This is a genomic window from Mucilaginibacter sp. NFX135 (assembly GCF_048565145.1).
In the GTDB taxonomy this organism is placed as follows: domain Bacteria; phylum Bacteroidota; class Bacteroidia; order Sphingobacteriales; family Sphingobacteriaceae; genus Mucilaginibacter.
Genome location: NZ_CP183412.1, coordinates 1,613,009 through 1,670,679 on the forward strand (window position 1 = coordinate 1,613,009; position 57,671 = coordinate 1,670,679).

The following is a 57,671-nucleotide window of genomic DNA, read 5'->3' on the forward strand; positions in this document are numbered from 1 at the left end:
CCTATAAAAAAGGAAGTTTTGCCATAAAAGCCCATATCGATGTTTGATTTGGATATATCGGCGCTTAGCAGGTCATAATCTACATCAGATCCCAGTACATTTTTTATGCCTTTGGTGTAATTTATACCGATGGTAGGGTATTTTGATGGCAGGTACTTTCGCCCCGATGGATAGGTTTCATACTGATCGCTAAAATTGTAGCTGGTGCGTAATGCTATTTTGAACGATTGGTTTTCCGGGAACAGCGGAATATCCAGCGCCGGATTCAAAGGATTGTTGGAGGTGAACTCGTGATTTTGCGGACTAAAGAAACTATACGTAGTACTGTTGGCCAGTGATTTGCGATTGGCCCACTCTGCCGTGGCGCTCGCCAGCCATCCGCCCACAACGCGACCGGATAGCGAAGCCGATACAAATTGTTTTTGATACAGCTTCTGATAGTTTTGCCGCTCAAACAAAGTATACAGCGAATTAACAAGGGTAGATACCGGCTGCTGATTGTTCAGGTCGGTGATGTCTGAGCCTCCGCGGATACCAAGTGTGAACCGCTGGCCTACAGGTATGGCTGCTCCCACAGTGCCATTGAGCAGATGATTCGAAAAACCGTAACGGATATGACCATCCAATAGCAGCGAACGGTTATTAAGTGTGTCGATTACTTTGGTATATGATACGCCGTAGTTGATAGCGAGACCTTCTACCGTATTATAAAGCGCCGAACCTAATAGGCCATCATAATGGAAAGTTTCCTTTTTATACCGGTTGCGGACATCCACGCCGGTGAGCAACATCCCCAGGGGTTTTACCTCATTATTGGCCTTATCCAACGAATCGAGGTATTGTTTCGACTCGCGTTTGTGGGCCAGTTTATCCTTATTGATATAGTCGGTCTTTTCTTCGTTGGTGAGGGGGATAGGGCGTTGCTGGTTCCAATAGGTCGAATCTTTGTTGGTGCCTTTGTCTATCCGCAAAACTTCGGCAAAATTGGTTTTGGCAAAGCTGGGCTCCAGGTCGTAATTTTTATATATCGAAATATAATAACCGCCAACTTTAAAGCCCAGTAAACCTCCTGTAAATTCAAATTTAATACTGGCTGGCATCCAGGCGGTATTATTGTTCACAGGGTAAAATTGCTGGTTTACTTTAAGGGTATCAACCAGGTTGATGTTGGCCTTTTTGGTAATGAACAATTGCAGGGCCGATAAGCGCCAGCTATCATCCAGTATATAAATGTAGCCCTCAAAGCAAGGGTCATGCGCGCGTTTGGGCGTTACCTGAATCTTGTTGATGGTTTCGCCGTTCTCAACAGAAATACCCATCCATTTGTAGTTGTAATAGAACAAGGCATTATCAGCAATAGGCGATACCAGCGGACGATTGCTCAAGCCATCCCATGTTTCAAAATTCTCATAAAAATTAACCGCCATATCCGATGCACGGTTAAAGCTGAACGCCCGGTTTTGTCCCGATACTTTGGAGGATACCTGCACTTCATGTACTTTGTTGGGCCGTACAAAACTATATTTTGATTCTGACTCTGACAGATAAACAATGCCTGTACGGTTGGAGTCGAGACCAGCCTCGTTAGTAGCTTTCTGTACATCAAAACCCAGGAACTTTTTGGGTGCGGCCAATAGCTTTTGCAAACCTTTAATGTAAATATCGCAGGTGTAAGCATTAACTTCGGTCAAATAAGTTTTACGTTTTTTGATGGCCTTGCGGATGATGGTATAGGCAGGGTCTTCGCCGCCAGCGTGTATAGAGATAGCTTTAAGCTGATAGGTTTCGGTTTGGAGCGAGATATTGATCACCTGGTTACCACTAAGACCCACCTGCCGGCTTTGCTGACCATAGCCTACTGCTTTGTATTGCAGCTCGTAATTACCGGCGCTTAATTGCAGCTGGTACACCCCTTCGCTATTGGCCGAAGTGCCCTTGGATGTATTTTTAACATAGATGGATGCGAAGGGAACGGGTTTGTTTTGCTCGTCGGTTATTTTGCCGCTGATGGTAAATTGCTGGGCAAATAGAGGTGCGCCCCATGATAAAAACAGGGCAAATAGTAAGGCATGTTTCATTTAGCAGGTAGTTTGTACTAAGATGAAACTTAATTACTAAATGTTACAACACAGTTTTGTTAAATAATGTGAAATAGACTAAAAATAGAAATGCCGGTATTTTAACCGGCAATCTCAAATCTCATATCTAACCAATCATCGCCAGTAACTCCTCGTCACTGATAATGGGGATATTTAATTTTTGCGCTTTCTCCAGCTTTGCGGGGCCCATATTATCACCGGCAACTACGTAACTGAGCTTGGCCGATATACTGCTCAGTATTTTACCGCCATTTTGCTCTATCAGATCCTTCAACTCATCGCGCGAGTATTTCTCGAACACGCCGGATATGATAAAGCTTTGTCCGCTTAATTTTTCACTGGCCAGTTTTACTTCTTTAATGTCGGCAACAAACTGCAGGCCCAGGGCTTTTAATTTTTCAATTTCTTCCCGGTGTTTTTCATCCGCGAAATAATCAATCAGGCTTTGGGCTATGCGCTCGCCAATTTCATCGGCGGTAACCAGTTCTTCCTGGTTGGCGGCCATCAGTCCGTCTATCGATTTAAAATGGATGGCCAGTTTTTTGGCAACGGTTTCGCCAATGTAGCGGATGCCCAGGCCAAACAGCACTTTTTCAAAAGGCATTTGTTTCGACTTCTCGATACCTTCCAGCATGTTGGTGATGGATTTATCGCCAAAGCGGTCCATCTGTTTTAATTCATCTGCATGCTCATGCAGCTTATAAATATCACTGATATGACTGATAAACCCCCGCGAATACAGGGTTTCGATGGTCTCATCACCCAGTCCGTCAATATCCATAGCCTTGCGACCGATAAAGTGCTGCATTTTACCCACAATTTGCGGAGGGCAGCCTTCATCATTGGGGCAGTAAAAAGCAGCTTCGCCTTCCTTGCGTTCCAGCGGGGTATTGCAGGCCGGGCAGGTAGTGCGGTATACTACGGGCACAGCATTCTGCGCCCTTTTTTCTGGATTTACACTGATGATCTTCGGGATGATCTCGCCGCCTTTCTCCACAAAAACGGTATCACCTTCGTGCAGGTCCAAACGGATGATCTCGTTGGCGTTGTGCAGTGTAGCGCGTTTAACCGTGGTGCCGGCCAGCAATACCGGCTTTAAATTGGCTACCGGTGTAACAGCGCCCGTACGGCCAACCTGGTAACTTACGCTCAGCAGTTCGGTTTCCACCCGTTCGGCTTTAAATTTATAGGCTATGGCCCAGCGCGGCGATTTGGCCGTAAAGCCCAACTCCTGCTGCTGCGAATAATTATTTACCTTGATCACTATACCGTCGGTATCATAGCTCAGGCCAAACCGGTCCTTATCCCATTTGGCTATAAATTCAAATACTTCGTCAATATTACTACAAAGGCGGCTATGTTCGTTGGTATGGAAGCCCCAGCTTTTAACAGCCTGCAGGCTTTCCCAGTGAGTTTTAAACACGGGTTTTTCGGTATACAAAAAATACAGGAAACAATCCAGCGGGCGTTTAGCTACCTCGGCCGAATCCTGCATTTTAACGGTGCCCGAGGCAAAGTTGCGGGGATTAGCATATGCAACCTCTCCGTTCTCTAAGCGTTCGTTATTGAGGCGTTCAAAGGCTTTGCGGTGCATAAAAACCTCGCCGCGTATATCAAAGTAGCTGGGATATCCGGCACCTTCGTGCAGACGTTTGGGTATGGTGTTAATGGTGCGTATGTTGGCAGTTACTTCATCGCCCTGCACGCCGTCGCCTCGGGTAACGGCACGTACCAGCTTGCCGTCTTCATAAGTTAAACTCATAGACAGGCCATCAAATTTCAGCTCGCATACGTACTCAAAGTTATCGCCAATAGCTTTGCGTATGCGCTGATCAAAATCAAGCAATTCCTGTTCATTGTAGGTATTGCCTAATGACAGCATGGGCCAGCGGTGCCTGTAAGTCACAAACTCCTTGGTAATATCGCCGCCAACTTTTTGCGTCGGCGAATCCGGATCGGCAAACTCCGGAAATTCTTTTTCCAGCTTATTGAGCTGTTCTAATTTCTTATCAAAATCAAAATCGGCAATGGTAGGCATGGCGAGCACATAGTAGTTGTAATTGTGCTGTTTTAACTCGGTTGTTAAGGCCTTGATCTGGTTTTTGGCTTCCGCTGGTGACATAGATGCGAAGTTAAGAAATTACTTTATTCATAGTTTACAAACTATAAAACTGGATGTAATTCAAATTGTCGGCCGGCGGTCGACTCACCCTGTCATCGCTGCGCTCGACATCCTTCTCTTCGCCTGCGGCGGAAAAGCCTCACCCAACCCTCTCCAAAGGAGAGGGCTTTAAAATATTCTTTTTTGAAGTCTCCCCTTTGGGGGAGATTTAGAGGGGAGTTGCGCCGTAGAGAGGGTCGTCCAGCGTAGCGCAGACGGGGTGAGTCCACCGCGCGACAATATTCTTACAAACTATAAACGCTGTTTTGGCCAAATATAAAAATGAATAAAAAGTTCAATTGTTGCTTAATAATAAATATTTAGTTTCGTTTTGTGTAATATTTATTAAATATTTAATTATTAGTCAACTTAAACCAAAACAAAAATGAAACAAATTAGACTACTGCTGCTCGCAGTTTTGCTGATGCCTTTCTGTGCACAGGCACAGGTATCCAAAAAACATCACCCGCATCATGCTAAAGGTCACCAAAACAATGGCCTGGTAAGGGGCATTGCCTATGCCGACTTTGTAAAATCGGTATCGGACTTTGCTGATAGTACCAAGAAACCTTTGGCCGATACTGCCTGGAGACTCTGGAAACAAGAAAAATGGGCCCAACTGGAACAGTTTTTTACCGCTAACAACCTGAACGGCGGCTGGCCGCCAAACCGTGGTGCAGTCGATCTGAAAATAGTAACCTTGCCCGCTGGTATAGAAATTGACCGTTATGGCGGTTATTTTGATGCCGACAGCGTATTCCAGGACCGTGGTACATTTGTATCCAAAACCGGTGTGCCTTTTCCGCAGCGCGCTTTACCCGATAAAACACTAAATTCGCCTTACCGTGTTTATAAGATCCTGAAACCTATACCCAATGTAAGGCGGGGCACCATTATTCCCTGGTTTGGTAAACCCGGTTTAGGTATCCAGTACGAAACGCCGTACATTATTAATGACCTTAAAAAAGAAGGTTATATAGCAGAGGAGAAAAAAACTAAATAACATCAACCATGATCACAAAACAGGAGAAGATAGGATCACTGATCTTTGACGGAGCTGAGCAGGACGTTATATCCCGCTCCTTTAGACCGGACATTAAAACAGACTTTGAAGGCGCTATTGCATTTGATGAAGCTGTTAAACATGATTTTGAGGATCTGCGGGGCGTTATTGGCGAAGATGATTTTGAATCCATCGTAAAAACCGGAGGGTTTACAACCGATGGCGGCTTTTTGCATCAATATCGCGGCAGCGCTAATCTGAAACTATATTTTTACAAAACAGGTAAAACGATAGTTGTTTTTGCCTACGGCGAATTTCAGCCAACACGATATAAGCTGTATCTGGAAGGCGTGTGGGTGGTTAAATAGATATCTCGTGACTCAAGAAAAACAGACGGTCATCCTGAGCTTGTCGAAGGATCGTGCGTAGAGGCCTGCCCACCATGCTTCGAAATCAGCATGACAGCCTCCGCTGCTGCGGGCTTCCAGTCCGTGGTATGCACGCTTCAGCTTTCAGCTGAACTAAAGCCGGAGGCTTTAAACATGTTGCCCACGAGATACGCTACGCTAATCTCGCGGGAGCAAGAGAATCGACTCACCCTGTCATCGCTTCGCTCGACATCCCTCTCTCCGGCTTCGCCGCATAGAGGGAGATTGAAGGGCTTAGTACTTGTTTGTCATACTGAGTTACCCTCTTTGCCGCAAAGCGGCAGAGAGGGTCGTCCAGCGAAGCGCAGACGGGGTGAGTCTTAGCCCGCGTTTTAATTCACCATGCATTGGTCGCCTAGACCCACTATGTTTCGACTAGATCAGCATGACATCCATTTATAAAGAAAAGCTTATTACTTATCCGTAGTTACCGATTCATTCACCACACTCATCGGGAAACTAACACCCCCGGGCACTTTTGGATTATCTTTAATATCCACCGTACCGCTGATCACCTGTTTGCTTTTGGATTCGCTGATCCAGCCGGTAACTTTATCAGCCTTAATGTCGGCGGTCATGGTGCCGGTCATGTTATATTTCATGGGCATATTGCTCACCTGCTTAAAGTCGGCAGCGGCGTCGGTGGCCAGTGTACCTTCGCCATGGATCACATAGCTGGTGGGGCTGATATCGGTTAACTGGTAAACGGTACTTGTTTTTGCCGACATGGCGCTTTCCAGACTGGTGTTGATTGTCCACTTGTCGTTTTTGGACACCGGTGTTTCCGGGAAAACCGCCGTAGCCAGTTCAATGCTCCCTTTGATGGCTTTGGCGCCGAACGACTGCAGAAACTGGTTTTTGATCTGATCTTTCTGTGGCCCTTGTACCTGCGGGAAGCTATCCAGTACCGACGAGATCATGTTCTCTACATTCTCCACCGATTTTACCCTGCCGCTTTTGGTAAATGTAGCTGTAAAGGGTTTGTTCACCAGGCCGGCCAGGATACCCGACATAAAATCGTTCGGGTCCTTCTTTTGCGAATCATAGCTTACCGGGCCGTTGGGGAGCTGCATTTTTAAGCCCAGGATCTTATAATTAACCTCCATATAGTACAGGGAATCATTGCCATTTAATACCTTAAACGAGGTGCTGCCTGTAATGGTGATCTCAATATTATTCTCCTGCCCGTTAATGGTTTGCTTGATGGCCGATGTGGTATGGGTAACCATATTATAGGTATTACCCTTAACCAGGTGCAGGGCAAGTTTTAATTTTTGCGCTTGTGACGACAGGCTAATGCCGACGATGAAAAGCAGATTAAAAAGAAATTTCATAGCGTATTTATTACAGGTTAAAGTTATTACAAAAATCTGCATCAAAAAATGCAGCAAAACATAACAATTATTTAAAAGTAATTTCGTTAACTTTATAGTAATCAATGCTCTTTATATTTCATTAGTATATTTTAACAACGGAAAGGGGGTTTTTATGTTACAGCAAATAGCATTTATACCACAGCACCAGTTTCATGTGTTGATCAATTTTAAGGATGATGAACGCATTGTAGCCGTTTTACCAAATGAAGCAGGACGATTCCGCGTGGTTGATCAAGGTAAAGTTATTGCAGAAGTTAATCTGGACAATAGCAAGCACAATGTGGTTTGCTGCCAGGGTAAACTGGAAGATAATGTATTAGCCCAACTGGAGTATCAGATTATACATCATTACGAAAATCATTACGCATAGTAAAGCATAAAAGAATTTGATAGTTCATGGGTGATGGCTTATGGTTCATAGTCCATGAGTTTTTATTATTCATGGGCTATCTCTTTTTTAGTTTAAAGTTGCAAGGTTAGAAGGTTGTAATGTTGAAATGTTTTTAGCAACAATTTTCATCTTGCAGACTTTTCAACTTTACAACCTTCTAACATTACAACCTTCCAACTCCATCCTAATTCTTACTCGCCGCTGGTTTGGCCAGCATGGCCTCTTTGATAAACTTGATAGGCGCGCCGCCGTAACTTAAAAGTTTCTCGTTAAAGTCTTTTAGTTTATATTTATCTCCCATTTTTATCTTGTAGGCATCGCGCAGGTCAATGATCTCCTTGTAGCCGGTATAGTAGCTGGTTAGCTGCACACTACTCACACTTACCCTTTTCCATTTGCCTTCAGCTTCGGCCTGTTGCTGAAATGCTTCTACGGTTAATAGTTTGATGGCCTGATCTCTGGTCATGTCGCCGCTATGCACACTGTAATCCAGTATGGTGTTACAAACCGAGCGCAGGTTCCATTTATACCACATCAGCCTCATTTCCGGTTCGTTGTTGCCATAGCCGTTATCCAGCATCATCTCTTCGGAGTATACCGCCCAACCTTCATTTAAAGGACCATTGCTAAATACCGATTTGATGATGCTGGGTGCTTTATTGGCATAAACGCCCTGTACATAATGCCCCGGCACAGCCTCATGGATGCATAATATCTGGAGGATATACTGGTTATACTCTCGGAGGTAGCTTTCGGCTTTTTCGGGGCTCCAGCCAGCCAGGCTGCCTACATTAAAATAAGAATTGCCATTTTTATCATACGGGCCTGGGCCACTCATGGAAGCGCCTGCTACGCCGGCCATATAGCCCGGCTCTTTACGGATAATAAGCGGTTTAGTAGGATCGAGCGTTACAAGATCTTTGGTTTTTACAAAATCTTTTAACTTAGGGATCAGCTGTACAATGGCCGACTGAAATTCATCCGGCTTCACATGTTTGGCCGATAAGGTATCAATCATAACCCTAATGAGCGTTAGCGTATCGCCCGGCATGGCTTTGCTGCCAAAATATTTAGGCCATAGGTCGCGGCTTATTTTAGCCATTTGGCCGTGTACGTATTTTTTGCGCTGTATAGCCGCGTTAAAGGTTTGCTGCGCATTGCTGGCCGATACATTTTCGTACTTAAATTTATCTTCATACAGATCTTTTCCCAAACGGAAATTGCGCGGGTGATCATTTTTCAAAGCCTTGAGCCAATCGGCATAACCTTTAATAGCCTGTACAGCAAGCGCGGCTCTATCGGTCATTTGTTTCTTTTCGGCCTTGGGAATGTCGGTCTTTTTGAGCGAATCGTCAAAATCCTTTTCGATCACGCTTAGTCCGCCCAGGTTTTGGTCAATGGCCAGCGTGGTAAGCTCGGTAACCGGGTTTTTAATTTGTTTCTGGGCTTCTTTGTAATAGGCGGGTACATTAGCCAGGCGCTGATAAAAGTTGCGCAAACGTTTGGTAAGAGGTGCATAATGCTCATTAAGCATATAAGCAAAGGTACCTATAACATTATAAGTAGCCGGATTCCACTCGTGTGATTTCAGGCGTTCAATTTGCCATTGGGTGTAATCCAGTTGGTTTTGCATTATTTTATAATCAATCCGGTTGCTTTCATTAAGCGTGTTCACCTCAAAACGACTCAAAGAATCTATCTGGAACTTAACAAACTCCAGCATTTTGCTCCGGCTTTGCTCACTGGGAATGTACAATAAGCTATCGTACTTATGATAGCCTACAGAAGTTGCCCAGTCGGGGTTCAGTTTCCATAAATGCTCCAGGAAGGAGTTTTCATAAGTAATAAAAGCCGCGTCGTCCTTACCTAATAGCGCGCCGCTGCCACCGCCGCCCATATCTTTTTTACAGCCGGTAAAGGCAACAAGGAAAACAATAACGGCCAGGGCCAGCCTTACGAATATATTTTTGATGATCACGGGATAAAATGATTTATTAATGCAGGATAAACTTAAAACATTTAAGGCATATAAATCAAACCATAGATTAATTTGTTACTTTTCCTGGAACAAAGATTTTTGGAACAAGGAGCAAAGACTTTTGGACTTTTGGAACAAGGACAGAAAGAGCAAAGAACAAAGACTACAGGAATAAAGAAATCCTTGCTCCTTGTTCCAAAAATCCTTGCTCTAAAAAGAAATTCTTGTTCCCCCAATCACTAATTCACTAATTCAATAATTCAGTAATTATAATGAACGCAACAGATAAAGAACACCAGATATTAATTGATGAACTGCTGCACCTGCTGAACGGGGGCAATGCCCATGCCGACCTGAAACGTGCGCTGAAAGATTTACCTGCCGATTTGAGAGGAGCCAAACCCGATAAACTGCCTTATAGTATTTGGCAACTGGTGGAGCATATCCGTATTGCGCAATGGGATATGCTGGAGTTTAGTAAGGATGGCAGCCATGAGTCGCCCAACTGGCCCGATGATTACTGGCCCAAAGAAACAGCGCCGCAAAGTGATGAAGCCTGGAACCAATCGGTAAAACAGATAGAGCTTGACCGGGAGGAACTGGCCAGTCTAATAAAAAACGGCGATCTGTATAGTAAAATACCACATGGCGATGGGCAAACCATCCTGCGGGAGGCTTTACAGGTTGCCGATCATAACGCTTATCATGTGGCCGAAATTATTGTGATCAGAAGGCTGCTTGGCGCGTGGTGAACCCCCTAACCCCCCTGAAGGGGGAACTGGAATATCGAATTATGAATGTTGAATATCGAATAATGAAGTAGGAAAGGTGAAAATGGATCTTCGATGTTGGGCATTCGAAATTCATTATTGGATATTATTGAGATTTATGCTTCTTCTCAAATTTATAAACAAACAGCCCGGCTCTCTTTTATTGGAGAACCGGGCTGTTTGTTTAAGAGCAAAAACCGGATCAAAAACGGGCGGTTTTGTAATTAGTTATTTAATACTTTTTAAAGTTTTTAAAACACATCAAAACCGTGCAGAAATTTGTTAAAAAGTGTTAAAATTGATGTTTTGGATCAATTTTCAAGCGTTTTTTTGCCTGTTTTTGTTTCGAAATTGTTAAAATTTAAGCTTTAAAAAGTTTTGGTGCCGGCTACTTTAACATTTTACTTCTGCTTATTTAAAAAGCTGATGAGGGCTGTTACAAATTCGGGTTTCAGGGGCAGTTCTGGCTCGTTGTAAGTAGCTGTGTTTTTTTCCTTATCGGCCGGGGCATCTTTCAGTACGTGGTTCATTCCCGGGATAATGTCCAGTACAGCGTCTGATTTGGCTTTTTTTAGTTTTTCGGCATCGGCCACGGTTACCTGTAAATCGGTTGTGCCCTGAACAATGAGGATAGGTATTTTTATCTTTTTGATCTCACGGATAGGGTTATACCTAAACCACGACATCAAGTATTTCTGTATGCTTGGCCGGGCATAAGGATAAAGGGATGGGTCGATATTGTCAGTCGTTTTGCCTCTTTTCAAACTATCCAGCATGCGATTAAAACCATCGGATATCAGGGCGCCTTTTGATTTCATCTGCTCGGTCATGATCTTATCGGCCGAATCGCCTGCTCCGGCTACAGAAATAAACGCTTTGACAGGCTGGCCGTTAGCTGCCATCATGCCTACTAATGATCCTTCGCTATGACCCAGGATAATGATCTTTGAAAAACGCTGATCGTCGTTGAGCATATTGATCAAGCCTACAGCATCATCAATATAGTCCTCAAAGCGTAGCTCATTCTCTTTGGTTGAGCTTACACTTTGGCCAACCAGGCGCTTGTCATAACGCAGGGAGGCAAAACCGTTCTTACCCAGTTCATTTGCAATCATTTTATAGGCGTTACAAGTTAAACCCAGCTTTGGACTATTGCCATCGCGGTCTGTTGGGCCCGAGCCGGCTATAATCAACACAACCGGTATTTTATCGGCAGCGTTTTTTGGCATAGCCAATGTGCCTGAAATAGAGCCCGAAAAAGTTTTTAGCGTTACCGGGGATTCTGTTACAGATGGGTCGGTAGGTAAAGTTGGGGTTGATGTTACCTTAGCGGTTTCAGTTGCAGGGGCCTGATAGGGCTTTAAAAGCAAACCGGTAAACTGGGTTTGTGAATTTACGGAAAGGTTCAACAAAAAGGTGCCTTTCTGAAAAGTAGCTTTATAATAGGCCAGTGGCGCTTCATACTTAACAAAATCGGCATCGGTAAGGTTGCCAAGCTGTGATTTTAACTGCAGGGTAGTAGCCTTGAACTGCTCTGCAGGCAAAGCTGTCTTCATTTCGGAGCTAAACATACTAAATATGCTATCAGGCTGACCGGCGTTGTACAACCGTTTAAACTTGCTTAAGGCAATGGCATAATTAGCGGGTGCCGGCTGGGCCGCCGCTATAGTACCGATCGTAAAAAAACAAATGATCAGGGTAAAAAAGCTTACTTTCTTCATGTTTATGGTAATCAAAACAGTATGGTGGTCTGGTGGGTCGAAATTAAATAAAAATTGATTGTTTTTAACTTATTAGGTACAGATGTTCACCTAAAAAAGATATTGCTTGCAGGTTTGTTACTAAATTATAAAAATTAAGATATCAGCAACATTTATTATTTAAGTATCGTAAAATCGCCAATAAGTAATTTATATGATTTAATATATTTTACTATATTGCAGTACAATATCAGGTCTCGGTTATAGGAAATTTCTACACTACTTATTAATGAAGGTTTTATTTGGAGGCTTGTTCTCGATATTTTTGATCGGGATATGTTTTTTTTCTTTCGCGCAAACAAAACCTTCGGCAATACAGGGCAAAGTTCTGATGGAAAACAAGGACGCCGCCGAGGCTGCTACCGTTGTTTTATTGAAAGCTGCCGATTCATCAGTGGTACGGTCCGCCCTGGCGGATGCAGCAGGTAAGTTTGGATTCGCTAATATCTCCCCGGATACCTATCTGCTTTTAGCCACCAGCATAGGTTGTAGTAAAGTTTATTCCAGCTCATACAAAGTATTAGAAGGGCAAAATATTGTAGCCGAAAATATAGTTCTGAAGCGGATAAGCAATCAGCTGCAAGAGGTTAAAGTGGTTGCTAAAAAACCTTATATCGAAGTAAAACCTGGTAAGATAGTTCTGAACGTTCAGAATAGCCTCACCGCCGAAGGAAACTCGGCCTATGATATCCTCCGGCAGTCGCCTGGCGTACATGTAAACAGTACGAATGAAACCCTGATGATCAGCGGCAGACAAGCCGCTTTGATAACTATTGATGGCAAACCGACCAACTTAACCGGCGATGACCTGGTAAACCTGCTGCGCAGCATGCAAAGCAGTACTATTGACCAAATAGAGATGATTACCAGCACATCTGCAAAATATGATGCATCAGGAGGTGGTGTTATCAATATCATTTCCAAAAAAGGAACCAATATTGGCACCAACGGCACTATTAACCTGGGTGGCGGATACGGCAAATATTACAAAAGCCGGGCAGGCATCACCTTTAACAACCGCAGTGCCAAGCTTAATGTTTTTGGCAATTATACCTTTGATGATAATAAAACCAGCAGGTACCTTAACACTAACCGGAATATTATTTATAAAGATGTTTTAAGTAATTATAACGTTGATTATAATAATATCCAAAAAACTCAAAATCATAATTTTAGATTTGGGGCTGATTATGCGATATCACCCAAACAAACCATAGGCGTGCTGGTGGGCGGGATTGTACGGAAAGATCATTTTTTGAAGAATAATGATTTAAAAATATCTAACCAAAAGCAGCTCGACTCGGTGATCATTGCGCAATCGGCACTTGACAGGGGGAATAGTTTTATAAATTACAATATCAATTATAATAATACGCTGGATAAGAGTGGAAAAAAACTGTCGGCTGATGTTAATTATTCAACTTATCATCGTCATTCAAACGAGTATATAACCAATAATTTTTATACCCCGGCTGGTATAAAATATCGTGATTCGCTGCAACTGGAAAATCTTTCTCCTTCTGATATCCATATATGGACAGCAAAGATGGATTATGTGAACCCGATTTCAAAAACCTCCAGATTGGAGGCTGGTGTAAAATATAATCATGTTCAAAGTGATAATAATTTAATATTTGGCCCGCTGATAAATAATGCCTATCAAGCCGATCCAAATTATACCAACCGTTTTATCTATACCGAAATTGTAAGCGCGGCGTATTTAAATTATGTGGGTAAAATAGGAAAGTTTGATATAACCGCCGGCTTAAGGGCCGAAAAAACAAACACCACAGGTACTTCGATACCAATGGATCAAACCAATAGAGTGACCAATAAAAATGACTATTTTAACCTGTTTCCGCAAATGCAGGTTAGTTATGACCTGGATAAGAAAAATGCGCTGAACCTGAGCTATAACCGGGGCATCGAACGGCCTGATTATCAGTCTATCAATCCGTTTTTATCCTATACCGACCTGTACGATTATAATTCAGGTAATCCTAAACTAAAGCCGGATTATACTAATTCCATACAATTAGCACATACCTATAACGATAAATTTATAACCACTTTGTATTATAATATAACCAATGATGCGTACGACTTCCCGATATATGAGCAAAACGATTCGTCAAAAGTTAATATAACCACAAAGCGGAATTTTGGCCGGATATTCGTTTACGGTCTAACATTTTATGCCCCTGTTCAATTTAATAACTGGTGGAGTGGTAGTTTTAACTTAGAAGCCATGTATCAGCGTTATAAAGCCTATGCCATATATGGTAATTTCAACCGGGGAATGCAAGATATTATTTTTAATACTTCACAGGAATTTAAGATGAGCAGTACTATCACGGCAGAACTGTCGGGCATGTATGAAACGCCGACACTTTATGGCATAAATGAGCTTAAGCAACAATATAGGGTAAATGCGGGCATAGGGAAACAGGTATTAAACAAACGTGGTAATTTGAAGCTAAGCGTTATTGATATTTTTAACAGCGACAAATTTCGATATAAGGTACAGTATCAAAATGTTGATTTTACCGCTATCGATAAAAGAGAAACCCGCAGGGTGATGATTAACTTTACTTATCGTTTCGGTAAAACCTCTGTTAAATCGGCCAGTAAGCATAATACCGGCAGCGATGATGAACAACGCCGTACGGGTAATGGCAACTAACCGCTATCTGACACGTAATTCTGGATATTTACCTTTAATTTTAGTGACGAAGTAATTGCCCAGGGAGTCAGCATTGATGAATTTTTGATAGGCGGTCATCGGAAATCCGAAATACTGCCATACACCACCGCTGTCCCTAAACTCTACTTCTAAAATTTTAGCTGAGGGATCATAGCCAAGGCTATTTAATGCTGTTGATTCAACTACATGCCGTTGCATATATATAATAATATATGCAGGCGGAAAAAGTTTTAATTAATTGTTGTTTGTACAATATTAACCGGCATGGCCGCTAAGCATGCTGGCCAAAATAATGAGCAGAACCAATAAGGTAATACCTGTATACAGGTGGTCTTTTTCGAGCACAAAACCTATGGCCGAAAATATTACCCTGATAATAGGAGTAGCAATAAGTAAAATAATACCGGCCTGTATAATAGCCCGGCCCCTAAAGGTAATGATGCCGTTAAGTATACCCCGGGTGTTATGTACAAAATCGGGCACCCCTTTAAATGTACGGTAATCCGCAGGAATTTGGCCATGCCTGTAAAGATATATGATACCCCCGATGAAAATAATACTCATAGATAGGAGCACACCTACGCGTAATATCCAGCCGATGACGGCCTGCATGTCGGTATCTCTAAACTTGCTCATTTGTTCATTTGTGTCATTAGTTCATCGGTATCACTTGTTCATTGGTTCATTAGTATCATTGGTAATTCATGGTATTTTACTTATCAGGTTATTAAAGACCAATGAACCAATAAACTAAACTATATTTTCCCCATTAGCCCGTTATATATCATCTGCACGGCCAAAAAGGTTACCACTACTGCAAACACCCAGCGTAACCAGCCCGATGAGTTGGTATGCACCAATATTTTTGACCCGCTTAAAGCACCCAGCAATACGCCAATAGCTACAGGCATTGACAGACCCGGATCAATGTACCCGCGCTGTAAATAAACAACGGCACTTGCGGCGGCTGTAACGCCTATCATAAAATTACTGGTAGTTGTTGATACTTTAAAGGGTATGCGCATGATAGTATCCATAGCCAATACTTTTAATGCACCGGAGCCTATGCCCAGTAAACCAGATATTATCCCGGCAAAACCCATCATAAAAAAACCGCCGCCTACATTTTTTACGGTATAGTTTACGGGGCCATTAGCTGTAGGAAAGCTACTGTTGAGCTTCAGCTTTTCTGCCAGCAGGTTCTTTTCCTGATTTATCAATTCGGCTTTTTTGCGTAAGGACATAATGGCCGATGTGATCAGAATAATACCGAACAGGATAGCGATGAAATTTGTGGGGATATAAACGGCAATCAATGCGCCAACCATAGCCCCGGCTGTTGTAGCAATTTCCAGGAACATGCCCAGCCTGATGTTGGTGATACCCTCTTTAACATAAGCCGCGGCCGAACCGGACGAAGTGGCGATTACCGATACCAGTGAAGCGCCAATAGCGTAATGTATATCAACATGAAGCACCAGGGTAAGCAGCGGAATAATAACAAAGCCGCCACCCAAGCCGGTTAATGAACCTAATAAACCCGCGAAATACGCGCCGATAAAAAGGATAAGCGTTAATACAATTACCGACATCATTTGCAGCCAACTTGAATTGCGAAAGTAGCAAAAAAATGTTCATTGGTGGGTTAGTTCATGGGTTCATTAGTGTTATTGTTCATTGGTATCAAGTTTGATGAGGCTTCTTGGTCTATAAAAAACCAATGGACTAATGAGCCAATGAACTAATGAACCAGGTGGACGAATAAATCAATTATTGCTACTTTCGTAGCATGGGTTACAAAAGTTTACAGGCCTGTATTGCCGATCTGGAGAAAAATGGTCACCTGGTACGTATTAAGGAGGAAGTTGATCCGTATTTGCAAATGGCAGCTATCCATTTGCGGGTATTCGAAAATCAGGGGCCGGCTATACTGTTTGAAAAAGTAAAAGGCAGTAAGTTCCCGGCAGTATCCAATTTATTCGGCACGCTTGAACGCTCTAAGTTTATATTCCGGGATACGCTGGAGAAGATCAAAACCCTGGTCGAGCTCAAGAACGACCCATTAAAAGCCATCAAACACCCTTTTCAATATACTAATGTAGCGCTCACGGCTTTGTCGGCCCTGCCTATGAAAAAACGGGGCGGAGCACCTGTTAATTTTGGCCGCTGTAAAATAGGTGACATCCCCCAGATCGTAAACTGGCCTATGGATGGCGGCCCTTTTGTAACCATGCCGCAGGTATATACCGAAGATCCCGATAAACCAGGCATCATGAATGCCAACCTGGGTATGTACCGCATACAACTGGCCGGTAACGATTATATCCTGAATGAGGAGATCGGGTTACATTATCAGATCCATCGGGGTATAGGTGTGCATCAAACCAAAGCTAACGCAAAAGGACAACCGCTAAAAGTAAGTATATTTATAGGTGGCCCGCCATCTCATCCTGTAGCTGCGGTGATGCCTCTGCCCGAAGGATTATCAGAAATGACTTTTGCGGGTGCCTTGGGCAACCGCCGGTTTCGCTATTTTTATGATGATGAAGGTTTCTGTATCTCATCAGATGCCGATTTCGTGATCACCGGAACGGTAATGCCCCATGACAACAAACCTGAAGGTCCTTTTGGCGACCATCTGGGTTATTACAGCCTGGTACATCCATTCCCATTGCTCAAGGTTCACAATGTATATCATCGTAAGGATGCGATATGGTCATTCACAGTTGTAGGGCGCCCTCCGCAGGAGGATACCAGTTTTGGGGCATTGATCCATGAGATCAGCGGGGCTGCTATCCCAAAAGAAATACCCGGTCTGCACGCGGTGAATGCCGTTGATGCTGCTGGTGTGCACCCACTATTATTTGCTATCGGCAGTGAGCGTTATACGCCCTATATTAAGGAGCGCAAGCCACAGGAAATATTAACCATTGCCAATCATATCCTGGGTAAAAGTCAGTTAAGCCTGGCCAAATACCTGCTGATTGCTGCAAAGGAGGATGATCCCACATTGGATGTCAATAATATCAATGCGTTTTTAAACCATATACTGCAGCGTATAGATCTAAGCCGCGACCTGCATTTTTATACCCGTACTACTATAGATACCCTGGATTATAGTGGCAGCGGATTAAACTCGGGCAGTAAAGTAGCCATCACCGTAGCCGGGGATATCAAACGCGAACTGTGGACAGAGCTGCCATCCTGGTTTGATTTGCCAAGGCCCGTTAACAATTACAAAATGGCCATACCTGGCGTGTTGATGGTAGAAGTCCCCAAACATGTAAACCATAAAGATATCGATAACATAGTAAGCATCATCGAATACAGGTTAAAAGAGGAGGAAGAAGAGCTTAGTGGCCTCCCGCTGATCGTTCTTTGTGATGATGCCGCTTTTGCAGCCGAAAATATAAACAATTTTGTGTGGGTAACCTTTACCCGCAGCAATCCCTCGCATGATATCTATGGCATAGGCAGTTTCACCGAGCACAAACATTGGGGTTGCACAGGTCCGCTCATTATTGATGCCCGCATCAAACCACATCATGCCCCTGTACTGGAAAAAGATCCTGAAATAGAAAAGCTGATTGATAAAATGGGCGAAAAAGGCGGAGCGCTTTATGAAATCATTTAAAGGGATAAAGGATTTTTGGAGCAAGGAGCAATGACTAAAGAAAAAAAACAGCAGTTGATAATCATGAAATCCCTTAATCCTAAAGTCATGGTTCAGAAAAAAATCAGCGGAATCAACGCAATCACAAAAATCAACGGTTAACTTTGCCCCTTATGAAAAACACCCTGCTTTGTTTAATAATCGCGCTGGCGGCTTTTGGTTGTAAAAAAAGAGATGTACCGCATTACACCATATCAAGAGTAGTTAAAAGCGATACCGCCAGTAAGCTTACCATTAATATTGGCACACGTTTAAGTCAGGCAGATCTGCTCAATATTGCCGCTAAAATTAAAGCAGACAGCTCAACGTTGAATAATTTGCAACTTTGCTACATGTTGCCTGGGCATAATGATAAAAATACCGGCCCCGATAACTTTTACGCTGTCGCCAAGTATCCCAATGCTTCTGCAGCTACTATGCAGGATACCCTGAAAGACCTCGATGGTGCGATAGTGCGCTTAAATATCAAAGGTTTATCTGCGCAGGAAGCCACGCATTTACTGAAGCTTAACCCCAAAGAGATACTGGGAAAAAATATCCTGGGAAAGTTTATCGATGATAATAATCAAACATTGATAGTTCCTTTTACCGAGGTCAACGATCCCAAAAAAGAAGTCTACATTATTGAATTTGATCGTACCGGGAAGGTGGTTTCCGCAACAGTGCCCATGCGTGAAAATAAGGATGGCAAAGAAAAACTCATCGTGACCCACCGGGGCGACTATATCACTTTAAAAGACAGCATACTCACCCAATATTCCATTGACGATCTGGGCCTGCCCTACAACAGTATCAAGTCGGGTATTTAATATTTTCTGCTTAAAGCTGTTTAACTGGGGAATATATATGCGAAAGTCACTTTAAGATTAAGGCACAGTTAAAAGCACGGTTAAATATTGATAATCTTTACTTTTTGTAGATTTTACTGAATATATTTATAGGTATAAAATACATATAGTATATGACCCGAAACTTTACCAAAATTTTAGCACTCATTGTTGCTGGGGTTTTTAGCGTTTGCTGCGCGATTGCGCAACCCCGATTGCCGGAAGGTTATTTCTGGAAAAAACTTCCAAACGGCCTGGAAGTAGTAGTTATTGAAAACAGTAAGGTGCCGCTGGCTACCATTGAAATTGCTGTAAAAAACGGAGCCTATACCGAAGGTCCGGAATTTAGCGGCTTATCGCACCTTTTTGAGCACATGTTTTTTAAGGCCAACAAGGATTATCCAAACCAGGAGGCCTTTTTAAAACGTACGCAGCAACTGGGCGCCATTTGGAATGGAACTACGGATGTAGAGCGGGTTAATTACTTCTTTACGTTTGACAGGGATAGCCTTAAAGCCGGTTTAAAATTTATGAACGCAGCTATCCGCTTCCCGATATACCGCGAGGAGGATATGAAAAAGGAACGTCCCGTTGTTGACGGCGAGTTTCAGCGTGCCGAGAGCGATCCGGGTTTCCAGCTATGGTATGGTATCCAGCAAAAACTTTGGGGCGACCTGATCACCCGTAAAAACCCTATCGGGATCCACGAAGTGATCAATACCGCCACACCAGAGAAGATGATGGTGATCAAAGACAAATATTATTTCCCGAATAACAGTTTGGTAACCATTTGCGGTGATGTAAAGCATGAAGCCGCGTTTGCCCTGGCCGAAAGCATATTTGGCGATTGGGCCAGCAGTGGCTTTAATCCGCATGAAAAATATCCCATACCACCATTTAAGCCCTTAACCAAAAGCGAGTATTTTATCAAAGAAAGTACTATAGCGCAAACACCTTATATGCAGCTTTCATGGCAGGGGCCGTCTTACCTAACCGATTCTGCTTCAACAATTGCTGCCGATGTGTTTTCGACCATCATAGGTTTAAACTCTTCTAAATTTCAACAATCACTGATCGATAAAGGACTGGCCAGCTCTGCTTCCTTGGGATATACTACCAGTCGGTTTGTGGGCCCTATTGATATTTTTGTGGTGCCCAATCCCGGTAAATTAAAAGAGTGCTATGATGAATTGCTTAACCAGGTTAACCAGTGGGTAAAATCAGATTATTTTACCGATGAGCAGTTAAATGATGCCAAAGCTATTTTATTGAGAAACAGCATTCACCGGAAAGAAAAACCATCTACGCTGGCAAGCCAGATGAGTTACCAGTGGTGCAGCACCTCGCTCGATTATTATACCGACCTGGATAATAATTATCAGAAAGTAACCCGTGCCGATATTCAAAAATATGTGAGCACTTATATAGCAGGTAAACCATATGCAGCGGGTATTATTATAGCACCAGAGTTAAGTAAACAACAAAATGTAGCTTCATTTTTTGTAGCTAAGTAAATTAAAATCTTATCATGATGAAGAAATATGTATTCACCCTGCTGATTGCAGCGGCGATAGGAAATATAAAAACAGCACAGGCGCAAAATAAAGCTTACGAAACCACGGTTGATGATGTAAAGGTAATTGTGCAGCCAAGCGGCAATGATATTGTAGAGATCCAAACTATTATAAAAGGTGGCGTGCAAAACTACAAAGCCGATAAAATGGGTATTGAAGCCATGGCCATGTCCGCGCTTACAGAATGCGGAACTATTAAACATGATAAAAACGCTTTTAAAGATCAGTTGGATAAAGTGAGCGCTACTGTTGATGGCAGCAGTAACAAAAACTACTCTATCATGCGGATGAACTGTATTAAAAGCGATTTCGACATCGTTTGGCCTTTGTATGTGGAGGCATTAACACAACCTCGTTTTGATGCTAAGGAGTTTGCCCGCATTAAGCAGGACGCGATCAATAACATTAAACAAGCTGACTCTCAGCCGGATAACGCGATTGATAAATTAGCCAATAAAACGGCATTTGCTAATCGTGATTATGCGAAAGACCCGGCCGGTACGGTAGATATCGTATCTAAGTTAACTCCCGAAGAAACCAAGGCTTATTATCAGTCCATATTGACACGCTCGCGCCTGGTTATTGTGGTTGTGGCCGACCTGGATAAGGCAGTTATTGAATCAAAAGTAAAAGCGATGTTGGCTGGTATAAAACAAGGTCCTCCGTTTGAGTTTAAGAAATCATTTTTCCGTGTGTACAAAAACTCATTCAACGCCGAATCACGCGATCTGGCAACCAACTATGTAGAAGGTATTACCAGCGGCCCGCAGCCCGGTGCTCCTGATTTTGACGCGTTTAATGTGGCTATGCGGATATTTGCCAATCGCCATTTTTTAGATGTGCGTACCAATAATGGTTTATCATACGCGCCACAGGCCTGGTTTAGTGTTGGACAAACATCTACAGCCAGGTTTTCGGTATCAACCACCCAGCCTGATAAATATATAGCCGTGTTTGACAAATTGGTTGATAAGATAAAAACAGAAGGTTTTAAACCCGATGAAGTTGCCAATATGAAAATTACTTATCTTACAAGTTTTTATTATAAAAACGAAACCAATAGCGCACAGGCATTTTCTATGGCCTCTAACGAAGTGTTGTTTAACAACTGGAGAAGATCGTTAACCTTGGTTGATGATGTTAAAAAGCTGACACCAGAAGAGGTGAGTGATGCTTTCCGTAAGTATATCAACAACATTGTTTGGGTTTATCAGGGCGATCCTAAAAAGGTGAACCAGGTATTATATATCAATGGTACACTGAATAAAGGCGATAACCCAGTAAGTCATTAAGAATAAGTTTGGTGAATGGTGAGTAGTGAATGGTGAGTGGCGAATAGTGAGTAATGAAGAATACAAGATGTACAATATACAACTATTCACCACTCACTATTCACCACTCACCATTTTATTTCACGTCCCTTTTTACTTTGTTTAGGGTGCTTTGGCCTGGCAGGTAGATCTGGAAACCAAAATCTAAAGTCAGTTTGTTCTGGTAGCCTAAGCTGCCAAAACCAGCTGTGCCGTTGTATTTCAGTAAGGTTTCTAAACCGATACTTGGCGTAATGAAATAGGCAAAGCCCGGGCCAAAGCTAAAGTCAAGGCCATTGGTTGAACCACCCGGGCCACTTGGATTGAAACCGCCAAGCCCAACAGTAGCTTCACCAAAAAAACGACCGTGTTTTAATACCTCAACATCAGATCCGGTGTAGTAACGGCCTAATGCACCTACTCCGTATCCAACATCCGTACCGGCTCCTTTAGCTGTAGCAAGATTTAATTTAGCATAGGCACCCAGGGCAACATTGTCTTTAATAAACCATGCAGCTTTGGGTGTAATATCCATGGTGAAATTTTTAGAGCCGTTTAAGCCCAGGGAAAAGTTGCCGATATCGCCACCCATCAAAACATTTCCTTGCTGTATTTGCGCGCTTGCTGTGAAGGCGAATCCAATAAATGCCAATACGGCTAATAATGTAAACTTTTTCATAGTGCTGTTTTTTAAGTTTTTTAACTTCAGGTTGATTTTAATAAGAAATTATTAACAATAGCTGTGCCATTGGAAATATTTATACATAAAAACGCACCATGTTTGCTCGAAATATATTGATAATAAAGTGGTTATGTGATAGTTTAACCCTTTAATAGTGGGGCGGATTTACATTAATATGTATATTAATATAAATTGCAATGTCTGCTAATAGATATACAGTATTAAATAATAAATGATGTATAATACTGTAGTTTGCGTTTTGGAAAATAAATAAATAATGCAGTTTAATAAACACGAAAGCCCGCTCATGGGCGGGCTTTCGTGTTATCTTAATAAATTAATAATATCTTATTTCAATAAATTTCTCCAGCTAACCAGGTCGCCGATGATCTTGTCAAGCTGGTCGGCAGGTACGCGTTCCTGCGCCATGCTGTCGCGGTGGCGGATGGTAACCGTGTTATCTTCCAGGGTCTGATGATCTACCGTGATACAGAAAGGTGTACCAATAGCATCCTGGCGGCGGTAGCGTTTGCCAATAGCATCTTTTTCCTCGTACTGTATGTTGAAGTCGATCTTCAGTTTATCCATGATCTCACGGGCTTTCTCCGGCAGACCGTCTTTCTTGGTCAATGGGAAAATGGCGGCTTTAACCGGTGCCAGGCAAGGGTGCAGGTGCAATACGGTACGGCTATCCTGTTTCTCTTCAGTGCTCAGATCCTCTTCCTCGTAAGCGTTGATCATCGTAAGCAGGAACATTCTGTCTAAACCGATGGAGGTTTCAATTACATAAGGCACGTAATTGCCATACGGTTTACCGGTTTCCGGATCAACTTCCGGATCAAAATACTGCATTTTTTTGCCCGAGAATTTCTCATGCTGGCTCAGGTCAAAATCAGTTCGGCTATGGATGCCTTCCACCTCTTTAAAGCCGAAGGGAAATTCGAACTCGATATCATAAGCGGCATCGGCATAATGAGCAAGCTTGGTATGCTCATGGTAACGGTATTTGGCGACATCGGTGCCCAGGGCCAGGTGCCATTTCAGGCGTGTTTCTTTCCACTGGTTAAACCACTCCTTTTGTGTGCCAGGACGTACAAAATATTGCATTTCCATTTGCTCAAACTCACGCATGCGGATAATAAACTGGCGGGCGATCACCTCGTTACGGAAAGCTTTACCAATTTGAGCAATACCAAAGGGGATTTTCATCCTGCCTGATTTTTGTACGTTAAGGTAGTTTACAAATATACCCTGAGCGGTTTCCGGGCGCAGGTAAACCACATCAGCATCATCGGCAACAGCGCCCATCTGGGTACTGAACATCAGGTTAAACTGACGAACATCCGTCCAGTTGCGGGTACCACTTACCGGGCAGGCAATTTCATGCTCTATGATCAGCTCTTTCAAACGTGGCAGGTCCTCATTTTTAAGGGCCTCATCCATATCATGCTGTAACTGTTCAGCTTTGTCGGTTTTGCCATCCTTATCATAACGATCTATCTTATCTTCCAGCAACTGGTCGGCACGATAACGTTTTTTTGAATCTTTATTGTCGATCATCGGGTCGCTGAAACCATCAACGTGCCCGCTGGCTTTCCATATTTTAGGGTGCATAAATATGGCCGAATCAATACCCACAATGTTATCATTCATTTGCACCATGGCTTTCCACCAGTAGGTTTTGATGTTGTTTTTCAATTCGGCGCCGAACTGGCCGTAATCGTAAACAGCGCTCAAGCCATCATAAATCTCGCTTGAAGGGAAAACAAAGCCATATTCTTTGGCGTGCGATATAACATTTTTAAAAAGTTCGTCGGTTGATTTGCTCATAATAGCTGCAAAGATACAATTTAGGGAGAAAGCTGAAAGCGAAAGGTAAAAACCTTAAAATGATACATATCAATTTGCTAAATTACTTGAATTAAAAACCAAAGCATCACTTATTTCATTATACTATTACCAATTAATTGACCATAGCTATGGAACAAATTGTTAGAATATTGGATATTCATAACGTTACCCACAACGTGAAACAGTTTATTGTAGAAAAGCCCGATGGTTTTACATTTACACCCGGGCAGGCAACAGAACTATCCATCAATCAACCGGCCTGGGAGAATCAGAAAAACCCGTTCACATTTACCTGCCTTACCGGTGAGCATTTCCTGGAATTCACCATTAAAATATACAGCGATCATCCCGGCGTTACTAATCATCTGGGCGAACTGGAAGTGGGCGACGAACTGATATTGCGCGAGGCCTGGGGCGCTATTGAATATAAAGGTCCGGGATATTTTATTGCCGGTGGCGCTGGTATTACGCCATTTATAGCCATATTGAGAAACCTTCATCAACAAGGCGCCATAGGCGATAACAAATTGTTCTTCTCAAACAAAACTGATCAGGATATTATCCTGGCCGATGAACTGAAAAGCATGCTGGGCGAAAACGCATTGTTTACCATAACCAATCAAAAAGATAGCGCTCACGATCAGCGCCGCATTAACGAAGATTTTTTGAAAGCAGAGATCAAAGATTTCAGCAAACACTTTTATGTTTGCGGCCCCGACCCAATGGTACAGGAAATAACCGGTATATTAGAAAAGTTAGGGGCCAAAGCCGATACTGTTGTGTTTGAGAAATAGGGGAAGAGATTTCTTTCGAAGCGTCATTGACGCGTTTTTTGTTTAATCCCATATCTCAAATCTCACATCTAAAATCTATTTTTACGGCATGAGTATCCGGGTTGAGTCCTTGTTAAAAGTTTACGGAACGCAAAAAGCGGTTGATAATATCAGTTTTAGTGCCGGGCCGGGTGTGCTGGGCTTTTTGGGGCCTAATGGTGCGGGAAAGTCCACCACTATGAAGATCCTTACCTGCTTTATCCCGCAAACATCAGGCATGGCATCGGTTTGTGGCTTTGATGTCATCGCTCAGCCGCTGGAAGTACGTAAGCGTATCGGTTATCTGCCCGAAAGCAATCCGCTGTATCTGGATATGTACGTAAAGGAGTCATTAGGTTTTATAGCCGGTATTCATAAGGTACACGAGCCCGAAAAACGAATAGCCGCTATTATTGAACAAACAGGCCTGGGCCCCGAGCAGCATAAAAAAATAGGTCAGCTTTCAAAAGGGTACCGCCAAAGGGTGGGACTGGCACAAGCCATACTCCACAATCCTGATGTACTGATACTGGACGAGCCCACCTCCGGACTTGATCCTAACCAACTGATCGGTATCCGGCAGTTGATTCTGGAGCTGGGAAAAACCAAAACCATCATCCTCTCCACCCACATTATGCAGGAGGTAGAAGCCGTATGTAATAAAGTAATTATTATTAATAAAGGTAAAATTGTGGCCAATGATACCTTACAGGCCCTCCGTCAAAAAAATAAGGATAATACACTGGAGCAAATATTTATATCACTTACCGGCGATAATTAATATTTTTTATTTTGAAATAAACTTTTATTTTTGTGCCGCCTAATTACTTTATTAACGAATAAAATTGATACTAACTCCCTGCTGCCCAAGGTGAGTACCTATATTATTCTATTGATTATTACATTATTTTACTAATTAAGCCGATACAAGAGCACCGCCGCCCTGGGTGTGTATTCCATATTATTCTATTGATTAATATGCTAAAATCACGTATTTAATAAAATATTTAAAAGAGTTTGTAACGTTTGCTCAAGAGCTGCGTCTATATTCTCAATAAAAAACTGCGTTATAGGAAAATCCTATTAACGTTGTGTTAACAAACAAACATCAATCTAATAAATTATGAAAAAAGTTCTATTAGCCTTAGCTATTATTGCTGGCACAGCATTCACAACCTTCGCACAAACCAAATCTGGCGACAGCGGCAAATTCAGTATCGGCGTTGACGCCGGTCTTCCACTTGGTAGTACGAAAGATATATCTTCTTTCGCTATAGGTGGGTCTCTTAAATATGAACTTCCTATTGCGACAGGTACACTTTTTACAATTTCAGGAGGTTATACCCGCTTTTTATATAAAAGCGAATTTAAAGATGCCTTAAAAGCATTAGGTGTTAATAAATCCGGTGAAGGTTTTATTCCGGTAAAAGCTGGTATTAAGTATTATATCGAAAATGGCTTTTTTGCTGAAGGCCAATTAGGTGCTGTATTTTCTACAGAAAGCGGCGGTGGTACTGCATTTGCATACTCTCCAGGTGTTGGTTATACCTTTGATGGAGGTTTTGAGGCAGGTGTTCGTTATGAAGGTTGGTCACACAATGGTACAATTAGCCAGGTTGCTTTGCGCTTAGCTTACTGTTTCTAATCCATTAAAATTGATGTAAGGCCCGGGGATATTATCTCCGGGCTTTTCTATTGAAAAGATTTTTAAGCGTATTAAACGTTGAGCAGTTGTGTGCGTCAAACAAACCAACAGCGGTAAAAAAACAAGTCCGCATTAATCTTATTACAAAATTATTTTATGAAAAAAATCCTATTAGCCTTAGCAATTGTTGCCGGCACGGCATGTACAGCCTTCGCGCAAACTCATTCTGTCGGTGGCGGTAAATTCAGTATTGGTTTGGAAGGTGGACTACCTGTTGGCGATGTTCACAACTATGCTGATTATATTATCGGTGGTTCGCTCAAATATGAGTATCCTGTAGCCGATAATTTATTTATTACAGCATCGGCCGGTTATAGCAGCCTGCACGTTAAGAGTTTCGACTACTCCTATAACGATCCGAATTTCAGTTACCAATTTCATAGTGACGGCGGCACTGCCGGTATAATACCTGTAAAAGTAGGCGCCAAATACTATTTTGACGGGCACTTTTTTGGTGAAGCACAGGTGGGTGCGGCCTTTGGTACCAACAGTGGCAGTAGTACCTTATTCGTTTATTCGCCAGGCATTGGTTATACTTTTGCCGGTGGTTTTGAAGCAGGTGTTCGTTATGAGGCCTGGTCAAACAACGGCACAATCGGCCAACTTGGTTTGCGTTTGGCATACCGTTTCTAATCCAAAAAATAACAATTAAAATTTAAGGAGAGCCCGGAAATATTATTTCCGGGCTTTTTTATGCATTGGCGCTAGAGAATATAGGCTTTATTTGGAGTATTATGGCGGGTAAGCGCTGCAACTATTTAACATGGGGCAAACAATATGTTTACATGACTGTATTGATAGAAATCACACAAACTAAAAAATCATGAAAAAAATTCTATTAGCCTTATTCATTATTGGAGTTACAGCCATGCAAAGCTTTGCGCAATCCAGAGGCAGAAGCAACGGAATATTCAGTATCGGTTTTGAAGCCGGTTTACCTACAGGCGATGCCCATCACTTTTTTGGTTCGGTATTAGGCGCCTCGCTTAAATATGAACTTCCGATTGAGCGAAGTACCTGGTTTACCATATCAGGTGGTTATAACTCTTTCCAGCCAAAAGGAGCATACAGCGATTTCGGTGGCCCTGCCATCAATGCCATTCCTTTAAAAGTAGGTATTAAATATTACTTTGACAGGAACTTTTTTGCTGAAGGCCAAATAGGCGCTGCGTTTTATACAGGAGCGGCCGACGGCACCGCCTTTGCTTATTCGCCGGGTATTGGCTATAGCTTTAGAGAAGGTTTTGAGCTTGGCCTCCGTTACGAAGGCTGGGCAAAAGATGGTACGCTTGGTCAGGCGGGTTTGCGTTTGGCTTATCGTTTCCGGTAAGAGCATGATCATACAAAAAGTCCTGAAATAGCTAAGATTTCAGGACTTTTTGTTTTGTTTTAGAAAAACATCTGCACGCTGATTGCGTGTACTAATGATGGTTTATATATAAACCCACTTTAAGAAAATTCCCCATTGGTTTTGTTGAAGTAAATAAGTCAATAAAGGGTACAGGAACAGTATATCAATTGTCGTAAAACACCCTGATAATGTCAGTTTGAGCCCCTCCGCCCGCTTTGTATAAGGGCTAACTTTGTTATGAACAAAATCAAATGATCATGACAACTAAAGAAATTGTGCTACAGGTTATCGATGCTTTCGATAATAATGACGTAGATAAAATATTAAGCCTTTTTGCCGATGACGTAATATGGACAATGAAAGGTTCAAGCATCACGGTTAGCAACGGGAAAGATGAAGTAGGAAAATTTTTAGGCGCGATGGAAGATATCAAGATCGTTTCATCAACCCGCGATCATATCATTGTTGATGTAATAAAGCCGCCGTTGATGGCTTTATACAATGCAAAGGCAAAAGCGGCGAAGAAATAAATATGTACTATGCCGATTTTTACGAGCTGGAAAATGATCAGGTGAAAATAGTGACATCCTATATAGTTGATAAAAAAGAATAAGGAAAAACTGTCTGAATCAGAATTTACAGAATTAAAGGATTAGCAAAATAAAATTCATTAATCCCGGTTCAGAACAAACAATGTTTATCCTGTGAATTCTTTAATTCTGTAAATTCTGATTCAGACATATTACGCAACTGCCCCTTTGCTTTAGCCCAATAATATTGTAATTTCGGCGCTCAACACCCGATCAAGAAAGTGCTTAGTATCCTTAAAAAAGAAATCGTTTCTTACCTCAGCTCATTGGTGGCCTATGTTACCATTGGTGTATTTTTATTGGTGCTGGGTTTGTTTTTATGGGTGTTTCCAGATTCGAGCATTTTAGATTACGGCTATGCCGGGCTCGAAAGCCTGTTCAGTACCGCGCCATACCTGTTCATGTTCCTGATACCGGCCATCACCATGCGATCATTGGCCGAGGAACGCAAGGAAGGTACTTTTGAGCTGCTCTTCACCCGCCCGCTTACCGACTGGCAAATTGTATTGGGAAAATACCTGGCCAGTGTACTGCTGGTGCTTTTCGCTTTGCTGCCTACGCTGGTTTATTATTTTTCGGTAAGTACACTGGGTACGCCACAGGGCAATATTGATACCGGGGCGGTTATTGGCTCTTATATAGGTTTATTTTTATTGGGTGCGGCGTTCGCTGCTATCGGGCTGTTCGCGTCATCTATTACCAAAAACCAGATCATCGCTTTCACTGTGGCGGTTTTCCTGTGTTTCTTTTTTTACAGTGGATTTGATTCGTTGAGTCAGCTATTGTCGTTACAAGATCTTGGTTTGCAAAACCTGGGTATTACCGAGCATTATCAGTCCGTAAGCCGAGGCGTGCTGGATACACGCGATCTGGCTTATTTTATCGTAGTAACAGGTATATTTATCTGGCTTACGCTGTTTGTGATCATCCGTCAGCGTAAAAAGAAACTGCTTTCGGCTACCATGATTGGATACCTCGCCGCCTTATTGGTTGTGGCTGTTCTTGGAAACATTACTTTTACCCGTTTTGATTTTACTACCGAAAAACGTTATACGCTTTCGCCCATCAGCAGGCAGATTATGGATGGGTTGCAGGAGCCGGTAAAGGTTACGGTGTATTTACAGGGTGGCAATTTGCCGGGCGGTTTTAAAAGGTTGCAGGGAGCTACGCGCGATATGCTGAACGATCTGCAGGCCTACAGTCACCTCAAGTTGCAGTTTGAGTTTGTTGACCCCCTGAAAAACCTTTCCAGCGATCAGCAAAATGAGGCTATCCAAAACCTGGAAGCCAAAGGCATCGAACCCACCAATCTGAGTGTAAAGACTGACGACGGCGTATCGCAAAAGCTGATCTTCCCGGGCGCGCTGGTATCGGTCAACGGGAAAGAAATCGCCGTGAAATTATTACTGAGCCGCATAGGGCTTTCGCCAGATGAGGTGCTGAACAACTCCATCCAAAATCTGGAATACGCCTTTTCATCGGCCATTAAAAAAGCAACCAGCGGGGGGAAACCCAAAATAGGCTTTACCGAAGGACATCATGAACTAAGCGATCTGCAACTGAATGATGCCATGAAATCGCTTTCGGACGGGTACCAGGTTGGCCGGGTTAATTTAAATACGATCAGTACCGCCGGTTTGCAAAAAATAAAACTGCTGGTGATACCCAAGCCCGATAAAAAGTTTACCGAACTGGAAAAATTTAAGCTCGACCAATACATTATGCATGGCGGCCGTGTGCTGTGGACGATAGACCAGGTAAGCGCCGAACTGGATAGCCTGCGCGGGCATGGCGGCGAACAACTGGCTTTTGCCAAGCAACTTAATCTTGACGATCAGCTTTTCCGTTACGGTGTGCGGATCAATTACGACCTGATTGCTGATATGAACTGCTCGCAGATACCAGTGAGTACGGGTAGCGTGGGCGGGCAGGCACAGATACAAATGCTGCCCTGGTTGTTTTATCCCATATTTATTCCGCTGTCTAAACATCCAATAGTGAAAAACCTGGATGGCATCAGCAGTGAGTTTGCCAGTACTATTGATCTGCTGGATACCAAAGACGTTAAAAAAACAATCCTGCTTACTTCGTCGCCTTATAACAAAAAGATGAGCGTACCGCACATGCTGTCGTTACAGGCTTTGGAGCAGGAACCGAATCCTAAAGATTTTCAGAGCCCGCAAAAAACGGTAGGGGTGTTGCTTGAAGGTAAATTTGTATCCGACTGGCGCAACCGGCCACTACCCGAAGGGCTTGCCGAAAAGGTGGCCATAAAATCCGAAAGCGAGCCTACTAAGATGATCGTGATCAGCGATGGCGATATTTTGAAAAACCAGGTAGGCAGCGATGGCTCGCCATATCCATTAGGCTATGATCATTATACCCAGCAAACCTATGGCAATAAAAACCTGCTGCTGAATATTGCCGATTATATGACCGATGATTCGGGCCTGATAGCGCTGCGTACCAAAGAGATCCAGATACGCCTGCTTAACCGCGCCCGTATCCGTAATGAAAAAATGTACTGGCAGCTGGTAAATACGGTTGGGCCATTGCTTTTAGTGTTAATATGTGCTATTTTTCAACATTACATCCGTAAACGGAAGTATGCGCATTAAATTTTATATTTTTGGTAACACTTTTAGCCTCACCCTGCCCTCTCCAAAGGAGAGGGTGAAAAAGAGAGAAGTTAATGTCCTCTCCTTTGGAGAGGATTTAGGTGAGGCATAAATTTTATATTTTTGATTGATTAAATACACCCATATGAGATTTATTGTTTCTACATCAACATTACTCAAACAACTGCAGGCTGTAAGCGGGGCTTTAAGCAATAGCACTGTTTTGCCTATACTGGAAAACTTTTTGTTCGAGATAAAGGATGGAAACTTAACCATTTCTGCAACCGATCTGCAAACCAGCATGACCACGTCATTAGCTGTTGAGGCTAAAGAAAATGGCCGCATTGCCATACCATCGCGTATATTATTAGAGACCCTAAAGTCGTTACCGGAGCAACCGGTAGCTTTTTCTGTAGATGATACCACGTTTGCCATAGAAATAAACGCGGGCGACGGAAAGTACAAACTGAGCGGCGAAAATGGCGAGGATTTCCCGAAGATACCAGTGGTAGAGAACGCATCGTCGGTAAATTTACCGGCCTCTGTTTTAGCCGAAGCTATCAACAAAACCATCTTCGCGGTAAGTAATGACGAGTTGCGGCCTGCCATGACCGGTGTATACTGTCAGTTAAGCACTCAGTACCTTACCTTTGTAGCTACCGATGCGCATAAATTGGTGCGTTACCGTCGTAAGGATGCCAAAGCAGCAAGTACTACTTCCTTTATATTGCCGAAAAAAGCATTAACGTTGTTAAAATCGTCGTTACCAACAGATGATGTGAATGTATCGGTAGAGTATAATTCCACCAGTGCGTTCTTTAAGTTTGGCAATATTAACCTGGTATGCCGTTTAATTGACGAGCGCTACCCTGATTATGAGGCGGTTATACCACAGGTAAATCCAAATAAGTTAAGTATCGACAGGCTTACCTTCCTGGGTTCATTGAACCGTGTGGCTATTTATGCCAATAAAACCACTCACCAGGTAAGGCTTAAAATAAGCGGCAGCGAGCTTAATATATCATCAGAAGATATTGACTTTGCCAACGAAGCACATGAGCGTTTAAGCTGTCAGTACGAGGGCGAGGACATAGAAATTGGCTTCAACGCACGTTTTTTAATAGAAATGTTGAAGAATTTAAGTTGCGAAGAAGTATCTTTGGAAATGTCGACACCAAACCGTGCCGGATTATTGTTACCACAAGGTGGTGATGAGAATGAAGATGTGCTGATGCTGGTGATGCCGGTGATGCTTAATAGTTATGCTTAAGTGTAAACTTAAATTATAAATCCAAAACTAAGTCCGGCTTTAAAAACCGGACTTTTTTGTTCGCCATGGATAACAAAAATGGCGGGATGCAGTTATATAATTTCGGATTCCGGATGTGTGATTTCGGATTTAGAGAATTTTGTATACATAGGATATGAGAATCACTAATTCATTAATTCAATAATTCAATAATTATCCCGAATGAATATCAGGGTCAAAGCTTTTACTTTTATTATAGCCTCGGCGACATGCTGGGCGTCCTGTAAAAAAAATAATGACAGGCCTACGTATCTGCCTACTACCAGTGTTAATGTGATCAACGCGTCAAATAATATAATTAATTTTTACCAGAATGGTACTCGGATCAATAATACTTCAAGCTACTTCCCCGGTGGTACGCTGGGTAATTTAACGGTAAAAGCAGGCCTGCAAAACTATCAGATTAAGTTAGCAAGTCCTTCAACACCTAATCCATTATTTACTTTACCGCTTACGCTTGATTCAGGAAAAGTATATTCATTATATGTAAGCGGGCAAACACCGGAGAGTATTTTTTTTACTAACGATACAGAAGTTGCCGATAGCAAAGTTGCCAAGCTCAGGTTTGTAAATGCTTCGCCGGATGCCGGGCCTCTCGTGCTTGCTTTTGTAACCCCTGTTACCCAGGTAAGTACCCCACAGTTTAGTAATATAGCTTATAAAACAACAACTGATTTTTTGAATGTTACGCCAAGTACAACAGGCTCGCTTATTTTAAGTGTTTACCAGGCCGGGTCTGACATAAGCACCGCCAGAAAGGACACGGTGACAGTTAGTACCGGCAGAATTTATACAGTAGTTGGCTATGGTACTATAGGTTCCGGAGGCAACCAGGCAATTAGCACCAGTTTAATAGTTAATCAGTAAATTAAAAATTAATGACTAAACCCAATAAGAGCAGCTTCCTGGTTTCCTTGCTTTTGATCACCGCTGGTACTTTGCTGCTGCCATTCATATCATCATGTGGCAAAGGCGCCAATGCTAATCCTACCGGCTTGAATACGCAGTTACAGATTATTAATTTAAGTCCGGACATACAACCGGTAAATTTATATCTCAATTTTATCAAGGAGAGTACCACAACCTATACCTACCCAACCGGTTCGGGTTATTTTTTTATATCAACACTAACGCCGCCGTTGCAGTTGCGTTCGGCAACACTGGCCCCGGTAAATCTGATTACTATTAATAGTACGCTGAAAGCTAATTCAAAATACACTTTGTTTATTACGGGTTTTAAAAGCGATAGTTCTATAAAAAAATCCATCTTGCTATTGGATACGGCAACTGTTCCTCCATTGGGCCGGGGCATAGTACGGTTTGTACACTGCTCGCCGACATCAGCCCCGCTTGATTTGAAAGCTAATGGCACCAGTGCAAAGCTGTGGACAAACATCGCCTTTGATTCGGTATCAAAATATGTTCAATTGCCGGTGGGTAATTATAACTTTACTATTAACCTAAATGCCTCACAGGATAATGTTCAATTCCAGTTGCCCAACGTTACCATACAGGATGGCCGTGCGTATACTATCTATACACAGGGAATAGTAGGCCGTACAGACTCTGTTGCATTTGGAGCGGCTGTACTTACTAATAATTTACTGCTTAAGACTAATCGTTAAGGGTAAAGTATCAAGTAGTTAGTATCAAGTATCAAGATTTTTTGCAAATGCGAACTATTGTGTTTAAGAAGTCGTGATACCTGATACTAACTACTTGATACCTGATTCTGATTTATATTCCTATTTTAGCCAAAATTTAAAATACCGTGGAAGTAATAAAAAGCATTATCGACTTTATACTGCATATTGATGTGCATCTGAGCCAGATCACCAGTGATTACCGGGGCTGGACCTATCTTATACTGTTCGCGATCATTTTTGCCGAAACCGGTTTTGTGGTTACTCCCTTTTTACCCGGCGACTCGCTGCTGTTTGCAGCAGGTGCGCTTATTGCAGGTGGAAAATCCGGACTTGAAATATACCTTTTAGCCATCATATTAATAATTGCTGCTTTTTTAGGGAATACGGTTAATTATTTGTTAGGTAACTATTTAGGACCGAAGGTTTTTAAGGAAAACAATAAGATACTTAAGTTAGACTATTATTTAAAAACTAAAGCCTTTTTTGATAAGCATGGTGCAAAGGCTGTGATCTTTAGTAGGTTTATGCCAATCATTCGTACCATTGCACCTTTTGTTGCAGGTGTAGGTCGTATGCCTTTCCTAAAATATAGTTTGTATAACATCCTTGGAGGAGCATCCTGGATAATCCTTTTTCTTTTTGCAGGCTTATGGTTGGGTAAGGTGGAATTCTTTGCGAAACATTTTTCATTAGTTGGTGTCGCTATTATCCTAATATCTATAATTCCGCCGATTTATGCGGCTATAAAAAGCAGGAGAAGCAAAAAAGTCTTGGTATAACGCCTGAATAAGTTTCGAGCTGCGCTGTTCGAAGTCTCTGACTTCGAACCACTATGCCGGTAGTTTGTAACTACCGGATCGTTTTCTGTAGTCTGAAGACTACGAGCATAATCATTCGAAGTCAGAGACTTCGAATAGCGGACAAGTATTGTGACTTATTGAGGTGCTTGATAAACACATTTCCCAGCTTTGTACATCGCCTCTTCGTGCTGTAGATTAATACGGTCTTCCGGGCTTAGCGGCTGTGCTATCAGTTTGTTCAGATCGGGCTGCCCGGCATCTACCCAGGCCGAATACCAGAAACTTCCAACAGAAAGTATCGATGCCCGCATTTGTCGCTCTACCATGCCTTTCAGCATTTTCTGATAAGCTTGGCTGTAGGCAACAGAGTAATCATTAAGCTTTCTTTTACCTCGCATCACCAGGCTGTACTTTTTATCCGGTGGGAAATTTTTGTTGATTATCCGTTCAAACCGCAATACCGAATCGACGCTTTTGAAGGATACCTGGCAAATTTTAAATGCCTCGGTAAGCGGGTTATCAATATAACGGGTCCGACCAGCAAATAGATGATATTGTTTGATAAACAACTCCGGCAGGCGGGTTTCCCACAAGCCATGTATGCCAATCTGATCGGTCAATTGCCCATCATAATTTAAGGTAAGGTGAAGCGGCACATGGGCATCGGCAACGTAGTGACCTAAGTTGGCTGATGTGTTGAGTATGGCCGTGGTGTCATGGGCCTTAAATGCCCTTACCAGTTTATAATATTGGTATTGAATGGTCCAGGGAACAGTGCCATATTTGTCCAACGTATCGGCCGAATATTTGGCGGCAGCATCGGCCCATCGTCGGGGCATTGCAGTAAAAGGCTTTTTGCCATAATGGTCGGCATCAAAAAAATGATGAGGGATCTCGGTAGAGTCTACATAGCGGCGTTTGTCGGCACTTACGGCATGTTCTGTAATGTAACCGATGTTGGCCTTATAAAAACCAGCCATGCCTTTAGGTAGCGTAAAAACGGCTAGCCTGTTAATGCGGTAATGCGCAAAGAAACCCCATGACGAACATAGCAGCACTAAACCAGTGCCCGATAAACCTAAAATAATGCGCCGCTTCATGAAGGCATAAATATGGTGTTTAGTTTTGAAGTTTTGAATAGTAAGTTTTGAGTTTTATTAGCTATTACAATCTGCTCCCGTAAACCTTGGTGTCATAATGAATAGTGATCTTCCCATCCTGTTGATAACTGTTAAAAAGCGTTTGCAAACATTAATCATAGGCTCATATCCAGCATCATCTTTGGTTGGCATGGATGGCGAGGAAAGCAGGCGGCGTTTTAATCCCTCAAAATTAAAATACCGGCATGTTTTAAAATACTTTGCGCTCAAAAGGTTCATCGCGGGGCTTAATTAAATTCAGTCAGCACTATGGGTTAAATAAAGCTTTAAAACTTTAATAAAAAAGCACTTGCATATTTAAATTTATCAGCATATATTTGCAGTCCTTAAAATAAATAGAAAAAAGAATAACAAAGCTATACAATGGCAAATCATAAATCGTCTTTAAAAAGAATCAGGGCAAACGCTGCGAAGCGTCTGCGTAACAGGTACCAGGCTAAAACAACCAGGAACGCTATTAAGAAATTAAGAAACACTACTACTAAAGCTGATGCAAGCGCACTGTTAGGTAAAGTGATCTCTATGTTAGACCGTTTAGCTAAAAAGAATGTTATTCACAAAAACAAAGCTTCGAACAATAAATCAAAGCTTACTAAATTTGTTAATGGCTTAAGCTAATCGCTTAACTAAAAATATATAAAAAGGGTTGTACTGAATAGTACGACCCTTTTTTGTTTGGTTTGAAAATCATTATTACACGCGTCATTGCGAGGTACGAAGCAATCTCTATGCTATACAGAGCGAACTTACCTGTTTGACTTGCCTATGTAGAGATTGCTTCGTACCTCGCAATGACGCGTGGAGAAAAAGACGCTCACACCACATCGACGTCGGATATCACACCACAATTTTTTTTGTTTGATAGTTTTCTCCATATTTGAATACCGTGGAAAACTACAACGAAAAGATCAGCATTAAATCATGGGCCGAGGAAGATCGTCCGCGCGAAAAACTGAGCACCCAGGGTCGCCGTGCGCTGACCGATGCCGAGCTGATCGCCATCCTGATCGGATCTGGCAGCCGTACCGAAACTGCCGTTGAACTAAGCAAGCGCATCCTGCACCATTATGAAAACGACCTGAACAAGCTGGGTAAAGCTTCTATCAGCGAACTCTCAAAATTCAAAGGGATAGGAGAGGCCAAAGCTATCTCCATTATTGCCGCGCTGGAGATCGGTCGCCGCCGCAACGATACCGAAACCAAAGCCATTGAATATATCAACAGCAGCCGCGATGCCTATAATATTATGCGCCGCCACCTAATGGATCTGAACCACGAAGAATTCTGGATCCTGCTGGTTGGCCGCTCGCAAAAAGTGCTGGCTAAAGAGTTAGTGAGCAAAGGCGGATTATCGGCCACGGTAGCCGATCCCAAGATCATTTTTTACATGGCCTTACAACAACAGGCCAGTGGTATCATATTAGTTCATAATCATCCATCGGGCAATCTGAAACCCAGTCACCAGGATATCGATCTCACTAAAAAAATAAGTGCTGCCGGTCGCCTGCTGGATATCAATGTGCTTGATCACCTGATTATAACCGACAATGGATATTACAGCTTTGGCGATGAAGGAGTGATTTAGATGTGCGAATGAGCAGATATGCAGATGATTTTTTGAATTTGCTGATTGATCCGTTTATCGATCTTATCTATCACTCACGCATTTATTATTTGCATATCTGCATATCTGCACATTTGTAATCTGCACATCTTTCACCTTTCAGCCTAAATCGTATCTTTGCCGATTATCATTGCTGAATAATGAAAATCTCATATAACTGGCTTAAAGAATTTATTAATACAGATAAAACTCCACAGGAAATCTCTATTATCCTTACCGGTACCGGTTTGGAGGTTGAGAGCCTGGAAAAAGTACAAGCTATCCCCGGCGGACTGGAAGGCCTGGTGATAGGTTATGTAAAGGAATGTATAGATCATGCCAACTCCGACCACCTGCACGTAACTAAAGTTGATGTAGGCGGCCCGGAAGACCTGCAAATTGTTTGCGGCGCTGCTAATGTTGCGGCCGGGCAAAAAGTGGTAGTAGCTGTGGTTGGTACTACCGTATACCCGGTAACCGGTGAGCCATTCGCTATAAAAAAATCAAAAATACGCGGCGAAGTATCCGAAGGGATGATCTGTGCCGAGGACGAAATAGGATTAGGCACCAGTCATGATGGTATCATGGTGCTTGATGCCGATGCCCCGGTTGGTACTTTGGCTAAAGACTATTTTAAGGTGAACGACGATTATATGTACGAGATAGGTTTAACACCTAACCGTGCAGATGCCGCCTCGCACCTGGGTACAGCCCGTGACATTGCCGCTTTTTTAAAGCTCACTATTACCCGGCCGGATGTAAGCGCGTTTAAAATTGACAATACCAGCAGAACGGTTGAGGTTGTGGTAGAGAACGAACAGGCAAGTCCGCGTTACTCTGGCTTAACCATGACCGGCCTTACGGTAAAGGAATCACCGAAATGGCTAAAGGAACGGTTGGCAGTTATCGGCATTCGCTCTATCAATAATGTTGTGGATGTAACCAATTACGTGCTGCATGAACTGGGGCAGCCGCTGCACGCTTTTGATGCCGACGAAATAAAAGGCAACAAAGTGCTGGTGAAAAACTACCCGGAAGGAACTGTTTTTAAAACCCTGGATGAGGTGGAGCGTAAGCTATCAGAAAACGACCTGATGATAGGCAACGCCGAAGACCCTATGTGTATTGCCGGTGTATTTGGCGGTATTAATTCAGGCGTTAAGGCATCTACTACCAGCATTTTTTTGGAGAGCGCTTATTTCAATTCGGTATCGGTACGTAAAACGGCTAAAAGACATGGCCTAAAAACCGATGCCTCGTTTCGGTTTGAGCGTGGTACTGATCCGGATATGACCGTTTTTGCCTTGAAACGCGCCTCCTTGCTGATACAGGAAGTTGCGGGTGGTGAGGTATCGTCAGAGATTTTTGATCATTACCCTGCACCTGTTGCACCGTTTGCTTTTGATGTAAGCTATAAAAACATCCACAGGCTGATAGGTAAGGCTATTCCGCACGCCGAGATCAAGGCCATTATTGAGGCATTGGATATTAAAGTGGTTAATGAAACGGAAGAAACGCTTTCGTTGCAGGTACCGCCATACCGTGTAGATGTTATCCGCGAGGTGGATGTGGTGGAGGAGATACTGCGCATTTACGGATACAACAATATCGAAATCCCAACCCAGATCAGGGCATCGTTAAATAATTCGCAACGGGCCGAGAAGGATACGGTGCAAAACCAACTGTCGGACTTGCTTACTGCCAATGGTTTTAACGAGATACTATCAAACTCCCTAACCAAATCGGCTTATTCAGATAATCTGGATACTGCCGTAAAAATATTGAACCCGCTAAGCAGCGATCTGGATGTAATGCGCCAAACCATGCTGTATTCGGGTCTGGAAGCTATTGCTTATAACCAGAACCGCCGTGCTGCTGATCTGAAGTTTTACGAGTTTGGCAAGGTTTACAGTGTGAAGGATGATAAATATAACGAGGTACAACGTTTCTCGGTATTTTTAACCGGTGCAACTACTGCCGAGCAATGGAACCAAAAACCAAAGCCGGTATCGTTCTACAATCTGAAAGCTATTGTTGATGGCATTTTGGAGCGCTTGAATATAACCGGCTATGCGGTAGAAGATGCTACCTGCAAAAAAATGGCTTACGGGCTGCAATACATGCTGAATAGTAAACAACTGGTTAAGTTTGGTGCTGTTGCCAGTGAAGCTTTGAAAAAGGTTGATGTAGATAAGCAAGTATTTTATGCTGACTTTAATTTCGATCTGATTCTATCTGCCGTGCGCAAAAACAAGATCGTTTACCAGGAGGTTTCTAAATTCCCGGCGGTAAGGCGCGACCTGTCGATGCTGATAGATAAAGCCGTTACTTTTGGTCAGTTAAAACAAATTGCCCTGAGAACCGAACGCAAGCTGTTAAAAGAAGTTAGTGTATTTGACGTTTACGAAGGAGATAAACTGCCAGCCGGTAAAAAATCATACGCATTAAGTTTCATCATTCAGGACATCGAAAAGACCCTTACCGACAAAGCGATTGATGCCATTATGCAAAAATTAATTTATAACTTAGGTAAAGAAGCCGGAGCGGAGATCAGAAAATAAAGAAACCTCTAAATCCTAATTTCTAAACTCTAAAATAAAAAGCATAAACGTGAATCTCACTTTTAGAATTAGAGTTTCGGATTTAGAAATTGGGTTTTAGAAATTAGAGTTTAGAAATTAGGATTTAGAGTTTAACATATACATGGCCTCAGTAGCAGAACAGTTAAATAAGATTGTAGATAAAACCGAACGGTTAATTGAGCTTTGTGCTGCTTTACAGGAGGAAAACGATCTGTTAAAACTGGAAAGCGAGGCTTTAACAGTGGCCCTTGATGCCAGCAAAAACAAGACAAAGGAGCTGGAAGAAAAGCTTCGTGTATTGAAGCTTGCAAAATCATTTTCAGAAACAAATGAAAAAAGTCTTGATATAAAGCAAAAAATTAACGACTTTGTGCAGGAAATAGATAAGTGTATTGTGTTATTGAAAAAATAACACAAAAAGTGAAAAGCTCAATGGGAGAAATCTCAATAAAAATAAATATTGCTGACAGAGTTTACCCTTTAAAGGTAAACATGGAGGAAGAAGAAATAATACGCAGGGCGGCTAAACTGATCAATGACCGGATAAAGGAATATCAGGAAAACTACGCGGTACGGGATAAGCAGGATCTGCTTTCGATGGCGGTGTTGCATTATGCTACATCATCATTAAAAGCCGAAAAGAAGGTCACCGTTGAAGATACCGATATTGCCGAAAAGGTTTACCAGTTGGATCATTTGCTGACTGAATTTTTCTCAAAGTAATTAACGTTCTTACATACATACAGAGCACAATTAAGATTTAACCGCAGTTAAATTTTAGGTTTCACTATTAAAAACTTAACGCTTCAATATTAAGCGGGTCAAAGAGGCATGCGTTACTCGAATAGTATTAACGTAACCATGATCCCCAATATCCGAAATGAAGTTTTTAAATACATGATACTTGAAAATTAGTTGCGGTTTTTTTATTTATATAACCTTACACCCTAAAAGAAGATGGACATATTACTATACGGAATAATCGGACTATTGCTTGGCGTTGGCCTGGGCATAGTTATCGGTCGCTTCCTGCTACGGAAGCTATTTAAAGACCAGGAGGCATCGGCCCAAAATAAAGTGAAAAAGATCCTGAAGGATGCCGAAAACAATGCCGAGATATTGAAGAAGAATAAACTGCTGGAAGCCAAAGAGAAGTTTTTACAAATGAAGGCTGAGCATGAGCAGGAAGTAACTAACAAGAACAACGCCATAAACCAGCGCGAAAACGGTGTGAAACAAAAAGAACAGTCGCTAAACCAGCGCCTGGAAAACATGAACCGCAAGGAAAGTGAGCTTGACAACATCCGTAAAAACCTGGAAAAACAAACAGAAATTGTTGTTAAAAAACAGGAAGAAGTTGAAATACTGAAAAACGCTCACGTACAGCAACTGGAAACCATTGCCGGTTTATCAGCCGATGATGCACGTAACCAATTGGTAGATACCCTGCGCGAAGAAGCCCGTACCAAAGCGATGATCCAGATCAAAGACATTGTTGACGAGGCTAAACTAACCGCAACCAAAGAAGCTAAAAAGATAGTTATTCAAACCATACAGCGTACCGCTACCGAAAGCGCTATTGAAAATACGGTATCGATATTTAACATTGAGAACGATGAGATCAAGGGCCGCATCATTGGTCGCGAAGGCAGGAACATCCGCGCGCTGGAAGCAGCAACCGGTATCGAGATTATTGTTGATGATACGCCGGAAGCCATTATTCTTTCGGGTTTTGACCCGGTAAGGCGTGAAATTGCCCGTTTGGCTATGCACCGCCTGGTAACTGATGGTCGTATACACCCGGCGCGTATTGAAGAGGTGGTTGCTAAAACTAAAAAACAAATTGAAGAAGAAATAGTAGAAATAGGCGAGCGCACCGTAATAGACCTGGGTATCCATGGTTTACACCCGGAACTGATCCGGATGGTGGGGCGGATGCGTTACCGCTCATCATATGGGCAAAACCTGTTACAGCACTCACGTGAGGTGGCTAACTTCTGTGCCACTATGGCTGCCGAACTTGGCCTGAATGTGAAAATGGCTAAACGTGCAGGTTTGTTACATGATATAGGTAAAGTACCTGATGATAACCCGGAGCTGCCACACGCTATTTTGGGTATGCAACTGGCCGAAAAGTATAAAGAGCACCCCGAGGTTTGCAACGCTATAGGCGCTCACCACGATGAAATTGAGATGACTTCAATGTTATCACCTATCATCCAGGCGTGTGATGCGATATCCGGGGCACGTCCGGGTGCACGCCGCGAAGTGGTTGAAAGCTATATCAAACGTTTGAAAGAGCTGGAAGAATTAGCTCTTTCATACCCAGGTGTCGAAAAAACATTCGCTATACAGGCCGGTCGTGAGCTGCGTGTGGTGGTTGAAAGCGAAAAGATAACTGATGCACAGTCTGAAGTACTGGCAGCGGATATCTCAAACCGTATCCAAACCGAAATGACCTACCCAGGCCAGATCAAAGTTACCGTGATCAGGGAAACCCGCTCGGTAGCATTTGCTAAGTAGGGGAAGAGATCAAGGATTTTTGGAGCAAGGAACAAGGATCTTTTAATCGGAGAGACAAGAACAAGGAGTAAGGGAATAAGAATCCTTACTCCTTGTTGCTTTTATCTCGGTCCTTGTTCCCAAAATCTTTGTTCTTTGTTCCAATTGTTCTTGTTCCTAAAATCTTTGTTCCTTGCTCCAAAAATCCTTGCTCCAATCTTGACTCTTGACTCTTTTCCCCGTATATTAGATTAAATTATGGCCTCCAGTAATATATCAAATACTTCACAACATGGTGCCGGCGATGCTAACCCCATCCGCCCGGTTGATATTTATTTTGCCAAATACGCCGAAAGTCATCATAATAAAACCAATGAGGCTATCCATTTTATCTGTATCCCACTTATCGTGTTCAGCTTACTGGGGTTGGTATGGTCAATCCCGTTCCCTTACCTTAAAATCCTGGGCACTTATAATGGCGTATTTAATTGGGCATCCTTTTTAATTGCCTTTAGTATTTACTATTATCTGAAACTATCACCGGTACTGTCCTACATTATGCTGTTGATTTTATTTGGCTTTAGTTATGGCATTATACAACTGGAACATTGGCACCAGGCCGGTGGCCCAGCCTTATGGCTGGTTTCGCTCATTATCTTCTTTATATCCTGGATAGGGCAGTTTATCGGACATAAAATTGAAGGTAAAAAGCCCTCATTTTTAGATGATATTAAATTCCTGCTTATCGGTCCCATTTACCTGCTCCATCTGGTACTTAAAAAGTTATCTGTTAAGTATTGATAAACAACTTTTACTTAATGTTAACAAAAAGGATTAAATATAATCCTGTGTTAACATGCTGTTAATATTGTAGCTGAACCTTTGTGTTTTAAAAACACACAAATGAAAAAGCTTTACTTTATCCTTTTATCAGTGCTGATTATTGGGGTTGCTAATGTTGCCAAGGCGCAAATTACAACCTCGGTAGTAAGCGGAAAAGTTACCGACCAAAAAGGCGTTACCCTGCCTGGCGTAACTGTAACTGTGCTGAGTACCAGTACTGGAACACGTTATGGCGCCCAAACTAACTCCGATGGTCGTTTCACTATCACCAACATTAATCCGGGCGGTCCTTATACCATTTCGGCCTCTTTTGTTGGGTTTAAAAAAGACGAAAGAACAAATATTACCCTGAGCTTGGGTAGTACTACCCTGAACTTCGCCCTTGCCGATGAAACAACTACCTTAAAGGAAGTAAAGGTTACAGGTTCAGCAGGTGGCACCAAAACAGGTGCAGGCACCCGCATCAACCAAAACCAGATCCGTACGCAACCTTCTATTAACCGCAGCTTGCAGGATCTGACAAGGAACACGCCTCAAAGTAATAACAACTCATTCCAGGGTACCAACTACCGTTACAATAACGTAACGCTGGATGGTGCTATCAATAATGACGCGATTGGTTTCAGCCCATCATTAGGTGGTCAGAACAACGCTTCGGGGCAAGTAGGTAGCAGTACCCGTACCAGCCCGGTATCATTAGATGCGATACAGGATATCCAGGTATTGGTTGCTCCTTATGATATTAAAATTGGTAACGTATTGGGTGGTAGTATCAACGCCGTAACCCGCAGCGGTACTAACGATTTTACCGGCTCGGTTTACGGTTTTGGCCGTGGCTCATTTATGGTAGGCGCCAACAATGCTGCTGCTGCTGCAGGCGGTGATGGTTCAAAATTATCTGATTTTCATGATTACCAAACAGGTATCCGTTTAGGTTTCCCGATCATCAAAAACAAATTATTCTTCTTCACTAATGAAGAGATTGCCCGCAGACAAGATCCTGTGATCAGAGGTCTTGATCACAATGGCTCGCCTAATATATTAAGTCAGGCGGATGGTGATAAGCTTGTCGCTGCATTTAAAGCATATACAGGTGGAATTGATCCTGGTACATATAACAATACCACTATTTTCTCAAACTCCAACAAGTTCTTTAACCGTTTGGACTGGAACATTGATGATCATAACCAGTTAACCATTCGTAACAATACCATTATTTCAAAAGCGACTAACTTGGAGCGCGATCAGCAAAACTTCCGTTTTAGCGGTATCGACTATACCTCACATAATAACTCCACTTCAACCGTAGCGGAATTAAAATCAAGGTTCTCTAACAGCGTGAGCAATAGCTTGGTATTGGGTTACTCAAACGTACATGATTACCGTGATCCTAACTCAGATCCGTCATTACCACAGATCGAGATCACTGGTCGTAAACCTGGTACCACCATATTTATGGGTACCGACCGCGAGGCCGCTATTTTTGATATGCACCAGAAAACTGCTGAGTTTACCGATAACTTAACCTGGACAAAAGGTAAGCACACTTTTACCTTTGGTACACATAATGAGTTTTATAACATTACCTATAACTTTGTAAACTCATGGAATGGCCGTGTAGCTTATAACAGCATAGAGGATTTTATTAATAACAATCCTGCACGTGTACGTACAAACTTTAATTACACTAATAATACCCGTGATTATATTTTGGCTAATCCATCGGCCAAGTTTAATGTTAACCTGCTGAGCTTATACGGACAGGATGAAATTCAGTTGACAGATAACTTTAAACTGACCTTGGCCTTACGTGCTGATTATGCAGATGTGCCGAATAAACAACCCTTGAGCGATAAAACAATAAATGCTCCGGTTGATCCTAACTACGGTACTACTTATACCTATACCAAACCAAAAGACATCAAACAAAATTACCTTGGTAATATAGAGTGGAATCCGCGTGTGGCATTTAACTATGATGTGCTTGGCGATCAAAGCGTTATTTTACGTGGTGGTAGCGGCTTCTTTACAGGTCGTGTTCCGTTTGCATGGTTTGGTTACGCCTTTTACAATAATGGTAAAACTTACGGAGCATATGACGTAAAAGCGCCAAGCTCTGGTATATCAGGCCAAACAGCAGGTACAAATCCGGTACAGACTGCTCCAAATGGCGAATTAAATTACGTTAACAAGCAAGTGCCTGCTGTTAATACTTCTGCGTCTGGTGCAACCCAGGTGGATATGATTGATAATAACTTTAAAATGCCACAGGTTTGGAGAAGTAGTTTAGCTGTTGATTATACTACCGATGATCAGTGGAAATTTACCGGTGAAGGTATTTATACCAAAGTTATTCATGATTTGAAATTTCAACAGGTAAACACGCTTGATCAGGTAACTTATTATCCTTACGATACCCAGCACCTGCAGCCTATATTTAATAACACTGCCACCGCTACTAATAAGGGTAAAATAAATCCATTATATACTAACGCTTACCTGTTATCAAATACCAGTGAGGGCTATCGTTATAGCTTAACAGCACAGGTAGCTAAATTCACTCAGTTTGATCCAAAGAATGCTTTAAATGTTTCTGTTGCTTATACCTATGGCCATTCAAAAGATGTTACCAACGGTATCCGTAACTCGATGGAATCAAACTGGCAGTTAAACCAGGCCTTAAATCCTAACAGCCCGGGTTTAGCTAATTCAAACTTTGATATCCGTCACCGTATCGTTTCAAATTTGAATTTCAAACATGATTGGGATGCTAACCATAATTACCCGGCTAATTTTACCTTTTTCTTTAGCGCACAAAGCGGTAACCCGTATACTTTTGATACTTACCCAAATGCTATTGACGGAACAGGCCAGCAGTTAAGCTTAGCTTACATCCCGAAAAGAGGTGAAACAGTTAATTTCTTCAATGATATAGTAGGTGGCCAAACTGCAGCGCAACAAGCTGCCGCATTTGATGCCTTTATTGATAAGAACAAATATTTAAGCTCACGCCGTGGTCAGTTTACTGAACGTAACGCTGCGTTTACTCCATGGAATAATCAGCTTGACTTCCGTTTTACACAGGACTTTAAATTTGGTGGTAAGCACAAACAGATGATCACATTTACTTATGATATCATCAACCTGACCAACTTACTGAGTAAAAAATGGGGCCAGTATTACTTCTCAGCTAATACATTCAACTCTTCAGCAAGCGTTGGTTTAACACCGGCAAAAGGTGGAACCCCATCGTTTGAAAATGCTGGGAAAACTTATCCGAAATATACATTTGCTGATCCAGGATTACCATACTCTGTTGATTTGTTTGCATCGCGCTGGCAAATGCAGTTTGGTATCCGTTACAGCTGGTAACACCGAACAAAACTCAACTAAAACAATAAATAAGCACCCTGCCGGTAAAATGGCAGGGTGTTTTGTTTTTGTCTGAATCAGAATTGGCAGAATTAAAGGATTTTCAGAATTCATGGAGGCCATGGGCTATTATTTTACAAATTCTGTCCTTAGCGCAAGTCTTGTGCGCTGCCAGCGGGGTGAGGACTTGTGCTTATTAAATGTCACAAGTAAGCCATTGCCCATAAGCTATAGCACAGGCTTGGGCCAGGAGGGTTGTTATTTTGCAAATTAGTTAATTCTCAAAACTCCAATTCAGGCAAATATTTCGTATCTTTATATCAGTAAACAGCCCGGCCTCCAAATAAAGGAGAGCCGGGCTGTTTGGTTAAAGAACAAAAGCGGCCAAAAACCGACCGTTTGGGATATAGTTATTTGAATGGCAATAAACTAATACTTTTTAAAGCTTTCAAAACCCATCAAAAATTTGTTAAAAAGTGTTAAAATGGCGTTAAAGCTTTGTTGAAATGATCAAAGAGCAAACGTTTTTATCCTGTTTTTGCTCAAAAAGTGTTAAAATTTAAGGTTTAAAAAGTTTTGGCCCATCGTTAACTACAGATTTTTGCCCAGTTTTTCCAGAATATCCTGGGGGACCTTTTCCAGGTCGAGCACCAGGAAACCATCCAGGCAATCGGCAAATTTGGGATCGATATTAAAACTGATGATCTTGGCGTTTAGCGCGATGTACTGGCGCAGCAGTACCGGAACTTTCATATTGCGGGTTTCCACTTCCGATATCAGGTTGTCGAGTCCTTTGAAGGTATCTTCGCCGGCCATCAGCAGGTCGGTATCTATTTTGGCAAAATCAACCTTGAATTTCTTGCGAGGTTTTACATACTGCGCCATTTCATGGTCAAAATGGTTACGGTTGATGTAATCAACAATAAGCGATTTGGAGAACTTAGAGAACGAGTTGCTGATACTTACCGGTCCGATAAGGTAACGGTATCTTGGATTATCGATCAGGAATTTTAGAATACCTTTCCACAGTAAAAACAGCGGAAGAGGCTTTGTCTGATACTCCTTACGGATCCATGAACGGCCCAGTTCAAGGCTCTTGCGCAATACCGGGGTAAACTGGGTTTTAAGTTTGAACAGTTCAGTGATATAAAAGCCGTTTTTGCCTACGCTGTAGAATATTTCATCGCCCAAACCTATGCGGTAGGCGCCTACGATCATTTTAGCTTCAAAATCCCAGATAAACAGATGGTTATAGTAGATATCATATTCGTCAAGGTCAATGGCTTTGTTGGTACCTTCACCAACTTCTCTAAAGGTGACCTCGCGGAGGCGGCCTATCTCTCGTATAACATTTGGGATGGTTGAAGTTGGTACAATAAATACCTCATAGTTCTTTTCGATCCATATCCTATAGTTTTCGCGCAATGGGGCTATTTCTTTCTCCAATATGGTCGAATCTATTTCGGGGGCTACAGCTTCTGGCAGGCGTTTTATTTTGAATAAGTTACGTGGGCTGAATAACTTTTTCTCTTCCTCCAATCCAGTGCCGAGGGCATAGGTACGGGCACGTAAAAAGTTAAGCAGTTTGGCGCTGTTGTTATGATCTGGTATATCTTCTACGTTAATAGGTTTGCCTATACGTAGTTTAATGGTGTGGCCGTGCTTGTTAAACAACTCCGATGGTAATTTGGCCGTACGCAAAGCCGGATGTATCAAACTAAGTAAATTGAATAGTAAGCCATTGTTACCATGAAAATAAATCGGAACTACCGGCACTTTAGCCTTGGCTATTATTTTGCCCACAACCGGGTGCCAAAGACGATCGGTAACCTGCTTTTGTTCAACTTTAAAGGTGGATACTTCACCTGCCGGGAAAATACCGATAGGGGTACCATTATTTAAAAGCTCCAGCGTATTTTTTAAGCCACTGATGCTGGAAGAGTGTTCTACGTTTTCAAAGGGATTAACAGCAATAAAATAATCACTCAGGTTTGGGATTTTCTTGAGCAGGAAGTTGGCCATCAATTTAGCATCGGGCCTTACCATACATAATATTTTTAAAAGAACCATGCCCTCAATACCACCATAAGGGTGATTGGCAATGGCGACAAAAGCTCCAGTCTTAGGTATATTTCGTAGCTCGCGTTCGTCAAATTCAATATCAATTCCGCAACCCTCTAAAATGGCATCAACAAACTCCGGGCCCTCCTTAGGTTGCGCCTGTGCAAAAAGCTCGTTAACCTGGTTAATTTTCATGAGTTCCATCAATAAAGCGGCCAGGCCCGGCATTTTCAACTTATCCAGTTTGGTGGCTTTGGCAAACTCTTCGGTGGTTATTACTTTCATTTTTTATAAAAAGGGGTGTTTTAATTAACTTATAAATATCCTGAAAATTTATTTATTTTAACAATCGATAAACGCTGTAAATGAAGGCCTATTTTAAAAACTACCTGTCTGTAACCAAAAAAGAATGGAACGGAATGGTAGTGCTTATTGTTTTAATGGCATTGGTTTTAGCAACGCCTTATGTTTATCAAATGTTCCGCAAAGATAATATAATAAATTTTAATGAGTTTGATAAGGGCGTTGCCCTGCTAACCAAGGGAAAAAAGGTAAGTTCGACAGGTAACTCCTGGGCCAATGAATCGAAAATAGCGAATGCCAAATTATTTACATTCAATCCGAATGAATTATCCGATGCCGGCTGGCAAAAATTGGGACTTAGCGACCGGCAGATCAAAGTGATCAAGAATTATGAAGAAAAAGGCGGGCGGTTTTATACTAAGGCTGATGTGAAAAAGATCTATTCCATTACCGATGCCGACTACCAGCGACTGGAACCCTATATCAATATCCCGGATACCTACCATCATGCCGAAAAAGCCGCGCCAGGCGAAGTCATCGAAATAAACAGCGCCGACTCAGCAAAACTAACCCGCATCAGAGGAATAGGACCTGCGTTTGCTATGCGCGTTATCAGGTATCGGGAACGTGTGGGCGGTTTTTACAATAAAGAGCAATTGAAAGAGGTGTTTGGTATTGATGAAGCTAAATACACCGAAATACAAGGCGGCATCACCGTAGATAACAAACATATTACCAAAATGAACGTGAACGCGGCTTCTTTGAATGAACTCAGGCGGTTCCCGTATCTGAGCTTTAAACAAGCCAATGCTATATTGGAATATCACAATCAGCATGGTGATTATACATCAATTGAGGATATGAAAAATATTGCCATACTTGATGATGGAATTTTGCGTAAAATTGAGCCATATTTAACTTTCAAATGATAACCCAGCAAATAAAGTCTGCCATTCGTGATATTCCTGATTTTCCCAAGCCGGGGATTGTTTTTAAAGATATAACCCCGATATTAAAGGATCCTGCTTTATGCAATAATATTGTTAACGCCTTTGTTGAACAATTAAAAGACAAACGGATAGATGTGGTGGCTGGGATTGAGAGCCGTGGGTTTTTATTCGGACTTACGCTGGCCACTAAATTGGGTGTACCCTTTGTACCGATACGCAAAGCAGGCAAGCTGCCATTTACCATTAAACAGAAAGCGTATAAGCTGGAATATGGGACAGCCATTATTGAATGCCATACCGATGCCTTTGAACCCGGGCAGCACGTGCTGATCCACGATGATTTGCTGGCAACCGGCGGTACGGTAACTGCCGCAAGCGAACTGATCAAAGAAATGGGCTGCGAAATAGCTGGTTTCTCTTTTGTGGTTGAACTTGGCTTTTTGGAGGGCCGCAAACGGATAACGCCCATCAGCGATACGCTGGTGGTGCTGGCTGAGTATTAAACCTGTTATATGAGCATAAAAGTAAATATTAAAACAACCCGTTTTTTTATCGGGATTAGCCTGTTTTGCCTGATGGTTGGCCTGGCTTACTTTATGCTCCAGGTTAATACGGTGCAAGTGAATTCGTCTATACTTTATGCGTTTTACTTTTTTTCGTTTATTGCTGTAATTACCACCTATTTTTATCTGATCTGTGTTTTAAGAGATGTTCATGAAAGCAGCTCCATAATAACTGCATTTATTGTAGCATTAATATATAGTATCATCAAGTTTGTTTTACCCTTTTTATTGGGTAAACAATCCAATTCTATGATCGAACTGTATTTTAATTACCTGTTTGTTGTTATCATCAGAACTTATGTATTGATTAATATTTTTAGGATCAGGAACCAGGTGTTAGCCCCTCCTTTTAAGTTATTTGGAATAATAGGATTATCGGTAATTGTGTTAAAGATATTATCTCCTTTTTTGCATTTGCCCGGAAAGTTTTTAAGGGAAGCTTTTAACTTATTGGAATTACTTCCATTGGTAGCAGTCATTTTTATTTTATTTAAGGTGATCACATTTTTAAACTCCGAAAAGAAACCTTTAGGTTTATTTACGATTGATAAGTCATTATAAATTAATTGCGAGGCAAGGCAGTCGCTTCTGCGTTAAGGATTGAAACGGATACCGGCCTGTGCCTTATAAGTGTAAAGCCTGGCCGCAGGCAATGCCCCAATATATTTTAATTGTAGTAATGAACATGACTCATGTTGTTACAATTGGGTTTACATGGTTTACACTTTTTATGGTTTACGCGGAATTAATTTGCTTATAATCAATTATTTTATTTTTTTTTATCAAAAAAACGAGTTACAGTGTAAACCATGATTTTGCCTGAATTTAAGCCCTCCGGGGCCTCTGCAGTGAACTCCGTGGGGATTTTGATTTCGGCGTCGGAAATTCAAAACTCATCATTTGCTATTAGTTCCCGTATTTTGCCAGGAGCAGTATTAGCAAACGCAATAATTTGTCAAATTCTGAAAAATAATTTCAGCCTTTCTTTTCATTTCAAAAATAACCCTATTCAAACTAAACCTATCATTTATACCAGATACCAATTTGTACTTCTTTTTGGTCCGGATATAGGTCAAACTATCTTGATAATTAATCCGTTACTTTGCTAATAACCAATTATAAAAACATGGATTCTTTATTAACAGACAGCCCGGTAGGGTTTGATTTTTCTATTAGCGATAACCAGCGGATGGTGGGTGAGATGGCCAGGGATTTTGCCGAAAAAAATATCAGGCCATATGTGATGGAATGGGATGAGGCACAACATTTTCCGCTTGAATTATTTAAGCAAATGGGCGAACTGGGTATGATGGGTGTAGTTGTACCCGAACAGTACGGCGGCTCGGGCTTCGGATATGCCGAATACGTAACCGTGATATCGGAGATTGCCAGGGTATGCGGTTCAATAGGTTTGTCGCTGGCTGCGCATAACTCTTTATGCACCGGCCATATATTGGCTTTTGGTAACGAAGAGCAAAAACTCAAATGGCTGCCTAAACTGGCTACAGCCGAGTGGCTGGGTGCCTGGGGGCTTACCGAGGCAAACACCGGATCTGACGCGATGGGTATGGCCACTACAGCCACATTGGATGGGGATCATTATATCGTAAACGGTTCAAAAAACTTTATTACCCATGGTAAATCGGGCAATGTGGCTGTAGTAATGGTGCGGACAGGGGAAAAGGGTGATTCGAAAGGTATATCAGCCTTGGTTATTGAAAAGGGTACACCTGGTTTTACCCATGGCAAAAAGGAAAACAAAATGGGTATGCGTGCTTCGGAAACTACTGAACTGATATTTGATAATTGCCGTGTGCCTAAAGAAAACTTGCTGGGTAAAGAAGGCGAAGGTTTTAAACAGGCTATGACCATATTGGATGGTGGACGTATTTCCATAGCTGCTTTATCATTAGGTATTGCAAAAGGCGCGTTTGATGCTGCGGTGGCTTATTCCAAAGAGCGTAAACAATTTGGCCAGTCTATCAGCAATTTCCAGGGTATATCTTTTAAACTGGCCGATATGGCCACGGAGATTGAAGCTGCCGAACTTTTGGTGATGCAGGCTGCCGATCTGAAAACCAGGCACCTACCGGTAACCAAGCAATCGGCTATGGCTAAGTATTATGCATCTGAGGTGGCTGTCCGTACGGCTAACGAGGCTGTGCAAATATTTGGCGGATATGGTTATATCAAAGATTTTCCGGTAGAAAAATACTATCGCGACGCTAAGCTGTGTACCATCGGGGAGGGAACCTCAGAGATACAGAAGATCGTGATCAGCAGGGAAGTATTGAAAGGATAGAAGTTATTTATTAGATATTTTAGCGCCTGTTTGTCAGTAAGTTGTAACTTGTCATGCTTGCTGACAAATTGACAATTTTTACCTTCCAGTGACTAAGTAAAGGGAATTTTCTCAACTTCCGGATTTATTTTGACAAAAAAGTGAAAAATTAAGAATTGCTTCACTACTGATTTTATTAAATTGTAAAACCATTTTTTAACTTTTTGATTTTAAGGTTTTTTTGGATTTTGTCAGGTTTATCAGGCACAGATACTTATATTTTTTAATGGATTCAGGATTTATCGCTTTAAAAAACCAATTTTTACTGCTTTTTGTCGAAAGTTGATCTTATAATTTAATAACCGGTCTTTTTTCTGATTGATTTTTAAATTTTAATGAAATCAAAAAAAACTCAATTTTCTGATCAAAACAACTTTTAAGCTATGGCATGTTTTTAGCCGCAACCGGTGTAGAAAAGAATTAAATATTAATCAAAAAATTAAAGTTATGTTAGTTGTATTAGAAGTTGTTGCCTTTTTAGCTGTTATTATATTACCATTGATCCCAGCAAAAAAAGTGGCCAAATAATTAACGGAATTACTCCGATAAACAAGAAAAGGATGGGTTTACCCATCCTTTTCTTGTTTTAATTTTCTTGTTTTAATTAATGATACTGAGCCATTGGTTTTCGAGACTTAGATCTGTATTAGTGATAGTTATAAAAAAATAAAGGGAGAAAATACCTCGCGTATTTTCTCCCTTTTAATTAACTAAATTAACTGTCTTATTATTAACTGAATGAATCAGTAATTGATGTATAACGAACAAAAAAATAATTTGTTTTATTGAATTAGAAAAAAAAGAATGTTTTGGTTAAAAATATGTTTGTAAAAGAAATGTTACATACTTTGTTTGCTTTTCTCTTATAGCCATCTGTAGATTTACCCGCTTAACTATTAACTAATTTTTTTCTATGGAAAAAAGACTACTACTCGTTTTGTGCGGTATTTTATTGGCTGTAACACAGCTGTTTGCGCAAAGTCAAACCATTACTGGTACAGTAACGGCTAAAGAAGATGGGTTACCCTTGCCCGGTGTAACCGTAAAAGTAAAAGGAACATCAACCGGTACCCAAACCGGTGTCAACGGTAAATTCTCCTTAAATGTTCCCCCTAATGCAATTTTATCATTTAGTTTTATTGGTTATACAACCCAGGATGTTCCTGTAGGTGGAAAAAGCCAACTAAATGTTGTTTTGGTATCATCGAGCAAAGGCTTAAATGAAGTAATTGTAACCGCCCTGGGCATTTCGCGCCAGCAAAAATCACTGGGTTATGCTGCTCAAGCGGTTAAGGGCGATGATTTAACCGTAACCAAGCAGTCTGATTTGAATACTGCGCTGGCGGGTAAAATTGCAGGTGTACAGGTACTGGGTGGATCGGGTGCTAAATTCGGAACTTCAACCATTCGTATCCGTGGTGTTAACTCGTTATCAGGCGGTAACCCTATTTATGTAGTGAATGGGGTGGTTACAGATCCAAATGCCGTTAATAATGATGATATTGAATCGTTAACAGTTTTGAAAGGGCCTGCTGCTACTGCATTGTATGGTCAGCGTGCATCAGAAGGTGCTGTGGTTATTACACTTAAAAAAGGTGTGGATAAAGGTATTGGTGTTTCATTTAATCAATCAACCACTTTTGAAAAGGTATATCAATTACCCGCTTATCAGAATGAATACGGTGGTGGAACAAGCTTAAATTGGAATACATACACTTATCAGCCCGGAGTTTCGCCAGCTTCAAATGCCAATTTTAATGGGGTTAAATACTATAACTATGGTGTTGACGAAAGCTGGGGCCCAAAATTAGACGGTACACTGTATGCTCCCTGGTATTTCTGGGATCCAACAAACCCGGGTTACGGAAAACTAAAGCCTTTTGTGGCCCAGCCTAATAACGTACGCGATTTTTATAACACGGGTGTTACTTATAATACCAACGCTGCATTTTCCAAGGCAGCAGATAATTATAATTTCCGCGTATCTTATACCAATATTGACCGTACTGGTATAACACCTAATAGTAATCAAAAGCGTAATAACGTTGGTTTAAACGGTGAATTGAAATTAACTAAAAAGCTTACTGTAAGCGCTAACTTTAATTTTTCACAAATCAATTCAAACAATATCCCACAGGAAGGTTACGGAACGCAAACTGCCGGTTCGTTCAGCCAATGGTTTCATAGAGATCTTGAAATTGATCAGCTAAAAAAATATCAAAGAGCCGATGGAACTTATACTTCGTGGAATATAATCAGTCCGGATGATCTTTCTCCGCACTATTGGGATAATCCATATACAGAAGCTTATGTCAATACTTCCAAATCTAATAGTAACCGGGTGTATGGAAACATTACCGCGTCCTATCAGTTCACTAAGGATTTATCATTATCTGTAATTGCAAGGGAAGACCTTTTGAATAGGGACGATAACTCACGTGTTGGCTCGGGTACAATAAACGTCGACTCTTATTCGCAAAGTCAGTATACCTACAAAGAGAATAATTACGTAGCGAATTTAGCATATAACCATATTTTTGGTGATTTGTCATTAAAAGCCGGTTTGTATGCCGAAACCCGCCAGGACCGTTACCTGTATACAAGTGGTAATACTAACGGTGGTTTAGCTGTTCCGGAGTTATATACACTTGGCAATTCACTTGATGCTCCAACTGCCTTAAGTTATAATGCTTTAAGCCGGGTAAATAGTTATTATGGGTTTACATCATTTGGTTATAAGGATTATTTGTACCTGGATCTGAATATACGTAATGACATTTCTTCTACACTGCCTGTAAACAATAATTCATATTGGTATGGTGGTGTTTCCGGATCATTTGTTTTTTCAGAACTAATGCCCAAAAATGATGTGTTTACCTTTGGTAAGTTAAGGCTGTCTGCAGCTAAAACAGGTTCTGATGCTCAGCCATATCAGGTTTACCGTACTTTTGATTTGAGTACAACTCCTCATGGCACTGACCCGATACAGACTGTACCTAACACACTGACAAATCCAAATTTGAAACCAACCCTTTCAACCGCTTATGAAATAGGTACAGAGCTGCATTTTATAAAGGATAGAATTAAGTTTGATTTCAACTACTATACTCGTAATACTAAAGATCAGATATTGCCATTGCCGGTTAACGGTACTTCAGGATACTCTGTAGCTGTGGTTAATGCGGGTGAAATTAAAAATCATGGTATTGAGATAAGTCTTGGCGGTACTCCGGTTAAGTCAAAAGATTTTATTTGGAATGCCGATTTTAACATTGCGTTTAACCGTAACAAGGTTGTATCAATTTATCCAGGTGTAAATAGTTTACAGGTTACACCTGATGGTTTAGGTGGATATGGAATATCTGGCGGTAATCAGGCAGCAGGCGCAAAAAGCTTTGGGTTTGTTGGGTCACCAAGCTTTGGTGTAAATGGTGTAGTTGGCAGTTCTTATGGCCAAATAATCGGTTCTGGTTTTACCCGCGATAAAAACGGGAATATCATAGTTGACGATACAGGAATGCCAATTGTAAATAACAATGTTAATTTAGGTAGTATGCTGCCAAGCTATACAGGTGGTTTCACAAACTCTTTTAACTACAAAGGCTTTACACTTGCTTTTTCTCTTGATTTTCAGAAGGGCGGTAAATTTGTATCAGTTACCGAACAAAACTTAAATGGTTCGGGCCTGGGGGCAGAAACGGTAGGTAATAATGCCAAAGGCAACCCCGTACGTAACGATGTGGCGTCTGGTGGCGGTACACTGGTTCAGGGAGTACATGAAGATGGTACACCCAATACTACTTACGTTAGTACCCGGTCTTTGTATGAGCAGGTTTATAGCCAGATATGGGAAAAATGGACTTATGATGCTTCCTACGTTAAACTAAGGGAGGTAAGCATCGGTTACTCTTTCCCTAAAAAGATGCTGGGCAGATTACCTTTCCAAACAGCTTATTTTGGTATAACCACCCAA

Annotated in this window: 45 protein-coding genes (2 of these 45 running past the window's edge); 33 read left to right on the forward strand and 12 right to left on the reverse strand. The window is 41.9% G+C overall.

What is annotated here, in order from left to right; genetic code table 11:
* Both ACNURT_RS07050 and ligA read right to left on the reverse strand, forming a co-directional pair.
* A protein-coding gene (locus ACNURT_RS07050) for a DUF5686 and carboxypeptidase regulatory-like domain-containing protein (RefSeq protein WP_419701138.1) crosses the window boundary here: on the reverse strand, positions 1-2,078 show its 5' portion. Its footprint begins 379 nt before the window's first position; the window shows 2,078 of its 2,457 coding nt (coding positions 1-2,078); the start codon lies at positions 2,076-2,078; its stop codon lies beyond the left edge, outside the window.
* Between the two features lie 127 nt (positions 2,079-2,205).
* A complete protein-coding gene (gene ligA, locus ACNURT_RS07055; protein ID WP_419701139.1) occupies positions 2,206-4,221 on the reverse strand; it encodes an NAD-dependent DNA ligase LigA in 2,016 nt (671 codons plus the stop codon).
* A 424-nt stretch (positions 4,222-4,645) separates the two neighbouring features.
* Here ligA and ACNURT_RS07060 point away from each other — a divergent pair, with 424 nt between their 5' ends.
* Both ACNURT_RS07060 and ACNURT_RS07065 read left to right on the forward strand, forming a co-directional pair.
* Positions 4,646-5,263, forward strand: a complete 618-nt coding sequence (locus ACNURT_RS07060; RefSeq protein WP_419701140.1) for a TNT domain-containing protein — start codon at positions 4,646-4,648, stop codon at positions 5,261-5,263.
* 8 nt (positions 5,264-5,271) lie between these two features.
* Positions 5,272-5,631: a hypothetical protein gene (locus ACNURT_RS07065; RefSeq protein ID WP_419701141.1), complete on the forward strand. Its 360-nt coding sequence runs from the start codon at positions 5,272-5,274 to the stop codon at positions 5,629-5,631.
* A gap of 473 nt (positions 5,632-6,104) precedes the next feature.
* Here ACNURT_RS07065 and ACNURT_RS07070 read toward each other — a convergent pair whose 3' ends face one another.
* The gene (locus tag ACNURT_RS07070) at positions 6,105-7,025 is read right to left on the reverse strand and encodes a DUF6263 family protein (protein ID WP_419701142.1); all 921 of its coding nucleotides are present in this window, start codon (positions 7,023-7,025) and stop codon (positions 6,105-6,107) included.
* A gap of 154 nt (positions 7,026-7,179) precedes the next feature.
* Here ACNURT_RS07070 and ACNURT_RS07075 point away from each other — a divergent pair, with 154 nt between their 5' ends.
* Entirely contained in the window at positions 7,180-7,437 is a 258-nt protein-coding gene (locus ACNURT_RS07075) for a hypothetical protein (protein WP_419701143.1), read from the forward strand.
* Positions 7,438-7,642: 205 nt separating this feature from the next.
* On the opposite strand, the gene ACNURT_RS07080 is transcribed toward ACNURT_RS07075, so the two are convergent.
* Positions 7,643-9,436, reverse strand: coding sequence for a DUF885 domain-containing protein (locus tag ACNURT_RS07080; RefSeq protein WP_419701144.1), 1,794 nt, complete (start codon positions 9,434-9,436; stop codon positions 7,643-7,645).
* 272 nt (positions 9,437-9,708) lie between these two features.
* Here ACNURT_RS07080 and ACNURT_RS07085 point away from each other — a divergent pair, with 272 nt between their 5' ends.
* Positions 9,709-10,188, forward strand: coding sequence for a DinB family protein (locus ACNURT_RS07085; protein WP_419701145.1), 480 nt, complete (start codon positions 9,709-9,711; stop codon positions 10,186-10,188).
* Positions 10,189-10,607: 419 nt separating this feature from the next.
* Here ACNURT_RS07085 and ACNURT_RS07090 read toward each other — a convergent pair whose 3' ends face one another.
* Positions 10,608-11,927: a serine aminopeptidase domain-containing protein gene (locus tag ACNURT_RS07090; RefSeq protein ID WP_419701146.1), complete on the reverse strand. Its 1,320-nt coding sequence runs from the start codon at positions 11,925-11,927 to the stop codon at positions 10,608-10,610.
* Positions 11,928-12,195: 268 nt separating this feature from the next.
* Here ACNURT_RS07090 and ACNURT_RS07095 point away from each other — a divergent pair, with 268 nt between their 5' ends.
* Positions 12,196-14,649 carry an outer membrane beta-barrel protein gene (locus ACNURT_RS07095; protein ID WP_419701147.1) on the forward strand — a complete coding sequence of 818 codons (2,454 nt, stop codon included), beginning with the start codon at positions 12,196-12,198 and terminating at the stop codon, positions 14,647-14,649.
* Between the two features lie 3 nt (positions 14,650-14,652).
* Here ACNURT_RS07095 and ACNURT_RS07100 read toward each other — a convergent pair whose 3' ends face one another.
* The 3 genes from ACNURT_RS07100 to ACNURT_RS07110 form a co-directional block, all read right to left on the reverse strand.
* Positions 14,653-14,868 (reverse strand): KTSC domain-containing protein, encoded by a 216-nt coding sequence (locus ACNURT_RS07100; RefSeq protein WP_370993819.1) that lies wholly within the window; start codon positions 14,866-14,868, stop codon positions 14,653-14,655.
* Between the two features lie 57 nt (positions 14,869-14,925).
* Positions 14,926-15,306, reverse strand: a complete 381-nt coding sequence (locus tag ACNURT_RS07105) for a DUF1634 domain-containing protein (protein ID WP_419701148.1) — start codon at positions 15,304-15,306, stop codon at positions 14,926-14,928.
* 119 nt (positions 15,307-15,425) lie between these two features.
* Entirely contained in the window at positions 15,426-16,262 is an 837-nt protein-coding gene (locus ACNURT_RS07110) for a sulfite exporter TauE/SafE family protein (RefSeq protein WP_419702116.1), read from the reverse strand.
* Positions 16,263-16,459: 197 nt separating this feature from the next.
* On the opposite strand from ACNURT_RS07110, the gene ACNURT_RS07115 reads away from it, so the two are divergent.
* The 4 genes from ACNURT_RS07115 to ACNURT_RS07130 all read left to right on the forward strand — a co-directional run bounded on the left by ACNURT_RS07115 (position 16,460) and on the right by ACNURT_RS07130 (position 22,036).
* Entirely contained in the window at positions 16,460-18,304 is a 1,845-nt protein-coding gene (locus ACNURT_RS07115) for a UbiD family decarboxylase (RefSeq protein ID WP_419701149.1), read from the forward strand.
* Positions 18,305-18,456: 152 nt separating this feature from the next.
* Entirely contained in the window at positions 18,457-19,152 is a 696-nt protein-coding gene (locus ACNURT_RS07120) for a hypothetical protein (RefSeq protein ID WP_419701150.1), read from the forward strand.
* 152 nt (positions 19,153-19,304) lie between these two features.
* The gene (locus ACNURT_RS07125; RefSeq protein WP_419701151.1) at positions 19,305-20,684 is read left to right on the forward strand and encodes a M16 family metallopeptidase; all 1,380 of its coding nucleotides are present in this window, start codon (positions 19,305-19,307) and stop codon (positions 20,682-20,684) included.
* 14 nt (positions 20,685-20,698) lie between these two features.
* Positions 20,699-22,036 carry a M16 family metallopeptidase gene (locus ACNURT_RS07130; protein ID WP_419701152.1) on the forward strand — a complete coding sequence of 446 codons (1,338 nt, stop codon included), beginning with the start codon at positions 20,699-20,701 and terminating at the stop codon, positions 22,034-22,036.
* Positions 22,037-22,151: 115 nt separating this feature from the next.
* On the opposite strand, the gene ACNURT_RS07135 is transcribed toward ACNURT_RS07130, so the two are convergent.
* On the reverse strand, positions 22,152-22,733 hold the full coding sequence (locus ACNURT_RS07135) for a hypothetical protein (protein ID WP_370993811.1): 582 nt from the start codon (positions 22,731-22,733) through the stop codon (positions 22,152-22,154).
* 351 nt (positions 22,734-23,084) lie between these two features.
* Positions 23,085-24,566 (reverse strand): glycine--tRNA ligase, encoded by a 1,482-nt coding sequence (locus ACNURT_RS07140; protein WP_419701153.1) that lies wholly within the window; start codon positions 24,564-24,566, stop codon positions 23,085-23,087.
* 149 nt (positions 24,567-24,715) lie between these two features.
* Here ACNURT_RS07140 and ACNURT_RS07145 point away from each other — a divergent pair, with 149 nt between their 5' ends.
* The 11 genes from ACNURT_RS07145 to ACNURT_RS07195 all read left to right on the forward strand — a co-directional run bounded on the left by ACNURT_RS07145 (position 24,716) and on the right by ACNURT_RS07195 (position 35,397).
* Complete coding sequence (locus ACNURT_RS07145) at positions 24,716-25,381, forward strand: flavodoxin reductase (RefSeq protein ID WP_419701154.1); 666 nt, start codon at positions 24,716-24,718, stop codon at positions 25,379-25,381.
* A gap of 88 nt (positions 25,382-25,469) precedes the next feature.
* Positions 25,470-26,180 (forward strand): ATP-binding cassette domain-containing protein, encoded by a 711-nt coding sequence (locus ACNURT_RS07150; RefSeq protein WP_419701155.1) that lies wholly within the window; start codon positions 25,470-25,472, stop codon positions 26,178-26,180.
* A 342-nt stretch (positions 26,181-26,522) separates the two neighbouring features.
* A complete protein-coding gene (locus ACNURT_RS07155; protein WP_419701156.1) occupies positions 26,523-27,044 on the forward strand; it encodes a hypothetical protein in 522 nt (173 codons plus the stop codon).
* Between the two features lie 156 nt (positions 27,045-27,200).
* Complete coding sequence (locus ACNURT_RS07160) at positions 27,201-27,737, forward strand: hypothetical protein (protein ID WP_419701157.1); 537 nt, start codon at positions 27,201-27,203, stop codon at positions 27,735-27,737.
* A 190-nt stretch (positions 27,738-27,927) separates the two neighbouring features.
* Complete coding sequence (locus tag ACNURT_RS07165; RefSeq protein WP_419701158.1) at positions 27,928-28,434, forward strand: outer membrane beta-barrel protein; 507 nt, start codon at positions 27,928-27,930, stop codon at positions 28,432-28,434.
* Positions 28,435-28,712: 278 nt separating this feature from the next.
* Positions 28,713-28,985, forward strand: coding sequence for a nuclear transport factor 2 family protein (locus tag ACNURT_RS07170; RefSeq protein ID WP_419701159.1), 273 nt, complete (start codon positions 28,713-28,715; stop codon positions 28,983-28,985).
* Positions 28,986-29,266: 281 nt separating this feature from the next.
* The gene (gene gldG, locus ACNURT_RS07175) at positions 29,267-31,663 is read left to right on the forward strand and encodes a gliding motility-associated ABC transporter substrate-binding protein GldG (protein WP_419701160.1); all 2,397 of its coding nucleotides are present in this window, start codon (positions 29,267-29,269) and stop codon (positions 31,661-31,663) included.
* 145 nt (positions 31,664-31,808) lie between these two features.
* On the forward strand, positions 31,809-32,933 hold the full coding sequence (gene dnaN, locus ACNURT_RS07180) for a DNA polymerase III subunit beta (protein WP_419701161.1): 1,125 nt from the start codon (positions 31,809-31,811) through the stop codon (positions 32,931-32,933).
* A gap of 201 nt (positions 32,934-33,134) precedes the next feature.
* Complete coding sequence (locus tag ACNURT_RS07185) at positions 33,135-33,839, forward strand: DUF4397 domain-containing protein (RefSeq protein WP_419701162.1); 705 nt, start codon at positions 33,135-33,137, stop codon at positions 33,837-33,839.
* An 11-nt stretch (positions 33,840-33,850) separates the two neighbouring features.
* Positions 33,851-34,597, forward strand: a complete 747-nt coding sequence (locus tag ACNURT_RS07190; RefSeq protein ID WP_419701163.1) for a DUF4397 domain-containing protein — start codon at positions 33,851-33,853, stop codon at positions 34,595-34,597.
* Between the two features lie 146 nt (positions 34,598-34,743).
* Positions 34,744-35,397 carry a VTT domain-containing protein gene (locus tag ACNURT_RS07195; RefSeq protein ID WP_419701164.1) on the forward strand — a complete coding sequence of 218 codons (654 nt, stop codon included), beginning with the start codon at positions 34,744-34,746 and terminating at the stop codon, positions 35,395-35,397.
* A gap of 155 nt (positions 35,398-35,552) precedes the next feature.
* Here ACNURT_RS07195 and ACNURT_RS07200 read toward each other — a convergent pair whose 3' ends face one another.
* Complete coding sequence (locus ACNURT_RS07200) at positions 35,553-36,518, reverse strand: zinc dependent phospholipase C family protein (RefSeq protein ID WP_419701165.1); 966 nt, start codon at positions 36,516-36,518, stop codon at positions 35,553-35,555.
* Between the two features lie 423 nt (positions 36,519-36,941).
* On the opposite strand from ACNURT_RS07200, the gene rpsT reads away from it, so the two are divergent.
* The 8 genes from rpsT (at position 36,942) to ACNURT_RS07240 (ending at position 47,480) form a co-directional block, all read left to right on the forward strand.
* Positions 36,942-37,196 carry a 30S ribosomal protein S20 gene (rpsT, locus tag ACNURT_RS07205; RefSeq protein ID WP_090529771.1) on the forward strand — a complete coding sequence of 85 codons (255 nt, stop codon included), beginning with the start codon at positions 36,942-36,944 and terminating at the stop codon, positions 37,194-37,196.
* A 268-nt stretch (positions 37,197-37,464) separates the two neighbouring features.
* Positions 37,465-38,163, forward strand: a complete 699-nt coding sequence (gene radC, locus ACNURT_RS07210) for a RadC family protein (protein WP_370993794.1) — start codon at positions 37,465-37,467, stop codon at positions 38,161-38,163.
* Between the two features lie 179 nt (positions 38,164-38,342).
* A complete protein-coding gene (gene pheT, locus ACNURT_RS07215; RefSeq protein WP_419701166.1) occupies positions 38,343-40,742 on the forward strand; it encodes a phenylalanine--tRNA ligase subunit beta in 2,400 nt (799 codons plus the stop codon).
* A gap of 142 nt (positions 40,743-40,884) precedes the next feature.
* The gene (locus ACNURT_RS07220) at positions 40,885-41,175 is read left to right on the forward strand and encodes a hypothetical protein (RefSeq protein ID WP_090473158.1); all 291 of its coding nucleotides are present in this window, start codon (positions 40,885-40,887) and stop codon (positions 41,173-41,175) included.
* Positions 41,176-41,195: 20 nt separating this feature from the next.
* A complete protein-coding gene (locus tag ACNURT_RS07225; RefSeq protein WP_172336454.1) occupies positions 41,196-41,486 on the forward strand; it encodes a cell division protein ZapA in 291 nt (96 codons plus the stop codon).
* Positions 41,487-41,720: 234 nt separating this feature from the next.
* Entirely contained in the window at positions 41,721-43,286 is a 1,566-nt protein-coding gene (gene rny / locus ACNURT_RS07230) for a ribonuclease Y (RefSeq protein WP_419701167.1), read from the forward strand.
* A 237-nt stretch (positions 43,287-43,523) separates the two neighbouring features.
* Positions 43,524-44,066, forward strand: coding sequence for a DUF962 domain-containing protein (locus ACNURT_RS07235; protein WP_419701168.1), 543 nt, complete (start codon positions 43,524-43,526; stop codon positions 44,064-44,066).
* A 102-nt stretch (positions 44,067-44,168) separates the two neighbouring features.
* Positions 44,169-47,480 (forward strand): carboxypeptidase regulatory-like domain-containing protein, encoded by a 3,312-nt coding sequence (locus ACNURT_RS07240; RefSeq protein WP_419701169.1) that lies wholly within the window; start codon positions 44,169-44,171, stop codon positions 47,478-47,480.
* A gap of 591 nt (positions 47,481-48,071) precedes the next feature.
* On the opposite strand, the gene ACNURT_RS07245 is transcribed toward ACNURT_RS07240, so the two are convergent.
* The gene (locus ACNURT_RS07245; RefSeq protein WP_419701170.1) at positions 48,072-49,826 is read right to left on the reverse strand and encodes a lysophospholipid acyltransferase family protein; all 1,755 of its coding nucleotides are present in this window, start codon (positions 49,824-49,826) and stop codon (positions 48,072-48,074) included.
* A gap of 80 nt (positions 49,827-49,906) precedes the next feature.
* Between ACNURT_RS07245 and ACNURT_RS07250 the strand changes: the two genes are divergently transcribed.
* The 5 genes from ACNURT_RS07250 to ACNURT_RS07270 all read left to right on the forward strand — a co-directional run.
* Positions 49,907-50,773, forward strand: a complete 867-nt coding sequence (locus ACNURT_RS07250) for a helix-hairpin-helix domain-containing protein (protein WP_419701171.1) — start codon at positions 49,907-49,909, stop codon at positions 50,771-50,773.
* A complete protein-coding gene (locus ACNURT_RS07255) occupies positions 50,770-51,297 on the forward strand; it encodes an adenine phosphoribosyltransferase (RefSeq protein WP_419701172.1) in 528 nt (175 codons plus the stop codon). The genes ACNURT_RS07250 and ACNURT_RS07255 overlap by 4 nt, the downstream gene beginning before the upstream one ends.
* A gap of 9 nt (positions 51,298-51,306) precedes the next feature.
* Complete coding sequence (locus tag ACNURT_RS07260; RefSeq protein ID WP_419701173.1) at positions 51,307-51,918, forward strand: hypothetical protein; 612 nt, start codon at positions 51,307-51,309, stop codon at positions 51,916-51,918.
* A 565-nt stretch (positions 51,919-52,483) separates the two neighbouring features.
* On the forward strand, positions 52,484-53,659 hold the full coding sequence (locus ACNURT_RS07265; protein WP_419701174.1) for an acyl-CoA dehydrogenase: 1,176 nt from the start codon (positions 52,484-52,486) through the stop codon (positions 53,657-53,659).
* A gap of 952 nt (positions 53,660-54,611) precedes the next feature.
* Positions 54,612-57,671, forward strand: the 5' portion of a protein-coding gene (locus ACNURT_RS07270; protein ID WP_419701175.1) for a SusC/RagA family TonB-linked outer membrane protein. The gene runs 126 nt beyond the window's last position; 3,060 of the gene's 3,186 nt are visible here — the first part of the coding sequence; its start codon is at positions 54,612-54,614; the stop codon falls past the right edge of the window.

What these genes read in the sequence shown, in the direction of transcription:
- ligA (WP_419701139.1), bottom strand. Translation starts at nt 4,221, where the DNA reads ATGTCACCAGCGGAAGCCAAAAACCAGATCAAGGCCTTAACAACCGAG.
- ACNURT_RS07060 (WP_419701140.1), top strand. Translation starts at nt 4,646, where the DNA reads ATGAAACAAATTAGACTACTGCTGCTCGCAGTTTTGCTGATGCCTTTC.
- ACNURT_RS07065 (WP_419701141.1), top strand. Translation starts at nt 5,272, where the DNA reads ATGATCACAAAACAGGAGAAGATAGGATCACTGATCTTTGACGGAGCT.
- ACNURT_RS07070 (WP_419701142.1), bottom strand. Translation starts at nt 7,025, where the DNA reads ATGAAATTTCTTTTTAATCTGCTTTTCATCGTCGGCATTAGCCTGTCG.
- ACNURT_RS07075 (WP_419701143.1), top strand. Translation starts at nt 7,180, where the DNA reads ATGTTACAGCAAATAGCATTTATACCACAGCACCAGTTTCATGTGTTG.
- ACNURT_RS07085 (WP_419701145.1), top strand. Translation starts at nt 9,709, where the DNA reads ATGAACGCAACAGATAAAGAACACCAGATATTAATTGATGAACTGCTG.
- ACNURT_RS07090 (WP_419701146.1), bottom strand. Translation starts at nt 11,927, where the DNA reads ATGAAGAAAGTAAGCTTTTTTACCCTGATCATTTGTTTTTTTACGATC.
- ACNURT_RS07095 (WP_419701147.1), top strand. Translation starts at nt 12,196, where the DNA reads ATGAAGGTTTTATTTGGAGGCTTGTTCTCGATATTTTTGATCGGGATA.
- ACNURT_RS07100 (WP_370993819.1), bottom strand. Translation starts at nt 14,868, where the DNA reads ATGCAACGGCATGTAGTTGAATCAACAGCATTAAATAGCCTTGGCTAT.
- ACNURT_RS07105 (WP_419701148.1), bottom strand. Translation starts at nt 15,306, where the DNA reads ATGAGCAAGTTTAGAGATACCGACATGCAGGCCGTCATCGGCTGGATA.
- ACNURT_RS07110 (WP_419702116.1), bottom strand. Translation starts at nt 16,262, where the DNA reads ATGTCGGTAATTGTATTAACGCTTATCCTTTTTATCGGCGCGTATTTC.
- ACNURT_RS07115 (WP_419701149.1), top strand. Translation starts at nt 16,460, where the DNA reads ATGGGTTACAAAAGTTTACAGGCCTGTATTGCCGATCTGGAGAAAAAT.
- ACNURT_RS07120 (WP_419701150.1), top strand. Translation starts at nt 18,457, where the DNA reads ATGAAAAACACCCTGCTTTGTTTAATAATCGCGCTGGCGGCTTTTGGT.
- ACNURT_RS07125 (WP_419701151.1), top strand. Translation starts at nt 19,305, where the DNA reads ATGACCCGAAACTTTACCAAAATTTTAGCACTCATTGTTGCTGGGGTT.
- ACNURT_RS07130 (WP_419701152.1), top strand. Translation starts at nt 20,699, where the DNA reads ATGATGAAGAAATATGTATTCACCCTGCTGATTGCAGCGGCGATAGGA.
- ACNURT_RS07135 (WP_370993811.1), bottom strand. Translation starts at nt 22,733, where the DNA reads ATGAAAAAGTTTACATTATTAGCCGTATTGGCATTTATTGGATTCGCC.
- ACNURT_RS07140 (WP_419701153.1), bottom strand. Translation starts at nt 24,566, where the DNA reads ATGAGCAAATCAACCGACGAACTTTTTAAAAATGTTATATCGCACGCC.
- ACNURT_RS07145 (WP_419701154.1), top strand. Translation starts at nt 24,716, where the DNA reads ATGGAACAAATTGTTAGAATATTGGATATTCATAACGTTACCCACAAC.
- ACNURT_RS07150 (WP_419701155.1), top strand. Translation starts at nt 25,470, where the DNA reads ATGAGTATCCGGGTTGAGTCCTTGTTAAAAGTTTACGGAACGCAAAAA.
- ACNURT_RS07155 (WP_419701156.1), top strand. Translation starts at nt 26,523, where the DNA reads ATGAAAAAAGTTCTATTAGCCTTAGCTATTATTGCTGGCACAGCATTC.
- ACNURT_RS07160 (WP_419701157.1), top strand. Translation starts at nt 27,201, where the DNA reads ATGAAAAAAATCCTATTAGCCTTAGCAATTGTTGCCGGCACGGCATGT.
- ACNURT_RS07165 (WP_419701158.1), top strand. Translation starts at nt 27,928, where the DNA reads ATGAAAAAAATTCTATTAGCCTTATTCATTATTGGAGTTACAGCCATG.
- ACNURT_RS07170 (WP_419701159.1), top strand. Translation starts at nt 28,713, where the DNA reads ATGACAACTAAAGAAATTGTGCTACAGGTTATCGATGCTTTCGATAAT.
- dnaN (WP_419701161.1), top strand. Translation starts at nt 31,809, where the DNA reads ATGAGATTTATTGTTTCTACATCAACATTACTCAAACAACTGCAGGCT.
- ACNURT_RS07185 (WP_419701162.1), top strand. Translation starts at nt 33,135, where the DNA reads ATGAATATCAGGGTCAAAGCTTTTACTTTTATTATAGCCTCGGCGACA.
- ACNURT_RS07190 (WP_419701163.1), top strand. Translation starts at nt 33,851, where the DNA reads ATGACTAAACCCAATAAGAGCAGCTTCCTGGTTTCCTTGCTTTTGATC.
- ACNURT_RS07200 (WP_419701165.1), bottom strand. Translation starts at nt 36,518, where the DNA reads ATGAAGCGGCGCATTATTTTAGGTTTATCGGGCACTGGTTTAGTGCTG.
- rpsT (WP_090529771.1), top strand. Translation starts at nt 36,942, where the DNA reads ATGGCAAATCATAAATCGTCTTTAAAAAGAATCAGGGCAAACGCTGCG.
- pheT (WP_419701166.1), top strand. Translation starts at nt 38,343, where the DNA reads ATGAAAATCTCATATAACTGGCTTAAAGAATTTATTAATACAGATAAA.
- ACNURT_RS07220 (WP_090473158.1), top strand. Translation starts at nt 40,885, where the DNA reads ATGGCCTCAGTAGCAGAACAGTTAAATAAGATTGTAGATAAAACCGAA.
- ACNURT_RS07225 (WP_172336454.1), top strand. Translation starts at nt 41,196, where the DNA reads ATGGGAGAAATCTCAATAAAAATAAATATTGCTGACAGAGTTTACCCT.
- rny (WP_419701167.1), top strand. Translation starts at nt 41,721, where the DNA reads ATGGACATATTACTATACGGAATAATCGGACTATTGCTTGGCGTTGGC.
- ACNURT_RS07235 (WP_419701168.1), top strand. Translation starts at nt 43,524, where the DNA reads ATGGCCTCCAGTAATATATCAAATACTTCACAACATGGTGCCGGCGAT.
- ACNURT_RS07240 (WP_419701169.1), top strand. Translation starts at nt 44,169, where the DNA reads ATGAAAAAGCTTTACTTTATCCTTTTATCAGTGCTGATTATTGGGGTT.
- ACNURT_RS07245 (WP_419701170.1), bottom strand. Translation starts at nt 49,826, where the DNA reads ATGAAAGTAATAACCACCGAAGAGTTTGCCAAAGCCACCAAACTGGAT.
- ACNURT_RS07250 (WP_419701171.1), top strand. Translation starts at nt 49,907, where the DNA reads ATGAAGGCCTATTTTAAAAACTACCTGTCTGTAACCAAAAAAGAATGG.
- ACNURT_RS07255 (WP_419701172.1), top strand. Translation starts at nt 50,770, where the DNA reads ATGATAACCCAGCAAATAAAGTCTGCCATTCGTGATATTCCTGATTTT.
- ACNURT_RS07260 (WP_419701173.1), top strand. Translation starts at nt 51,307, where the DNA reads ATGAGCATAAAAGTAAATATTAAAACAACCCGTTTTTTTATCGGGATT.
- ACNURT_RS07265 (WP_419701174.1), top strand. Translation starts at nt 52,484, where the DNA reads ATGGATTCTTTATTAACAGACAGCCCGGTAGGGTTTGATTTTTCTATT.